At 65.4% G+C, this 57,023-nt stretch carries 53 protein-coding genes (2 of these 53 only partly in view); 27 read left to right on the top strand and 26 right to left on the bottom strand.

Annotated elements, in window-relative coordinates:
- Positions 1-224, bottom strand: the 5' end (the start) of a protein-coding gene (locus CVO77_RS02855; RefSeq protein ID WP_105997802.1) for a peptide MFS transporter. Its footprint begins 1,159 nt before the window's first position; only the first 224 of its 1,383 coding nucleotides appear in the window; the start codon lies at positions 222-224; the stop codon falls past the left edge of the window.
- A gap of 110 nt (positions 225-334) precedes the next feature.
- Between CVO77_RS02855 and CVO77_RS02850 the strand changes: the two genes are divergently transcribed.
- The gene (locus CVO77_RS02850) at positions 335-1,345 is read left to right on the top strand and encodes an alpha/beta hydrolase (protein WP_242446076.1); all 1,011 of its coding nucleotides are present in this window, start codon (positions 335-337) and stop codon (positions 1,343-1,345) included.
- Between the two features lie 262 nt (positions 1,346-1,607).
- Here CVO77_RS02850 and CVO77_RS02845 read toward each other — a convergent pair whose 3' ends face one another.
- Positions 1,608-2,375, bottom strand: coding sequence for a cyclase family protein (locus tag CVO77_RS02845; protein WP_105997800.1), 768 nt, complete (start codon positions 2,373-2,375; stop codon positions 1,608-1,610).
- Positions 2,376-2,480: 105 nt separating this feature from the next.
- Between CVO77_RS02845 and CVO77_RS02840 the strand changes: the two genes are divergently transcribed.
- The 5 genes from CVO77_RS02840 to CVO77_RS02820 all read left to right on the top strand — a co-directional run bounded on the left by CVO77_RS02840 (position 2,481) and on the right by CVO77_RS02820 (position 9,946).
- Positions 2,481-4,109 carry an MFS transporter gene (locus CVO77_RS02840; protein WP_105997799.1) on the top strand — a complete coding sequence of 543 codons (1,629 nt, stop codon included), beginning with the start codon at positions 2,481-2,483 and terminating at the stop codon, positions 4,107-4,109.
- A 39-nt stretch (positions 4,110-4,148) separates the two neighbouring features.
- Positions 4,149-5,195 (top strand): alanine racemase, encoded by a 1,047-nt coding sequence (gene alr, locus CVO77_RS02835; RefSeq protein ID WP_105997798.1) that lies wholly within the window; start codon positions 4,149-4,151, stop codon positions 5,193-5,195.
- Between the two features lie 181 nt (positions 5,196-5,376).
- A complete protein-coding gene (gene phaR / locus CVO77_RS02830) occupies positions 5,377-5,916 on the top strand; it encodes a polyhydroxyalkanoate synthesis repressor PhaR (RefSeq protein ID WP_105997797.1) in 540 nt (179 codons plus the stop codon).
- A 39-nt stretch (positions 5,917-5,955) separates the two neighbouring features.
- Entirely contained in the window at positions 5,956-7,482 is a 1,527-nt protein-coding gene (proS, locus tag CVO77_RS02825; protein WP_105997796.1) for a proline--tRNA ligase, read from the top strand.
- Positions 7,483-7,654: 172 nt separating this feature from the next.
- The gene (locus CVO77_RS02820) at positions 7,655-9,946 is read left to right on the top strand and encodes a ribonuclease R family protein (RefSeq protein WP_105997795.1); all 2,292 of its coding nucleotides are present in this window, start codon (positions 7,655-7,657) and stop codon (positions 9,944-9,946) included.
- 184 nt (positions 9,947-10,130) lie between these two features.
- On the opposite strand, the gene CVO77_RS02815 is transcribed toward CVO77_RS02820, so the two are convergent.
- Positions 10,131-10,586, bottom strand: coding sequence for a universal stress protein (locus tag CVO77_RS02815; RefSeq protein ID WP_105997794.1), 456 nt, complete (start codon positions 10,584-10,586; stop codon positions 10,131-10,133).
- 176 nt (positions 10,587-10,762) lie between these two features.
- Between CVO77_RS02815 and CVO77_RS02810 the strand changes: the two genes are divergently transcribed.
- From CVO77_RS02810 to CVO77_RS02790, 5 genes are all read left to right on the top strand, one after another.
- On the top strand, positions 10,763-12,082 hold the full coding sequence (locus CVO77_RS02810) for a pyruvate dehydrogenase complex dihydrolipoamide acetyltransferase (RefSeq protein ID WP_105997793.1): 1,320 nt from the start codon (positions 10,763-10,765) through the stop codon (positions 12,080-12,082).
- Positions 12,083-12,148: 66 nt separating this feature from the next.
- Positions 12,149-12,538 carry an endonuclease domain-containing protein gene (locus CVO77_RS02805; protein ID WP_242446075.1) on the top strand — a complete coding sequence of 130 codons (390 nt, stop codon included), beginning with the start codon at positions 12,149-12,151 and terminating at the stop codon, positions 12,536-12,538.
- 30 nt (positions 12,539-12,568) lie between these two features.
- Entirely contained in the window at positions 12,569-13,966 is a 1,398-nt protein-coding gene (gene lpdA / locus CVO77_RS02800) for a dihydrolipoyl dehydrogenase (protein WP_106000592.1), read from the top strand.
- An 18-nt stretch (positions 13,967-13,984) separates the two neighbouring features.
- Positions 13,985-14,644: a phosphatase PAP2 family protein gene (locus tag CVO77_RS02795; protein ID WP_158257982.1), complete on the top strand. Its 660-nt coding sequence runs from the start codon at positions 13,985-13,987 to the stop codon at positions 14,642-14,644.
- 55 nt (positions 14,645-14,699) lie between these two features.
- Positions 14,700-16,013, top strand: coding sequence for a Xaa-Pro dipeptidase (locus tag CVO77_RS02790; RefSeq protein ID WP_106000591.1), 1,314 nt, complete (start codon positions 14,700-14,702; stop codon positions 16,011-16,013).
- A gap of 36 nt (positions 16,014-16,049) precedes the next feature.
- On the opposite strand, the gene CVO77_RS02785 is transcribed toward CVO77_RS02790, so the two are convergent.
- The 8 genes from CVO77_RS02785 to CVO77_RS02750 all read right to left on the bottom strand — a co-directional run bounded on the left by CVO77_RS02785 (position 16,050) and on the right by CVO77_RS02750 (position 24,678).
- Positions 16,050-16,829: a tyrosine-protein phosphatase gene (locus tag CVO77_RS02785; RefSeq protein ID WP_105997790.1), complete on the bottom strand. Its 780-nt coding sequence runs from the start codon at positions 16,827-16,829 to the stop codon at positions 16,050-16,052.
- A gap of 2 nt (positions 16,830-16,831) precedes the next feature.
- Positions 16,832-17,635 carry a crotonase/enoyl-CoA hydratase family protein gene (locus CVO77_RS02780; RefSeq protein ID WP_105997789.1) on the bottom strand — a complete coding sequence of 268 codons (804 nt, stop codon included), beginning with the start codon at positions 17,633-17,635 and terminating at the stop codon, positions 16,832-16,834.
- 103 nt (positions 17,636-17,738) lie between these two features.
- Positions 17,739-18,869 (bottom strand): CaiB/BaiF CoA transferase family protein, encoded by a 1,131-nt coding sequence (locus tag CVO77_RS02775; protein ID WP_105997788.1) that lies wholly within the window; start codon positions 18,867-18,869, stop codon positions 17,739-17,741.
- Positions 18,870-19,014: 145 nt separating this feature from the next.
- Positions 19,015-20,265: an acetyl-CoA C-acetyltransferase gene (locus CVO77_RS02770; RefSeq protein ID WP_105997787.1), complete on the bottom strand. Its 1,251-nt coding sequence runs from the start codon at positions 20,263-20,265 to the stop codon at positions 19,015-19,017.
- A gap of 45 nt (positions 20,266-20,310) precedes the next feature.
- The gene (locus tag CVO77_RS02765) at positions 20,311-21,093 is read right to left on the bottom strand and encodes an SDR family NAD(P)-dependent oxidoreductase (protein WP_105997786.1); all 783 of its coding nucleotides are present in this window, start codon (positions 21,091-21,093) and stop codon (positions 20,311-20,313) included.
- Between the two features lie 11 nt (positions 21,094-21,104).
- Positions 21,105-22,310 carry an acyl-CoA dehydrogenase family protein gene (locus tag CVO77_RS02760; protein WP_105997785.1) on the bottom strand — a complete coding sequence of 402 codons (1,206 nt, stop codon included), beginning with the start codon at positions 22,308-22,310 and terminating at the stop codon, positions 21,105-21,107.
- A complete protein-coding gene (locus CVO77_RS02755) occupies positions 22,307-23,392 on the bottom strand; it encodes an acyl-CoA dehydrogenase family protein (RefSeq protein ID WP_105997784.1) in 1,086 nt (361 codons plus the stop codon). Before CVO77_RS02755 ends, CVO77_RS02760 begins: the two co-directional genes overlap by 4 nt.
- Before the next feature lie 104 nt (positions 23,393-23,496).
- Complete coding sequence (locus CVO77_RS02750; protein ID WP_420822526.1) at positions 23,497-24,678, bottom strand: acyl-CoA dehydrogenase family protein; 1,182 nt, start codon at positions 24,676-24,678, stop codon at positions 23,497-23,499.
- A gap of 123 nt (positions 24,679-24,801) precedes the next feature.
- Between CVO77_RS02750 and CVO77_RS02745 the strand changes: the two genes are divergently transcribed.
- From CVO77_RS02745 to CVO77_RS02695, 11 genes are all read left to right on the top strand, one after another.
- Positions 24,802-25,782 (top strand): NAD(P)H-dependent flavin oxidoreductase, encoded by a 981-nt coding sequence (locus CVO77_RS02745; RefSeq protein ID WP_105997782.1) that lies wholly within the window; start codon positions 24,802-24,804, stop codon positions 25,780-25,782.
- A gap of 104 nt (positions 25,783-25,886) precedes the next feature.
- Positions 25,887-26,984 carry a flavin reductase gene (locus CVO77_RS21555; protein WP_105997781.1) on the top strand — a complete coding sequence of 366 codons (1,098 nt, stop codon included), beginning with the start codon at positions 25,887-25,889 and terminating at the stop codon, positions 26,982-26,984.
- A 128-nt stretch (positions 26,985-27,112) separates the two neighbouring features.
- Positions 27,113-27,349, top strand: a complete 237-nt coding sequence (locus CVO77_RS02735; RefSeq protein ID WP_105997780.1) for a hypothetical protein — start codon at positions 27,113-27,115, stop codon at positions 27,347-27,349.
- A gap of 432 nt (positions 27,350-27,781) precedes the next feature.
- On the top strand, positions 27,782-30,085 hold the full coding sequence (locus tag CVO77_RS02730; RefSeq protein WP_105997779.1) for a TonB-dependent receptor: 2,304 nt from the start codon (positions 27,782-27,784) through the stop codon (positions 30,083-30,085).
- Between the two features lie 18 nt (positions 30,086-30,103).
- Positions 30,104-31,354, top strand: a complete 1,251-nt coding sequence (locus CVO77_RS02725) for an MFS transporter (RefSeq protein WP_105997778.1) — start codon at positions 30,104-30,106, stop codon at positions 31,352-31,354.
- Between the two features lie 107 nt (positions 31,355-31,461).
- Positions 31,462-32,655, top strand: coding sequence for an amidohydrolase family protein (locus CVO77_RS02720; RefSeq protein ID WP_105997777.1), 1,194 nt, complete (start codon positions 31,462-31,464; stop codon positions 32,653-32,655).
- Positions 32,656-32,737: 82 nt separating this feature from the next.
- On the top strand, positions 32,738-33,643 hold the full coding sequence (locus CVO77_RS02715; protein ID WP_158257981.1) for a LysR family transcriptional regulator: 906 nt from the start codon (positions 32,738-32,740) through the stop codon (positions 33,641-33,643).
- Between the two features lie 172 nt (positions 33,644-33,815).
- Positions 33,816-34,802, top strand: coding sequence for a Rieske 2Fe-2S domain-containing protein (locus tag CVO77_RS02710; RefSeq protein WP_106000590.1), 987 nt, complete (start codon positions 33,816-33,818; stop codon positions 34,800-34,802).
- A 70-nt stretch (positions 34,803-34,872) separates the two neighbouring features.
- Positions 34,873-35,673: an acetoacetate decarboxylase family protein gene (locus CVO77_RS02705; RefSeq protein WP_105997775.1), complete on the top strand. Its 801-nt coding sequence runs from the start codon at positions 34,873-34,875 to the stop codon at positions 35,671-35,673.
- Positions 35,673-36,542 (top strand): SDR family NAD(P)-dependent oxidoreductase, encoded by an 870-nt coding sequence (locus CVO77_RS02700; RefSeq protein WP_105997774.1) that lies wholly within the window; start codon positions 35,673-35,675, stop codon positions 36,540-36,542. The genes CVO77_RS02705 and CVO77_RS02700 overlap by 1 nt, the downstream gene beginning before the upstream one ends.
- The gene (locus CVO77_RS02695; RefSeq protein ID WP_105997773.1) at positions 36,536-37,897 is read left to right on the top strand and encodes an MFS transporter; all 1,362 of its coding nucleotides are present in this window, start codon (positions 36,536-36,538) and stop codon (positions 37,895-37,897) included. The genes CVO77_RS02700 and CVO77_RS02695 overlap by 7 nt, the downstream gene beginning before the upstream one ends.
- Positions 37,898-37,951: 54 nt before the next feature.
- Here the strand turns inward: CVO77_RS02695 and CVO77_RS02690 are convergent, their stop codons facing one another.
- The gene (locus CVO77_RS02690) at positions 37,952-39,094 is read right to left on the bottom strand and encodes a helix-turn-helix transcriptional regulator (protein WP_105997772.1); all 1,143 of its coding nucleotides are present in this window, start codon (positions 39,092-39,094) and stop codon (positions 37,952-37,954) included.
- Positions 39,095-39,307: 213 nt separating this feature from the next.
- Between CVO77_RS02690 and CVO77_RS02685 the strand changes: the two genes are divergently transcribed.
- Positions 39,308-40,918 (top strand): FadD3 family acyl-CoA ligase, encoded by a 1,611-nt coding sequence (locus CVO77_RS02685; RefSeq protein ID WP_242446074.1) that lies wholly within the window; start codon positions 39,308-39,310, stop codon positions 40,916-40,918.
- A 128-nt stretch (positions 40,919-41,046) separates the two neighbouring features.
- On the opposite strand, the gene CVO77_RS02680 is transcribed toward CVO77_RS02685, so the two are convergent.
- From CVO77_RS02680 to CVO77_RS02620, 13 genes are read right to left on the bottom strand one after another with little or no spacing between them, the layout of a single operon-like run.
- Positions 41,047-41,511, bottom strand: coding sequence for a MaoC family dehydratase (locus CVO77_RS02680; protein WP_105997770.1), 465 nt, complete (start codon positions 41,509-41,511; stop codon positions 41,047-41,049).
- The gene (locus CVO77_RS02675; RefSeq protein ID WP_106000589.1) at positions 41,508-42,290 is read right to left on the bottom strand and encodes an SDR family oxidoreductase; all 783 of its coding nucleotides are present in this window, start codon (positions 42,288-42,290) and stop codon (positions 41,508-41,510) included. The genes CVO77_RS02680 and CVO77_RS02675 overlap by 4 nt, the downstream gene beginning before the upstream one ends.
- 11 nt (positions 42,291-42,301) lie before the next feature.
- The gene (locus tag CVO77_RS02670; protein WP_105997769.1) at positions 42,302-43,483 is read right to left on the bottom strand and encodes an acyl-CoA dehydrogenase family protein; all 1,182 of its coding nucleotides are present in this window, start codon (positions 43,481-43,483) and stop codon (positions 42,302-42,304) included.
- Positions 43,480-44,568: an acyl-CoA dehydrogenase family protein gene (locus tag CVO77_RS02665; RefSeq protein ID WP_105997768.1), complete on the bottom strand. Its 1,089-nt coding sequence runs from the start codon at positions 44,566-44,568 to the stop codon at positions 43,480-43,482. Before CVO77_RS02665 ends, CVO77_RS02670 begins: the two co-directional genes overlap by 4 nt.
- On the bottom strand, positions 44,568-45,473 hold the full coding sequence (locus CVO77_RS02660; RefSeq protein WP_192878857.1) for an SDR family oxidoreductase: 906 nt from the start codon (positions 45,471-45,473) through the stop codon (positions 44,568-44,570). The genes CVO77_RS02665 and CVO77_RS02660 overlap by 1 nt, the downstream gene beginning before the upstream one ends.
- A 5-nt stretch (positions 45,474-45,478) precedes the next feature.
- Positions 45,479-46,630: an acetyl-CoA C-acetyltransferase gene (locus CVO77_RS02655; RefSeq protein ID WP_105997767.1), complete on the bottom strand. Its 1,152-nt coding sequence runs from the start codon at positions 46,628-46,630 to the stop codon at positions 45,479-45,481.
- Positions 46,631-46,642: 12 nt separating this feature from the next.
- Positions 46,643-47,656 carry an acyl-CoA dehydrogenase family protein gene (locus tag CVO77_RS02650; protein ID WP_105997766.1) on the bottom strand — a complete coding sequence of 338 codons (1,014 nt, stop codon included), beginning with the start codon at positions 47,654-47,656 and terminating at the stop codon, positions 46,643-46,645.
- 5 nt (positions 47,657-47,661) lie between these two features.
- A complete protein-coding gene (locus CVO77_RS02645; protein WP_105997765.1) occupies positions 47,662-48,813 on the bottom strand; it encodes an acyl-CoA dehydrogenase family protein in 1,152 nt (383 codons plus the stop codon).
- Positions 48,813-49,568 carry an enoyl-CoA hydratase family protein gene (locus tag CVO77_RS02640; RefSeq protein WP_105997764.1) on the bottom strand — a complete coding sequence of 252 codons (756 nt, stop codon included), beginning with the start codon at positions 49,566-49,568 and terminating at the stop codon, positions 48,813-48,815. The genes CVO77_RS02645 and CVO77_RS02640 overlap by 1 nt, the downstream gene beginning before the upstream one ends.
- 3 nt (positions 49,569-49,571) lie before the next feature.
- Positions 49,572-50,651, bottom strand: a complete 1,080-nt coding sequence (locus CVO77_RS02635) for an NAD(P)H-dependent flavin oxidoreductase (RefSeq protein WP_105997763.1) — start codon at positions 50,649-50,651, stop codon at positions 49,572-49,574.
- The gene (locus tag CVO77_RS02630) at positions 50,651-51,574 is read right to left on the bottom strand and encodes an enoyl-CoA hydratase (protein WP_105997762.1); all 924 of its coding nucleotides are present in this window, start codon (positions 51,572-51,574) and stop codon (positions 50,651-50,653) included. The genes CVO77_RS02635 and CVO77_RS02630 overlap by 1 nt, the downstream gene beginning before the upstream one ends.
- Positions 51,575-51,577: 3 nt before the next feature.
- Positions 51,578-52,378 (bottom strand): CoA-transferase subunit beta, encoded by an 801-nt coding sequence (locus tag CVO77_RS02625; protein ID WP_105997761.1) that lies wholly within the window; start codon positions 52,376-52,378, stop codon positions 51,578-51,580.
- A gap of 14 nt (positions 52,379-52,392) precedes the next feature.
- Positions 52,393-53,268 carry a CoA transferase subunit A gene (locus CVO77_RS02620; protein WP_105997760.1) on the bottom strand — a complete coding sequence of 292 codons (876 nt, stop codon included), beginning with the start codon at positions 53,266-53,268 and terminating at the stop codon, positions 52,393-52,395.
- Positions 53,269-53,419: 151 nt separating this feature from the next.
- On the opposite strand from CVO77_RS02620, the gene CVO77_RS02615 reads away from it, so the two are divergent.
- The 4 genes from CVO77_RS02615 (at position 53,420) to CVO77_RS02600 (ending at position 56,648) form a co-directional block, all read left to right on the top strand.
- Positions 53,420-54,184 (top strand): SDR family oxidoreductase, encoded by a 765-nt coding sequence (locus CVO77_RS02615; protein ID WP_242446073.1) that lies wholly within the window; start codon positions 53,420-53,422, stop codon positions 54,182-54,184.
- Between the two features lie 148 nt (positions 54,185-54,332).
- Positions 54,333-55,364 carry an NADP-dependent oxidoreductase gene (locus CVO77_RS02610; RefSeq protein ID WP_105997758.1) on the top strand — a complete coding sequence of 344 codons (1,032 nt, stop codon included), beginning with the start codon at positions 54,333-54,335 and terminating at the stop codon, positions 55,362-55,364.
- A 193-nt stretch (positions 55,365-55,557) separates the two neighbouring features.
- On the top strand, positions 55,558-55,824 hold the full coding sequence (locus CVO77_RS02605; protein ID WP_105997757.1) for a hypothetical protein: 267 nt from the start codon (positions 55,558-55,560) through the stop codon (positions 55,822-55,824).
- On the top strand, positions 55,821-56,648 hold the full coding sequence (locus tag CVO77_RS02600; RefSeq protein ID WP_105997756.1) for an HAD-IIB family hydrolase: 828 nt from the start codon (positions 55,821-55,823) through the stop codon (positions 56,646-56,648). Before CVO77_RS02605 ends, CVO77_RS02600 begins: the two co-directional genes overlap by 4 nt.
- A gap of 155 nt (positions 56,649-56,803) precedes the next feature.
- Here the strand turns inward: CVO77_RS02600 and CVO77_RS02595 are convergent, their stop codons facing one another.
- A protein-coding gene (locus tag CVO77_RS02595; RefSeq protein WP_192878856.1) for a glycoside hydrolase family 130 protein crosses the window boundary here: on the bottom strand, positions 56,804-57,023 show its 3' end. 1,049 nt of this gene lie beyond the right edge of the window; 220 of the gene's 1,269 nt are visible here — the last part of the coding sequence; the start codon falls outside the window, past its right edge; its stop codon occupies positions 56,804-56,806.

Here is a 57,023-nt window from a genome sequence, read left to right as displayed (position 1 = left end):
CCATACCAGCCGCGCAGGGTTTCGAGCCCGACCACCCCCGCCGCATGTTCGGGCAGCAGCAGATAATTGACCATGTAGAGCACGAGCAAAGTCTGCATCGAATAATAGGAAAAGCGCTCGCACCCCTCGACGAAAGCAAGGTAGCCGAGCCCCTTGGGATGGCCCAGAAAGGCGCGGTCGCTGTGGTCCGCCTCGAAATCGGGCGTCGCTTCGGCGATGGTCATGGATTGTCCCCCGGTCGATCTTGCTGCTGGAACCCTAAGGTTTCAGATGAAACTTGCCAGTGGCAATCGACGAACGGCGGGGTAGGATCGTGCGGGAAGGGGAGCGGGTGATGCGCGGACGGATATTGGGCTGGATGATGGCGTTGGGACTTGCGGCGGTGGCGGCACCAGCCGGGGCGGAAGAATTGCGGGGCGGGGGCTATGACGTCATGGTCGTGCGCGATCAGGTCTATGGCCGCGGCCTTGTCGATGCGTCGAACGCGGGCGGGCGGATGCGCGATCTGCGCATGGATGTCTATCGCCCGGTCGAGGAAGGCCGTCCGCTCGCCGATCGTCCCGCGATCATCATGGTTTTCGGCGGCGCCTTTTATCGCGGTTCGAAGGGCGCCGATCATTTCGAGGAGGATGGTGCGTCGGATTCGTCGATGGCCGATTATTGCACGCGGTTCGCGCGCGCCGGCTATGTCTGCGCCGCGATCGAATATCGGCTGGCGCCCGAAGACCCGGGCATCGCGCACGAGCCCGACCCCGCCATGCTTCTGCCGCGCGCGCTTTTGACGGGGCCGGCCGCGACGGCGCGCATCGAGACGGTTCGGGCGCGCATGGCGCTGCCGCCGCTCGACGACGAATCGCGGGCGCAACTCTGGCGTGGGTATCTCGCCGCGACCGACGATCTGGCGGCGGCGGTTCATTATGTGCGGGACCATGCGGCGAGCCTTGGCACGGCGCCCGATCGCATCGCGATCGGCGGATTTTCGGCGGGCGCGATCACCGTGGTCAACGGGGCCTATGGCATGGCGCTTCCGGTCAAGGCGGTCGTCGCCCTATCGGGCGCGATGGGCGCCTATGACATCCGCAAAAGCGTTCGCAAGGGCATGCCGCCCGGCCTTTTCTTTCTGGGGCAGAATGACCTTGCCGGGATCCAGATCGGCGCGCGCGCGGCGCTCGCCGCCCTGAAGCAGGCAGAGGTTCCGACCGAAAGCGCGTGGGTTCCGGGCTTTGGGCATTTTTACCCGATGGGCGCCGTCAGCTTGGGGAGCGACATGAGCCGCTCCACGGTCGAGACGCGCATTCTCGATTTCCTCGGGCGGACGATGGGAGCGAAAGCGGTCGAACCCTAGGGTCAGGACGCCTTAATTCCACGATCGAGGCGTCGAAATGGCGAAGATATCAGGCTTGGGCGGGTGCAGCGGGTAGCATCGCTACCCGCAAGGCCGCACGGGCCTGAGATCGAGGCCATTTCGACGTCCCTGCGGGATTTGACCGATTTTGCCCATGGCTTCGTCGGCAAGTCTTGAAATATCGACATATTCCTTCGCCTTGCCTCCTCGCCCTGAGCAAAATCGCTTCAAACCTCGATCGTGGAATTAAGGGGTCCTGACCCTAGTCGTCGATCAGCGCGACGGCGCGAATCCACCCCGCGCTCGCGCGTTCGATCTTCACCGGGAAGCAGCTCAGCGTCCAGCCGGTCGGGGGCAGCGCGGCGAGGTTCGTCAGTTTTTCGATCTGGTAATAGGGTCTGATCCGCCCCGCCTTATGGCCTTCCCAGATGATCGACGGATCGCGCGTTTCGGCCCAGCGTCTTGCGGTATGGCTGAACGGCGCATCCCAGCTCCACGCATCGGTGCCGACGACCTGCACGCCGCGCTCCGTCAGATAGAGCGTCGCCTCGGCGCCCATGCCGCAACCCTGGTCGGTGAAATATTCGGTGCCGTAGATTGCGCCCGACTGGACGAGGACGATGTCGAGCGGCTGGAGCGTGTGGCCGATGCGCGCGAGTTCGGCCTCGACCTCGGCGCCGCTCACGACATGGCCCGCGGGGCGATCCGAAAAATCGAGCTTCACGCCGGGACGAAAGAACAGGTCGAGCGGTGCTTCGTCGATGCTCGGCGCCGCGCTCGCGCCGCTGTCGGTCGTCGAATGGAAATGCCACGGCGCGTCCATATGGGTGCCATTGTGGGTGCTGAGCGTCACGCTTTCGACCGCCCAGCCTTCGCCGCCCGGAAGGTCGTCCTTCGTCAGGCCGGGAAAGAACATCGCGATCTGCTCCCACGTGTTTTCGTGGGTCATATAGGTGATCTGCGGGCGCATCACCGGCGGGTCGGACACGACATGGTTGGTGATCGGGATCGAAAGGTCGATGAACTGCATGGCGTATAGTCTGCCACCGGAATGACGCTACGCCAAGAAGGCTTGCGCGATGACATGCGGGAGTTAGAGATGGCGCAAAGCCCGAACCGGGGCAGGGGAGAGTGTATGACCGACGCAGCCGCCGTCGCCGACCATGGCGGCGCCTATCAGCCGACCGTGCAGGATATCCGCCTGGTCATCGCCGCTTCTTCGGCGGGGACGATCTTCGAATGGTATGATTTCTTCATCTACGGCACGCTCGCGGCGATCATCGGCAAAGCCTATTTCCCCAGCGACAATGCGACGCTCGAAGTGCTGCTCGTCTGGGCGGGGTTCGCGGTGGGGTTCGGTTTCCGGCCGCTCGGCGCGGTGCTGTTCGGCTTTCTCGGCGACCGGCTGGGGCGCAAATATACCTTCCTGATCACCGTCACCCTGATGGGGATCGCGACCGCGGGCGTCGGGATGATCCCGTCGGCGGCGACGATCGGCATCGCCGCACCGATCATCGTCATCGCGCTGCGCATCCTGCAGGGACTTGCGCTCGGCGGCGAATATGGCGGCGCCGCCATTTATGTGGCCGAACATTCGCCGCCCGAAAAGCGGGGTTTTTACACCAGCTTCATTCAGGCGAGCGTCGTCGGCGGTTTCGTGCTGAGTCTGATCATCGTCCTCGGCTGCAAGGCCGTGATGGCCGACGCGACATGGGAAAGCTGGGGCTGGCGGGTGCCGTTCATTCTGTCGCTGGTGCTGCTTGCCATTTCGCTGTGGATGCGCCTCAAACTGTCCGAAAGCCCGGTGTTTCGCGCGATGAAGGCCGAAGGCGAACTCGCGAAAAATCCGCTCAAGGAAAGTTTCACCTATCCCGGCAATCCGAAACGCATTTTCGTCGCGATGATCGGCATCGCTGCCGGGCTGACGGTGATCTGGTACACCGCCATGTTCTCGGGCCTTTCCTTCCTCAAGGGGCCGATGAAGGTCGACGAGACCGCCGCCGAAATCATCGTCGGGGTGGCCGCGGCGCTCGGCATGGGTTTCTTCGTCTGGGCGGGGCGGTTGTCGGACCGGATCGGGCGGAAGAAGCCGATCGTCTGGGGCTATGGCGTCACGCTGGTGCTGCTCTTTCCGCTGTTCTGGTGGATGGGCAGCGTCGCCAACCCGGCGCTGGAGGCCGCCGCCGAAAAGGCGCCGATCACCGTCACGGGGTCGCAATGCAGCTTCGATCCCTTCGCCAAGCAGCAGGCGACCGCCTGCGGCAAGACGCTCGGCGAACTGACCAAGCTGGGGGTGCCCTATAAGGTGGTGTCGCGCGACAGCGGCTTCGACAGCGTCGCGATCCATATCGGCGGCAAGCAGGTCGCGAGCGATGATCCGGTCCTGCTCAAGCCCGCGCTCGAGGCGATGGGCTACAGCTTCGAGCCGCAGGTTCCCGGCGTGCTGGGCATATCCGTCATCCTCGTCGTACTGCTCGGGCTGAGCGCCTTGTCGGGCTTCACCTATGGCCCCGTCGCCGCGCTGCTGTCCGAAATGTTCCCGCCGCACGTCCGCTATTCGTCGCTGTCGATCCCCTATCATATCGGCTGCGGCTATTTCGGCGGTTTCCTGCCGCTGATCGCGAGCTTCATCATCGCCAAGACGGGCAACGCCTATGCCGGCCTGTGGTACACATGGGGCGTGGTCCTCGTCGCCTTCCTGATCACCATCTTCATGCTGGAGGAGCCGGTCGAGGGCCAGTGGGACAAGCCGCGCGCGGGCTGACCCATTGGCGCTGCCGGCAAAGGCGTATAGGCCGGACGAATGATCGACATCGCGTCCCCGCTCCGCCTTCGTCTCGATTCCGCCGCGCTCGTCCGCAACTGGCAATGGCTGGCGTCGCAAAGCGGCGCGGCGGCGTGCGGCGCGGCGATCAAGGCCGACGGCTATGGGCTGGGCGCCGCGCAGGTGATGCGTCATCTTGCCGCCGCGGGATGCCGCGACTTTTTCGTCGCGACCTGGGCCGAGGCTGCGGCGGTAATGCCGCTGGCCGGCGATGTGTCGCTGTCGGTTTTCCACGGGGTTGGGGAGGCCGATATGGTCGCCGCGCGGACGCTGCCCGCGCGGCCCGTCCTGAACAGCGTCGAGCAGGTCCAGCGCTGGCGCGCGGCGGGCGAGGGGCGGCCTTGCGACGTCATGGTCGACACCGGCATGAACCGCCTCGGCCTGCGGGTCGAGGAAGCGCTTGGCGGCGCGCTCGACGGGCTGGCGATCGAGACTTTGCTCAGCCATCTCGCTTCGGCCGACGAGGATAGCAACCAGAATGCGCGGCAACTTGCCGCCTTCCGGGTCGTGCGGCAGGCTGTCCCGGCGCGGCGCTATAGCCTCGCGAACAGCGCGGGCATCTGCCTAGGCCGCGACTATGGCTTCGACCTGACGCGCCCCGGGCTGGCGCTTTACGGTGGCGTGCCGAGGCGCGAGGCGGCGGGGCATATCCGCCAGACCGTCTTTCCCGAAGCGCGGGTGCTGCAAATGCGCGACGTGCGCGGCGGCGAGGCGGTCGGCTATGGCGCGGCCTGGACCGCCCCGGCGGACGCCCGCGTCGCGATCGCCAACATGGGCTATGCCGACGGCTATCTGCGCTGTCATGCAGGCAGCGGCGGCGCGACATGGAACGGCCACGCGCTGCCGCTTGTCGGCCGCGTTTCGATGGATATGATCGCCTTCGACGCGAGCGCGGCCGCCGGCCTTGCCGAGGGCGAGTGGCTGGCGATCGATTACGACCTGCCATCGACCGCCGCGCGCAGCGGCCTGTCGCAATATGAACTGCTCACGGGGTTGGGGAAGCGGTTCGAGCGTGCGTGGCTTTAGGATTGGGAGGCATTGCACTGAACATGGTCCCGAACCTGTCGACCGCCACCCGAATCGGGTGCACGGGCCTCGCATGTTGCGGCGCATCAATATTTGATGTTAAAGTCGGGTGTCACGAACGGGGACGGGCGAACCGGGGCGGGAACGGCCGGCGGCGATCGATCAGGAGTGTAAGGGCAGCATGGCAAAGTCAAAGACGGCCGCGGACGGCGATGTCGTCACCATCAAGAAATACGCCAACCGGCGCCTCTATGACACCGAACGCAGCTGCTACATCACGCTCGATGATCTGGGCGCGATGGTGCGTGAGGGGCGCGATTTTCGCGTCGTCGATGCGAAAAGCGGCGATGATATCACGCACAATGTGCTGACACAGATCATCATGGACACCGAAACGCGCGGCGAGACGCTGTTGCCGGTCACTTTCCTGCGCCATCTGATCGGCATGTATGGCGACAAGATGCAGTCGATGGTGCCGCAATATCTGGAAGCGTCGATGACCGCCTTCCGCAAGAACCAGCAGGACGTCCGCGCCGCGATCGAAGGCGCCATCGGGTCGAACCCGCTCGCCGAACTGACGCGCCGCAACCTCGAGATGTTCCAGCAGGCGGCGGGGGCCTTCATCCCAGGCGCGGCCGCCGGCAAGGGCAAGGACGCCGAAATCGCCGCGCTCAAGGCCGAAATCGCCGACCTCAAGGCCGCACTCGCCAAACAGAAATAATCCGGGCCCCCTCGCGCCCCAGCACGGAAAACAGGACAGATGATCAAGCATGCGCTCAGCGTAACCCGTCAGGCCGACTTCGCGGCCTGGTATCAGGATGTCGTCGCCGAAGCCGACCTTGCCGAGGAATCGGGGGTGCGCGGCTGCATGGTGATCAAGCCGTGGGGCTATGGTATCTGGGAACGCATCCAGGCGGTGATGGACGCGAGTATCAAGGATGCGGGGGTCCAGAACTGCTATTTCCCGCTGTTCATTCCCTTGAGCTTCTTTGAGAAGGAAGCCGACCATGTCGATGGTTTTGCAAAGGAAATGGCGGTGGTCACCCATCACCGGCTGATCGCCGACGGGAAGGGCAAGCTCGTCCCCGACCCCGAGGCGAAGCTCGAGGAGCCGCTGATCGTCCGCCCGACGTCGGAGACGGTGATCGGTTCGGCGATGAGCCGCTGGGTGCAGAGCTGGCGCGACCTGCCGCTGAAGGTCAACCAATGGGCCAATGTCGTGCGCTGGGAAATGCGCACGCGCATGTTCCTGCGCACGAGCGAATTTCTGTGGCAGGAAGGCCATACCGCGCACGCCGACAAGGATGACGCGATGGCGGAAACGCTGCGCGCGCTCGAAATGTATCGCGCCTTCGCCGAAGAGGTGCTGGCGATGCCGGTGGTCGCGGGCGAAAAGCCCGAGCACGAGCGCTTTCCGGGCGCGGTCGCGACCTATTCGATCGAGGCGATGATGCAGGACGGCAAGGCGCTTCAGGCCGGCACCTCGCACTATCTGGGCACCGGCTTCGCCGAGGCCGCGGGCATCCGTTACCAGGACAAGGACGGCGGTCACAGCCTGTGCCACACGACGAGTTGGGGCACGTCGACGCGGATGATCGGCGGCGTCATCATGACCCATGGCGACGACGACGGGCTGCGCTGCCCGCCGCGCATCGCGCCGCACCAGATCGTCATCGTGCCGATGCTGCGCGACAATGAGGAGGACGCGGCGATCCTCGACTATTGCCGCGACCTCGAAACGCGGTTGAAGGGGCTCGATGCGTTCCGCGAGCCGGTGCGCGTGCTGCTCGACGCGAGCGCGAACAAGGCGCAGACCAAGCGCTGGGGCTGGGTCAAGAAGGGCGCGCCGATCATCGTCGAGATCGGCCCGCGCGATGTTGCGGGACGCAATGTCGCGGTGATCCGCCGCGACCGGCTGTACCAGGAGAGCGGCAAGCTCAATTCGGCCTTCGTCGCCAAGGAGGATTTCGTCACGAGCGTGGTGGCGACGCTGGAGGATATTCAGGCGAGCCTTCATGCCGAGGCCAAAGAGCGAATCGATACGAACATCCGCCGCGATGTCACGGATTTGAAAGCGCATTTTGCGGGCGACGACAAGTTCACCGGCTGGGTCGAGGTACAATGGTCGCGCCCGACCGGCGATGTGCTTGACGGGATCGTCGAACAATTGAAGGCGCTCAAGCTGACGATGCGGAACACACCCTTGGGCGCTGCGCCCACCGACGGCACCTGCTTCTTCACCGGCGCGCCCGCGGTCGAGCGCGTGCTGATAGGGCGGACCTATTGATTTTGTTCGCGCGGAGACGCGGAGACGCGGCGAAGGTCGCTCGGGCCGACAGGCCCCTTTCTCCATCCAGCGATGCGCCTTGGCGCGGCGCTGGAAAGAGAAAACCGCTTCGCGGCAGGCGCGACCTCTCCGCGTCTCCGCGTCTCCGCGCGAACTATAGGGACGACCCGCGATGAAAAAGCCCAAGCCGCAACCCGGACTCCCGTCGCGCGAACAGATTCTTCGTTTCATTGAGGACAGCAGCGGCGCGATCGGCAAACGAGAGATCGCCAAGCATTTCGGCCTTCACGGCGGCGAGAAGATCGCGCTGAAGGCGCTGCTCAAGGACATGACCGACGAGGGGCTGGTCGATATGGCGCCGGGGCGGGCATTCCACAAGCATGGCGGACTGCCCCGCGTCACCGTGCTGCGCGTCGCGGCGGTCGAGGGCGGCACCGTGTGGGCGGTGCCCGAACGTTGGGAAGCCGCCGGCCCCGCGCCGCGACTGCGCGTGATGGAGCAAGGCCGTAAGGGCGCCCTCGGCGTCGGCGATCGCATCCTCGCGCGCACCGAAGAGCGCGGCAGCGGCCATGTCGCGCACCCGATGAAAAAGCTTCAGGCGGGCGGCGAGACGGTCATCGGCGTGCTCGTTTCCGACACCGGACCCGGCGGCAAGCCGATGACCTGGCTGCGTCCCGCCGACAAGCGCGCGCGCTTCGATTTCGCGGTTGCCGACATGGGCGACGCGAATATCGGCGATCTGGTCCGCGCCGAACTGACGGGCCGCGGCCCGGCGACCAAGGCGAAGGTGATCGACCGCATCGGCGATCCCTTCGCGCCGCGCTCGCTCAGCATGATCGCGATCGCCCGGCATGAAATTCCGCATGTCTTTGGCGAAGAGGTGCTGGCCGAGGCCGAGCGGGCGGCGAAGCTGCCGTTGACTGCCGACGGGCGCGAGGATCTGCGCGCCCTGCCGATCGTCGCGATCGACCCCGCCGACGCGCGCGACCATGACGACGCCGTCTGGGCGATCCCCGACGAGGATGCGAAGAACAAGGGCGGTTTTCGCGCGATCGTCGCGATCGCCGATGTCAGCTATTATGTCCGCGCCGACGGCGCGCTCGACCGCGAGGCGCGGCGGCGCGGCAACAGCGTCTATTTCCCCGACCAGGTCGTCCCGATGCTGCCCGAGACGCTGTCGGCGGGCGTCTGTTCGCTGAAAGCGGGCGAGGATCGCGCCGCGATGGCGTGCCATCTGGTCGTCGACAAGCATGGCAAGGTGACGTCATGGCGCTTCACCCGCGCGCTGGTGCGGCTGCGCGCGAATATCGCCTATGAGGATGCGCAGGCGGCCCATGACGCCGACGAACCCAAAGATGGCTGGGATGCCGACGTGCTGCCCGCGCTCCAGCATCTCTGGGGCTGCTGGACCTTGCTCGCCAAGGCGCGCGCGGCACGGGCGCCGCTCGACCTCGACCTTCCCGAACGGCAGGTGATCCTCGACGAAAAGGGTGGCATCGCCGAGATTCGCGTCCGCGAACGGCTCGACGCGCACCGATTGATCGAGGATTATATGATCGCGGCGAACGTCGCGGCGGCCAAGGCGCTCGAGGCGAAGAAATCGCCGGTCATGTACCGCATCCACGAGCCGCCGAGCCGCGAGAAGCTCGTCAGCCTCAAGGATTATCTCGAAACCTTCGAGCGGAGCTTCGCGCTCGGGCAGGTCATCACCCCCGCGGTGTTCAACCGGCTGATCGACGGTTTTTCCGAAGACGACCGCTTGCCCGAAATCATGCAGGCGATCCTGCGCAGTCAGACGCAGGCCTATTATGGTCCCGCCAACGCGGGGCATTTCGGGCTCGCGCTCGGCAGCTACGCCCATTTCACCTCGCCGATCCGCCGCTATGCCGACCTGATCGTCCACCGTGCGCTCGTCGACAGCTATCGCCTCGAAGTGCCCGGCAAGCCCAAGGGGCTGCCCGAACGCACCGGGCTGGGCGAAGCCGACGCCAAGGGATTGTCGCGCATCGGGGAAGCGATCAGCGCGCTCGAACGCCGCGCGATGGAGGCCGAGCGCGAGACGATCGACCGCTATGTCGCGGCCTATCTGGCGACCAAGACCGGCGAGATCGTCGCTGCGCGGATCACCGGGGTGCAGCCCTTCGGTTTCTTCGCGACGGTCGATGGGCTGGGCGGCGACGGGCTGGTGCCGGTGTCGACGCTGGGGAGCGAGCGGTTTTTCTATGACGAGGCGGCGCGAACGCTCGACAGCGAGCATGGCCGCGTCAGCTATGCGATCGGGCAGCATCTCGACCTGCGGCTGATGGAAGCGAACCCGATCAGCGGCGCCCTCCGCTTCGCGCTTCCCGACGCCGACGACAATCCGCCCGCCAAGCGCCCGCCTCGCCGCGACGGAAAGGGCAAGCCGATCGTCGGCAAGCGCGGGCGGCCTGCGAACATTCGCCATCAGGGGCGGCGGCGTTAAGACGGCGCGCGCCGAAAGGCACGCTTTCCGAGGCCGCCGTAAAAGTGCATGTGTCCCCGCTGTCCCCGCGAAGGCGGGGATCCATCTCCGGTGGGTTCAAAATGGCGCCGATCGGTGATGGGCTCCCGCCTTCGCGGGAGCGCACGGTTGAGTCTGGTTGGGAAGATGCCGAATCCTTGCGGGCTCAGCTCAGCGCATCGAGCCGGGCGATGTCGATGCCGCCGGGGACCAGCATTACCGGGCAGGGCAGGGTTCCGGCATCCTGTCCGGTGAAATAGGTCACCAGCGGCCCCGGCGCGCCGCTCGCCGCGGTTGCCAGCACCAGCGCCGAGATATCCTCATTCTCGCGGATCACCTCGCAGACGGCCTCGGTCGGCTTGCCCGATTTGACCATCGTCTGCGCCGTGATATTGGCTTCGCTCATCACCGCGGCGGCGGCGGCGGCGATCAGCCGTTCGGCATGTTCGCGCGCTTCGGCCTCGATCGTCGCCTGGACGCCGCCGAAAGCGACGAAGTCCTGCTGCGGAAGGATGGCGAGCACCGCGATCCCGCCGCCCGTCCGCGCCGCCCGCCGCGCCGCGAAACGCAGCGCCAGGCTCGCCTCCGGGCTGTCATCGATCACCACCAGATACGTCCGCATCGCCCGACCCCCGCTACGCATTTCGCGAGGCGAGAGTGCGGCACATTCGTATGAAAGGCAAGTTTGCCGCGCTGGACCTTGACCAGTGCAGGGCTTATGGCGAGGAACAATCCGTAGCGGCAGGCCCGGCCTGCAAGACCGACGCCCGTAGCTATCAACTGGGGACAAGACCGACGATGCCGATCGAACTCAAAATGCCCGCCCTTTCGCCGACGATGGAGGAAGGGACACTCGCCAAATGGCTGGTCAAGGAAGGCGACACCGTCCAGTCGGGCGACCTGCTGGCGGAGATCGAGACCGACAAGGCGACGATGGAATATGAGGCGATCGACGATGGCGTGATCAGCCAGATTCTGGTCCCCGAAGGCAGCGAGAATGTGAAGGTCGGCACCGTGATCGCGGTGATCGCGGGCGAGGGAGAGGATGCGAGCGCAGCCAAGGCCGCGCCGACGCCTGCACCTGCCGTAAAGGAGGAAGCAAGGGCGGCCGAACCCAAAGACGTCGCCCCCGCAGAGGCGGGGGCCGCTAGCGAAGCCGCTCCAACTCCAGCGGTCCCCGCCGCCGCGGGGGCGACGGAGAAGGGAGAGAGGGTGAAGGCCAGCCCGCTCGCCAAGCGCCTCGCCGCCGAGCGGGGCATCGACCTGTCGGCGATCACCGGCACTGGCCCCGGCGGCCGCATCGTCAAGGCCGACCTGGATGGTGTGTCGGCGAGCGCCCCGGCGGCACCCGCTCAGGCTCCTGCGACGCCGGCAGCGCCCGCCGCGGCATCGGCACCCGCGGTCGCCGGCCCGATCCCCGATTTCGGCATCCCGCACACCGACGAGAAACTGTCGGGTATGCGCAAGACGATCGCGCGCCGCCTGACCCAGTCGATGCAGGAAGCGCCGCACATCTATCTGACCGTCGACATCCGGCTCGACGCGCTGCTCAAGCTGCGCGGCGAGCTCAACGCCAGTCTCGAAGGGCGCGGCGTCAAGCTCAGCGTCAACGATCTGCTGATCAAGGCGCTCGCGGTCGCGCTCGAGCGTGTGCCCGCGTGCAATGTCTCGTTCGGCGGCGACGTGATGCGCCAGTACAGCCGCGCCGACATCTCGGTCGCGGTCAGCATTCCGGGCGGGCTGATCACCCCGATCATCACCGACGCGGGCAGCAAGTCGATGTCGAAAATCTCGACCGAAATGGCCGAGCTTGCGGGACGCGCGAAGGAAGGCAAGCTCCAGCCCAATGAATATCAGGGCGGCACCGCCAGCATCTCGAACATGGGGATGATGGGGATCAAGCAGTTCACCGCGGTGATCAACCCACCGCAGGGCATGATCATGGCGATCGGCGCGGGCGAGAAGCGGCCTTATGTCGTCGACGACGCGCTGGCGATCGCCACCGTCATGTCGGCCACCGGCAGCTTCGACCACCGCGCGATCGACGGGGCGGATGGGGCGGCGTTGATGAAGACCTTCAAGGAACTGGTGGAGAACCCGCTGGGGCTGGTGGCTTGACCAACCCCTCTCCCTTCAAGGGAGAGGGAGGGGCCCGCGCGCGTCAGTGCGTGGGAGGGTGAGGGTGTGACGGCGGGCTATTCGCAGCAGACGCTGGAACGCGCCAAGCGATTAAGGCGCGATATGACACCCGAAGAAACCAGGCTGTGGGGCGCGTTGCGTGGTCACCGCCTCGGCGGTTTCAAATTCCGCAAGCAGCAACCCATCGGGCCGTTTATCGCCGACTTCGTCTGCCAGGCGCAGCGACTGATTGTCGAAGTCGATGGCTCGCAGCACGCCGATAGCGAACAGGACTTGCGACGCGATGCATTTCTGACCGACAAGGGCTATCGCATCCTCCGCGTCTGGAACAATGACGTAACCAGAAATTTTTCGGGAGTGCTCGCGGCGATTTTAGCCGCACTCTCGGACCCTCACCCTCCCATTGCTGCGCAATGGGCCCCTCCCTCTCCCTAAATGGGAGAGGGGATCAAAATGGAGCAGACCTTGGCTGACACCAATTACGACCTCATCGTCCTCGGCTCGGGCCCCGGCGGCTATGTCGCGGCGATCCGCGCGGCGCAGCTTGGGCTCAAGACCGCGATCGTCGAGCGCGAATTGCTTGGCGGTATCTGCCTCAACTGGGGCTGCATCCCGACCAAGGCGCTGCTGCGCTCGGCCGAGATTTATCATTATATGCAGCATGCGGGCGATTATGGGCTGAAAGCCGCCGCTATCAGCGCCGATATCGACGCGGTGGTGAAACGCTCGCGCGGGGTGGCGAAGCAGCTCAATCAGGGCGTCACGCACCTGATGAAGAAGCACAAGATCACCGTCCATATGGGCACCGGCAAGCTGACCGCACCGGGCAAGCTCGAAGTGACGGGCGAGAAGGGCAGCGAAACGCTGATCGCGAAGAATATCATCGTCGCGACGGGCGCCCGCGCCCGCGACCTGCCGTTCGCGCCCGCCGACGGCAAGCGCATCTGGACCTATCGCCACGCGCTCGTCCCGCCCGAAATGCCGACCAAGCTGCTCGTCATCGGATCGGGTGCGATCGGGATCGAGTTCGCGAGTTTTTACAGCGACATGGGGGCTGAAGTGACGGTGGTCGAAATGCTCGACCGCGTCGTTCCGGTCGAGGATGCCGACGTCTCGGCCTTCCTTGAAAAGGCGCTGAAGAAGCAGGGGATGACGATCCACACCGGCGCCGGGGTCGAGGAATTGAAGGCGACCGCGACCGGCGTCTCCGCCAAGATCAAGGGCAAGGACGGCAAGGTCGAATCTGCGGAATATAGCCACGCGATTGTCGCGATCGGCATCGTCCCGAACACCGAGAATATCGGCCTCGAAACGCTCGGCGTGAAGACGACCAAGGGGCATATCGACACCGACGCGATGTGCCGCACCAACGTCCCCGGCCTGTGGGCGATCGGCGACGTCACGGCTCCGCCCTGGCTCGCGCACAAGGCGATGCACGAATCGATCATTTCGGTCGAGGCGATCGCTGGCAACCATCCGCATGCGATGGACGTCCGCAATATCCCCGGCTGCACCTATTGCCGCCCGCAGATCGCCAGCGTCGGGCTGACCGAGGCGAAGGCGAAGGAGCTGGGTTACGAGGTCAAGGCCGGAACCTTCCCCTTCATCGGCAACGGCAAGGCGATCGCGCTGGGGGAGGCCGAGGGTTTCACCAAGACGGTGTTCGACGCCAAGACCGGCGAACTGCTCGGCGCGCACATGATCGGCGCCGAGGTCACCGAACTGATCCAGGGCTATACGATCGGCAAGACCGCCGAACTGGTCGAGGATGATTTCATCGGCACCGTCTTTCCGCATCCGACGCTCAGCGAAACGATGCACGAGGGCGTGCTGGCGGCGTTCGGGCGGCCGCTGCATATTTGATCTACCCAAGGGGGAATTGTGAAGATCGAATATAACCGCCCGCTTATCGCCGCCGCGCTCGTCCTCGCGGTGATCCTGCTCGGGCTGATCGTCAGCGCCGGCTGGCTGGTCGCCGCCGACCTTCGTGTCTCGAACGCGCTGTCGCTTCGCGTCGGCCAGAGCAGCGCGCAGCTCATCGCCTTCCTGCAGGGCGCAAGCTGGATCGGCGGCGGCACGCCGCGCTGGATCATCGTCATCCTGCTTTCGGCGCTCGTCTGGCGCTGGTGCGGGCGGCGCTGCGCGGTCGCGCTGGCGGGGGCGTCACTGCTGTCGAACTTCGCCTCCAACGCGCTCAAATTCGCCTTCGATCGCGCGCGGCCCGACATCATCGAGCATCTCGATCATGTGAGCAGCGCCTCCTATCCCAGCGGCCATGCGACGAGCGCCGCGGTCGTCTATCTGTTGCTCGCCTGGCTCGCGCCGCCGCGCTGGCGGCGGTTCGCCTGGACGCTCGCCGCCGCGATGATCCTGCTCAACGCCTTCTCGCGCATCATGCTCGGCGTCCATTGGGCGAGCGATATCGTCGGCGGCACGCTGCTCGGCACCGCCTTTGCGCTGCTTGGGGCGTGGTGGGCCTCGCGGTCTGGTTCGGGGGCATCGCGCAAAACATCGCCCGCGCCGAAAATTCCGCTGTCCTGAACAGTCTCGTTTTGCCATCTATCGGATGGGCAACAGCAACAGGCGGGGGCGGCATATGCAATCCAGAGTGAAGTTCGGCGGTTTTCTGCGGGGAATCGCTTTTGGCGCGAGCGTGCTTTTGGCGGCGTCGGCGGTGCAGGCGCAGGACGGCACCGGGCAGACGGTGATCACGGCCGCGCGCTATCTCGACGTGCAGAGCGGCAAGATGGTCGAGCATCCGGCGATCTTCGTCGGCGCCGACGGGCGCATCGCGAGCATCGCCGACGCGCGCACCGTTCGCTGGGGCGCCGGCGTCAAGCATATCGACCTTGGCGAACGCACCTTGCTTCCCGGCCTGATCGACATGCACGTTCATCTGACGTCGCTGGCGGAGGTCGGTGGCTATCAGGGCCTGCGCTATACCGACAGCTTCTGGACCGTGATGGGTGTCGTCAATGCGAAGAAGACGCTCGACGCCGGCTTCACCACGGTGCGCAACGTCGGGTCGGCCGATTTCGGCGACGTCGGGCTGAAACAGGCGATCGAGGGCGGCTATATCGAAGGGCCGCGGATCATTCCCGCCGGCTATGCGATCGGCGCGACCGGCGGCCATTGCGACGAGGGTGGCTTGCCGCCGTCGATGGACCGCAAAGGGCCTTCGGTCGTCGATGGCCCCGAGGAAGCGCGCGCCAAGGTGCGCTGGCTGCACAAATATGGCGCCCGGGTCATCAAGATCTGCGCGACCGGCGGCGTCTTCTCGCTGGGCGACAGCGTCGGCGCGCAGCAACTGACGCTCGAGGAGATGAAGGCGATCGCCGACGAGGCGCATATGCTCGGCCTCAAGGTCGCGGCGCACGCGCACGGCGACGACGGGATCAGGACCGCGATCCTCGCCGGGATCGACACGATCGAACATTGCAGCCTGGCGAGCGACGAAACGATCAAGCTGGCGGCCCTTCACAAGAGCTGGTTCGACATGGATATCTATAACGATGATTATATCCTGGCGACCGGCACCGCGAACGGCACCGAACAGGAAAGCCTCGACAAGGAAAAGGCGATCGGCCTCGCGCAGCGCCAGACGTTCCAGCGCGCGGTCAGGGGCGGCGTGCGGATGATCTTCGGCACCGACGCGGGCGTCTATCCGCACGGCGACAATGGCCGCCAGTTCGCCAAGATGGTCGAATGGGGGATGACGCCGCTGCAGGCGATCCGCGCCGCGACGCTGAACGGCGCCGAAGCGCTGAGCATGACCGGCGACGTCGGTGCGATCGCGGTCGGCCGCTATGCCGACCTCATCGCGGTCGACGGCGACCCGCTCGCCAACATTCGCGAGTTGGAAGATGTCGACGCGGTGGTGAAGGGCGGGGTGCTGGTGAAGGAGAAATAGCGGCCTCGCCCCCGCCTGCGCGGGGGTGACGCTTTTCTATATCACCAGCCGGTCGATCATCGCCTCGCGCATCGCGGGCGTGAAATTCAGCACCGCCTCGGCATAGCCTGGGATATCGCCATGGTCGCGGCGCACCGTGGCGAGCGCGGCGTCGAGATAGGCGGGGTTGACCGACATCAGCGCGCGAACCGCGTCGTCGGCGATCTCGGCGTCATAGCGCGCGCGGATATGCGCCGCGCCCTGCGCGATCCGTTCCTCGATCTTGCCGGCGGTGTTGGTCAGCAGATAATCGTGCATCAGATCGTCTTCATGGACGCCGAGCAGTCGGTGGACGATGGCGACCGCGAAGCCGGTGCGGTCCTTGCCCGCGACGCAGTGGACGAGGCTCGGCGCGTCATATTCGGCGAGCGCCGCCAGATAGAGGCGCAGGGTCGCGACGAGCGCCGAGCGATAGGGCATGCCGGCATAGGTATCGATCATCCGCGCCCGTGCCGTCTCGACGTCGATCGCGCCGCCCGCCGCCTGAAGATGCGGCGCGAGGCCTGCGGTAATCCCGCCCGCGAACAGCACGCGGCCCGCGAAATTGTCCGACCGGCGGCACGGGTGCGCCTCGCGTTCGTCGTCGCCGCGCAGGTCGATCACCGTTTCGAGGCCGAGCGCGTCGAGCGCGGTCAGATCTTCGTCGGTCGCCGCCTCATGGTGCGCCGATCGCCACAGCATGGTGTCGCGCAGCCGCCCGCCGCCTTCGACGGCATAGCCGCCATAGTCGCGGAAATTGTGGATGCCCGACAAAGGCAGGACGCGCTCGGCGAGCATGGTCAGTCTCCTGTGAAAACGGGGGCGCGCTTTTCGACGAAGGCGTTGATCGCCTCACGATTGTCGGCGGTTTCATGGACGATCGCCTGATAAGCGGCGCTGAGTTCGAGGATGTCGCTCATCCGGCTATGCTGTGCTTCGCGCAGCAGCCGCTTGGTCAGCCGCAGCGCACGCGGCGGGTTGCAGACGATGCGTTCGGCGATCGCGACGGCGCGGTCCAGCAACTCATCGTCGGGCACCACCTCGGTGACGAGGCCATAATCCTTCGCGGTCGCCGCGTCGAAGCGGTCGCCGGTCAGGAACAATTCGGCGGCGCGCGGATAGCCCAGAACTTTCTGGAGCAGCCAGGCGCCGCCGTCGCCGGGGACGATCCCGACCTTGATGAAGCTGCACGCGAATTTCGCGCTTTCCGCGGCGATGCGGATGTCGCAGGTGCAGGCGAGGTCGCAGCCGAGCCCGATCGCATGACCGTTGACCGCGGCGATCATCGGCACCTCGCAGTCCATCAGCGCGCGGATCACCGCCTGCACGCCGCGGCGATAATTGGCGCGGGTCGAATCGGGCTGGTCGAGCACGCCGATGCCCTGGCGTTCCTGCATCGATTTCAGATTGCCGCCGGCGCTGAACGCCTTGCCGCTGCCGGTCAGGATGATCGCGCTGACGCCGCGATCCTCGCCGAGCGCGCGGAGCGTCTCGATGATGTCGTCGCAGTCCGCGTGGGTGCCGATCGCGTTCATGCTCTCGGGCTTGATCATCGTCAGGATCGCGATCTTGCCCCGCCGCTCGACACTCAGAAATTCACCCATGAACACTCTCCCGATACGCGGACAGGCTATGCCTCGCGCAAGCTGGTGGCAAGTCAATGACGACGGCGACCGGGCGCATAACGGCGCCCGGTCGCCGTGGTTATCAGCGAACGGCGCCGCCGCCGCGAAGCGCCGCGATGCGCGCCGCGTCATAGCCGAGCGCGGCGAGCACCGCGTCGCCGTCGGCGCCGACCATGGGAGCCGGGCGCGGGGTGTCGTTGACGCTCGCCGAATAGCGCGGCGCGGGCGCCGGCTGGGTCGCGCCGCCCACCGTCAGGAAGGTTTCGCGGGCGACATTGTGCGGATGCTGCGGCGCCTCGGTCAGCGAAAGCACCGGCGCGAAGCAGACGTCGGTCATTTCCATGATCGCGCACCATTCGTCGCGGGTCTTCGTCGCGAACAGCGCGGTCAGCCGGTCCTTGAGCGGTCCCCATTGCGACGGGTCCATCTGCGCGTCGAAGGCGGGATCGGCATCGAGCCCGGTTTTTTCGCGCAGCAGGGCATAGAATTGCGGTTCGATCGAGCCGATCGAGATGAACTTGCCGTCGCTGCAGGTATAGGTGTCATAGAAATGCGCGCCGGTGTCGAGCATGTTGACGCCAGCCTCATCCTTGATCCGGCCGGTGTTGAGGAAGCCCCAGGACATCCCGGCGAGGAGCGCCGAGCCGTCGGTCATCGCGCAGTCGATCACCTGGCCTTCGCCGGTCTTGGCAGCGTGGAGCAGCGCGGCCGCCATGCCGAAGGCGAGCATCATGCCGCCGCCGCCGAAATCACCGACATAATTGACCGGCGGCACCGGCTTTTCGCCCGCGCGGCCGACGGTGTGGAGGACGCCCGACAGCGCGATATAATTGATGTCGTGCCCGGCGGCCTGCGAATAGGGGCCGAATTGGCCCCAGCCGGTCATCCGGCCATAGACGAGCTTCGCATTGTCGGCGAGCAGCACGTCGGGGCCGAGCCCCAGCCGCTCCATCACGCCGGGGCGATAGCCCTCGATGATCCCGTCGGCGCTCTTGCACAGGTCGCGCGCGATCTGGACGGCGTCGGGATTCTTCATGTCGAGCGCGATCGAGGTGCGGCTTCGCGATAGCGGGTCGCGCGGGTCCATCGCGCCGCCGGGACGATCGATGCGGATCACCTCGGCGCCATGGTCGGCGAGCATCATGCCGCAATAGGGGCCGGGGCCGATGCCTGCGAATTCGATGATTCTGACGCCCTTGAGCGGTCCCGCCATAACGTGTCTCCTGTCCATTCGCCGTCATTGCGACCCCGGCGAAAGCCGGGGGAAGCAATCTCCAGCTATCGATATTTGACTCCGATAGCTGGAGATTGCCGCGTCCCCCGGATCAAGTCCGGGGTCCTCGCAATGACGAGGTTTTTTAGATGCGTTCGATGATGATCGCCGGGGCCATGCCGCCCGCGGCGCACATGGTGACGAGGCCATAGCGGCCGCCCGAACGCTCGAGCTCGTCGAGCGCGGTGCCGATCAGGATCGAGCCGGTGGCGCCGATCGGGTGGCCGAGCGCCATCGCGCCGCCGTTGATGTTCACCTTTTCGCGATCGAGGTCGAGGTCGCGGATGAACTTCTCGGCGACGACCGAGAAAGCCTCGTTGATTTCCCAGACGTCGATGTCTTCCTTCTTGAGACCGGCCTTCTCCAGCACCTTCTTCGCCGCCGGAACCGGGGCGTTGAGCATCAGCGTCGGATCGTCGCCGATATTGGCATAGGCGACGACACGCGCGCGCGGCTTCAGGCCGTGCTTGTCGGCATAATTCTTCGAGGTCAGCAGGATCGCCGCGGCGCCGTCGACGACGCCCGACGAATTGCCAGCATGGTGGAAATGCTGGATCTCGACATCGGGATAGCGACGATTGATCTGCTTCCTAAAGCTGACGCCGCCGCCGAGGTCGAAATCGGCGAGCGCCGCGAAGCTGGGCTTGAGCGCCGCGAGGCCTTCGGCGGTGGTCTGTGGGCGCGGGAATTCTTCATGGTCGAGCGCGACGCTGCCGTCGGGGTTGAGGACGGGGACGAGCGACTTGTCGAAGCGGCCGTCCTTGATCGCCATGTCGGCGCGTTGCTGGCTGACCAGCGCCAGCGCGTCGAGCGCTTCGCGGCTGATCCCTTCGATCGTCGCGATCGCGTCGCCGCAGATGCCCTGGTGCGATTGCGGGTGCAGCGCGTCGAGCGCTTCGTGGCCCGCTCCCATGCCCAGCGGCTTGATCCCGGCATTCGCCTCTTCGCCGCCGACCTGAGCGGTATAGCTCATCATCTCGGTGCCGCCGGCGATGACGCAATCTTCCATGCCGCTCATCACGCTCGCAGCGGCAAAGTTCACCGAACTGATGCCGCCGCCGCAGAAGCGGTCGAGCGTCGTGCCCGACGCCTTGGTGTCATAGCCCGCCGACAGCGCCGCCATACGGCCAAGGTCGCCGCCCTGCTTGCCCTTCTGCGTCGATGTCGACCAGACGATGTCGTCGACAGTCGCAGTGTCGAGATTATTGCGGTCCTTGATCGCCTTCAGCACCGTCGCGGCGAGATGCTGCGGGTGGAGGTGCGACAGCGCGCCCTTGCCGGGCTTGCCGATCCCGCGCGGGGTGCGGACGGCATCGATGATATAAGCTTCAGACATGAGAGATTCCTTTCGGGAGGGATAATTAACGGGGAGGCATGCGGTTTACCGAGGGGCCATGCGGATTGCGCCGTCGAGGCGGACCGTCTGGCCGTTGAAATAGCTGTTGCGCGCCATTTCCATGGCGAGGCTCGCATATTCGCTCGCCTTGCCGAGGCGTTTGGGGAAAGGAACCGAGGCTTCGAGGCTTTCCTTCACCTTGGGGTTCATATTGCCGAGCAGCGGGGTCTCGAACACCCCCGGCATGATCGAATTGACGCGGATGCCGAGGTCCATCAGGTCGCGCGCCATCGGCAGCACGAGGCCGTTCACCCCCGCCTTTGCCGAGCCATAGATGACCTGGCCGATCTGCGCGTCCTGCGCCGCCACCGATGCGGTGAAGATGATGACGCCGCGCTCGCCGTCCTCAAGCTCGGGCAGGGTCGCCATACCCTCGGCCGCGATCGAACCGATACGGTAGCTCGCGGTCAATATGCCCGCGACGCCATAGGCATAATCCTCGGTCGGGGTGCGGCGAAACCCGCCGGTTTCCTTGTCATAGGCGAGCGTCTTGCCCCGCCGCGAGGTCATCGCGCAGTGGACGGCGATGCGTTCCTGCCCGTGCGCAGCGCGCGCCTTGGCATAGCCGTCCAGGACCGACTGCTCGTCGGTGATGTCGACATGGACGAACAGGCCGCCGATCGCTTTTGCGACCTCTTCGCCGAGCGCGTCGTTGATATCGAAGATGGCGACTTTCACGCCCGCCGCCGCGAGTGCTTCGGCGGTCGCGCGGCCGAGGCCGGAAGCGCCGCCGGTGACGACGGCCGCGGTGGAGGAATCGATGATCATGGGGAGGCTCCTCAGGCTGGTATCTGGTTGAAGGGGATGCCCTTGTCGGGCCGGTGATCCTGCGGCAGGCCGAGGATGCGTTCGGCGATCGTGTTGAGCAACGTCTCGTCCGAACCGCCCGCGATGCGGCCGGTCGGGGCGTTGATCCAGCTCGACGCCCAATCATCCTTGGGCGAGGCATGTTCGTCGAAGGCGAAGCCACCGACGCCTTGCAGGTCGATCGCGAGTTCGGACAGTTTCTGGCGCGAGCGCACCGCGACGAGCTTGTTCAGCGACCCTTCGGCGCCGGGCGTCATTCCGGCCTCCATCATGCGCCGGGCGCGGACGTTGATCGAATCGAGCCCGGCGCGCATCGCATAGTTGCGCGCGATCTGCTGGCGGATACGTCCGTCCTCGATCGCGGGCCTGCCGTTCAATTGCACCTCTTTCGCCAGGTCGATGAACAGGCCGAGATGCGGGCCGAAGCCGGCGCTGTCGGTCGCGACATAGCGCTCGATCATCAGCGTCGCGATCGCGACCGCGAAGCCGCCGCCGACCGGCGACATGCGGTGATCGTCGCCGATCTTCACATCGTCGAAGAACACCTCGTTCACATGGCTGTCGCCGCCGGCGAGCTTGATCGGGCGGACGGTGACGCCGGGGGCCTTCATATCGACCCAGAAGTAAGTGAGGCCCTTGTGCTTGGCGACGGTGGGGTCGGTGCGCACGACGATGACGCCATAGTCGCTATATTGCGCCCAGCTCGTCCACACTTTCTGCCCGTTGATCTTCCAGCCGTTGCCGTCGGTTTCGGCGCGCGTGCGCAGGCCCGCAAGATCAGTGCCGCCCGAGGGTTCGGAAAAAAGCTGGCACCAGATTTCCTCGCCCTGGAGCGCCTTGAGCACGCGCTCCTTGACGAATTCGCGGTCGGGGCCGAACTGCATCAGCACCGGCACCGGCATGCCGAGCGAAATGCTGAAATAGAAGCTGGGAAAGCCGTGCTTCATCTCCTCGGCTTCGAATGTGATCTTCTCGATATGGCCGAGGCCCTGGCCGCCGAGGTCGGTGGGCCAGTTGATACCGGCAAAGCCCGCGTCGAACTTTGCCTTTTGATAGCGGCGGCCGAGCGCGAGATCGTCCTCGACGCCGAGCCCCTTGCGCGCGGCCTTGCCGAAGGTCGGCACCATCGCTTCGCACCAGGTGGCGGCCTTGGCACGCCAGGCTTCGAGATCGCTCATCCTTCATCTCCTGCGAGGCGATCGACCAGCACATCTTCCCAGAAGAAGCTGCTTCCCTGTTCGAGCGCGAGGCTGCGTGCGCGGCGCATGTGGAGATGGAGCCCGATCTCCCACGTCACCCCGATGCCGCCGTGAATCTGCACGCAGTCGCGCGCCGCGGTATCATAGGCCTCGGTCGCCGACAGACGCGCGGCGGCGGCGGCGGTGATGAAATCGCCGGCGCCCTCGCGCGAGGCGGCATGGATACAATTGGCGCGGGCCAGTTCGACGAGGCCGTAAAGCTCGGCGATGCGATGCTTGATCGACTGGAAGGCGCCGATCGGCTGGCCGAAGGCCTTGCGGGTCACGGCATAGTCGCGTGCGATTTCCATCAGCGCTTCGGCGCCGCCGGTCTGTTCGTGCGCGGTGACGACCGCTTGCAGGGCCAGAATGTGGAGCGCCGCGGCGCGGGCCGCTTCGCCGGTCGCCAGCGTTTCGGCGGGCGTGTCGGCGAAGGAAAGGTCGGCGATGCAGCGGCTGTTATCGAAACTGTCGACCGCCGTTCGCCCGGCGCTGGTCAGATCAACGAGTGCCAGCGCCGGTCCGCTTGCGAACACCACCGCGACGTCGGCGAACAGGCCACCCGAAACGGCGCCCGCGACACCATTCAGCCGATCCCCCGTCAGCGTGACGGCAGGCTTAGCGGGAAGGGGATCGGCGCCCGACGCAAAAGCGATCGCGCCGATCGTGTCGCCGCTGGCGAGCCCGGGAAGCCAGTGCGCCTTTTGCTCATCGGTGCCGTAAAGTTCGATCGCTTTCGCAGCGCCGAAGCTGGAGGTCAGGAAGGGCGCGCCGCTGAGCGTGCGGCCGGCCTGATGCGCGATCAGCCCGAGTTCGACAAGCCCCAGCGCCAGCCCGCCATGGGCTTCGGGAAGTGCAAGCGCGGTCCAGCCCTGCTCCTTCGCGGTCGACCAGAATGCCTGGTGATATTCGCCTTGCGTCTGAAGCAGCGGCAGCAGGTCATCCTTGCTGACCCGCGCTTCGAGCGCCCGGCGCGACTCGGTGGCGATCGCCTGTTGTCCTTCGTCGTACAAAATCGACATCGGCCCGTTCCCTCTACCTCATGCTGCGCTCATCATCCGGACGTTGACGTAAACGTCAAGTTGTTTTGACGCTACGGTTCGACGACCGTCACTGGACGAGCCTGTCAGGCCAGCCCGGCTTTCCAGTCGCGGCGGATCTTCTTGGCGAGGCTCCATTTGTGGACTTCGGTCGGGCCGTCATAGATGCGGAAGGCGCGGACCTCGCGGAACACCTGCTCGACGATCGTCTTGTCGGTGACCCCGGTGCCGCCCATCACCTGGACACAGCGATCGGCGATGCGCATCAAGGCTTCGGATACCGCGACCTTTGCCATCGAGCTTTCGACCGTGCCGAGCGACCCGGTGTCGAGCACGCCCGCGCACCAGTCGATCATCAGTTCGGCCTGCTTGAGGTCGATCATATTCTCGGCGAGCATGAAGCCGACGCCTTCATGCTCGATCAGCGGCTTGCCGAACGCTTCGCGGCGATTGGCGTAATCGGTCGCAATCTCGTGCGCGCGGATGCAGCAACCGAGCCAGCGCATGCAGTGCGACAGGCGGGCAGGCGACAGACGCACCTGCGCATAGCGAAAGCCCTCGCCCGCCTGCCCCAGCATCTGGTCGGCGGGGACGCGCAAATTATCAATCGTGATCGTCGCGTGGCCGCCGGGCATGGAGGAGTCGATGGTGTTGGGCACGTCGTCGATGCGGATCGCGGGGTCGGGCAGGGCGACGAGGAACATGCAGGCGCCCTGTTCGGCCTTTGCCATGACGATGCCGACGCTGGCGCCCTGCGCGCCGGTGATGAAGCATTTGCGGCCGTTCACCACCCAATGATTGCCGTCGAGATGACAGGTCGTCTGCATCATCGACGGGTCCGACCCGGCGCCTCCCTCTTCGGCGGGTTCGGTCATGAAGAAGGCCGAGCGGGCACGGCCCTCGACCATCGGTTTGAGGAAGCGTTCCTTGAGTTCGGGGCTGCCTTCCTTGCCGAGCAGATACATATTGCCCTCGTCGGGCGCCATCGTGTTGCAGGCGAGCGGGCCGAGCGGCGACAAGCCGCTCTTGATCAGCACGATCGCGGTCTCGCGCTGGTTCAGATGTTCGCCGTCGCCGAGAATGTGCGGGGTGAGCACGCCCGCGGTGCGCGCATGCTCGCGCATCTCCATCACCAGATCGTCGGTCGGCGCGCCATGATGGTCGCGGCGCGGATCCTGTTCATAGGGGATCACGGTCTGGCGAACGAAAGCCTCGACCTTTGCCGCGATCGCCCGCGCCCGATCCGATATGCCTGCATCCATCGTCATTTCGCTTCCCTTCGGCAGTCCACTGGTTCGGTGCCTCAAGCCGACGTTGACGTAAGCGTCAAGTTAATTCAAGGAAGAAGGTAATGGTGCCGTAACGGCAGGGACAGAAGGGAAGGACCGAGGATGGCATTCAAGACGCGGATTACCGAGATGCTCGGCATCGAACATCCGATCGTGCAGGGCGGGATGCAGAGCGTCGGCTATGCCGAACTGGCGAGCGCGGTGTCGAACGCCGGCGGCCTTGGCATTCTGACCGCGCTGACCCAGCCGAGCGCCGAGGCGTTGCGCGACGAGATCGAACGCTGCCGGTCGATGACCGACAAGCCGTTCGGCGTGAATATGACGGTGTTCCCGACGATCAACGCGCCCGATTACAAGGCCTATGCGCAGGCGATCATCGACGGCGGGGTGAAGATCGTCGAGACCGCGGGCACCCAGGCGGTGCGCGAAATCTGGGAAATGCTGAAGCCGCACGGCGTCACCATCCTCCACAAATGCACCGCGGTGCGTCACGCGCTGTCGGCCGAGAAGGCGGGCTGCGACATCATCTCGATCGACGGCTTCGAATGCGCGGGGCATCCCGGCGAGGACGATATTCCCGGCCTGATCCTGATCCCGGCGGCCGCCGACAAGGTCAAGATTCCGATGCTGGCGTCGGGCGGTTTCGGCGACGGGCGCGGCCTGATCGCGGCGCTCACGCTGGGCGCCGAGGGGATCAATATGGGCACCCGCTTCTGCGCGACGAAAGAAGCGCCGATCCACGACAATGTGAAGCAGGCCTATATCGACAATGACGAGCGCGGCAGCTTCCTGATTTTCCGCAGCCTCAAGAATACCGCGCGCGTCGGCAAGAGCGCGGTCAGCGAAGAGGTGGTGCGCCGCCTGTCGGTGCCCGACGCGACCTTTGCCGACGTCGCCGAGCTGGTGAACGGCAAGGCGGGCCGCGAACTGCTCGAGACCGGCGACCTGACCAAGGGCGTGTTCTGGGCCGGCATGGTCCAGGGACTGATCCACGATATCCCGACCTGTCAGCAACTGATCGACCGCATCATCGCCGATGCCGATGCGATCGTCGACCAGCGGCTTGCGGGGTTTCGGCGCTGATTCGGCGGCGCTGACGCCTTGCGATAGGGCTGCGGGTGCCGCTATGTGGCGGTATCCGCAACCAGCCGACGCAGCCTTCGCGGTCGGCGCGCCGAGGGGTTCGCTTGTCTATCGTCGAATATAAGGGCTTTGGCGGCGTCCGCCTGACCGCCGACCTGATCGGCGGCGAACATGACCCGGTCATCCTGCTGGTGCCCGACGCCGGGCAGGGCCGCGAGGCCTGGCGCGCGGTCGCCGAAGCGCTCGTCCTTTCGGGGCGGCGCGTCGTCAATCTGGAACCGCGCCCGGCATCCGGCCCGGACTGGAGCACCGACGAGCAGGTCGCGCATGTCGAGGATCTGCGCGCGGTGCTCGCCCAGATGGGATCGCGCCCGGTCGTCGTCGCGGCCCGCCGCGGCGGCTGGATCGCGGCGCAGGCGCTTGCCCCCGATGGCGCACATCTTGCCGCCGGGTTGGTGCTGGTCGATATGCCGACGACCGACGAGACGGTTGCCGCGGCGCTGCGCCTCGCCCTGCCGACGCTTGTCGTGCGCGGCGGGTTCTCCCCCAAGGAATGCACCCCGGCGAGCGACGCCTTTCGCGCGGCGCTCCCGATCGGCGAAAGCGCCGATATCGAGGAAGCGGACATGGCGTTCGCGGCCGACCGCGGCGAGGCGCTGCTCGGCCAGCTTCTCGAATTTCTCGAACGGCGGCAACCGCGCAAGGCGACCGAATTCCAGGCGGGCTCCGATCCGCGCACGCTGCGCGACGCGATGGGATGTTTCGCGACCGGGGTGACGATCGTCACCGCGCACGACGCCGATGGAATGCCGGTCGGCCTCACTGCCAACAGCTTCACCTCGGTCTCGCTCGATCCGCCGCTGCTGCTCGTCTGCATCGCCAATACGGCGGGAACCGCGCCGGTGCTGCGCGACGTGGTGCATTTCGGGGTCAATGTGCTGCAGATCGGACAGCAGCCCGCGTCGAACCGCTTCGCGACGAAGGGCGAGGACCGCTTTGCGAACCTGCCCTGGGCGCCCGGCCAGACCGGCGTGCCGCTGCTCGACAGCTCGCTGGTCTCGTTCGAATGCGAGAGCGAGTCGCTGCACGAAGCCGGCGATCATTTCATTCTGGTGGGCCGCGTGGTGCGCGCGCAGTTCGAGCCGCACCGCGACCCGCTGCTCTATTTTCGCGGCAAATATCGGCGCCTGCATTTCGCCTGACGGCGGCGCGTCCTTCCGGGCCGTGCCGATTCGACGCCGAACCGAGCCTTTGCGCGCCATGATCGCGGAGCTTTTGGCGCGCTGAGCGGTTGGTGCATCGACAGCCATCCCATCAGTGAGGACATGACATGCACCCGATTTCCCGAGCAGCCGTCGCTCTGACCATCGCTTCGATCGCCATCGCTCCGGTCGCGGCATCGGCCGCGCCAGCCTTCGACGGCACGCGCGCCCTGTCGGCGACGAGCGACACGAACAAGCTCGAAGGCAATTCCAGCTGGCTGATCGGGCTGCTTGGCCTGCTCGCCGGTGTTGCCGCGATCATCATCGTCGCCAGCAACGACGATGACGCGCCGGTCAGCCCCTGACGGGTTTGCAAGTGAACAGGATCTGCCGCCTGTAGAATCCCGAGGCCGTCAGGCGATTGGCGGACCTGGGTTCCACCTTTTGCCTTCGGTGTCGCGCGGGCCGAGGCAGAAGCGACGCGGCTAGGAGCCGAAGGCCATGCGGCCGTCCGAAAGGTGGCCGCATGGCCTCGTTCTGCGCCATATCCGACCCCCGCTAGCGGGTAGAGGCTCGCCGAATTGCCTACGCCATCCGGTCCGCGCGATCCGCGACGGCCCCGCCTCCGATCGCCACGCGACCAAAACGCTATTCGCCATGGGAGTGAACAGTGTGGTCACCAGCGTGAGCTTTACCGCCGTGGCTCGTTGGTTATCCTCAAGCACAGTTATCGGGACGAATATGAAGAAGCCCGAAGATTGGCGGCCGAAACCGGCCGTGATGGGAAGGGATAAATTATGGCATTTCGGACAGTCGCGTTTGCGGCGATCATGGTCACGACGGCGCTCAGCTCTTCATTGGCGTTCGCGCAGGAGGCGGGTAGCAAGGGGACGACCGCCGACGAAGGAGATATCGTCGTCACCGCGCAGCGCCGCGAAGAACGGCTGGTCGATGTGCCGATCTCGGTTTCGGCGGTCAGCAGCGCCGCGATCGACCGCGCCCAGGTTCGCACCGTCACCGATATCGCGACCATCGTTCCGAACATCCAGATCAACGAAACGATCGGCAACAGCTATGGCCCGCTGATCACCATCCGCGGCCTGTCGCCATCGGCCGATACCAGCCTCGCCCGCGACCAGCCGGTCGGCCTTTATATCGACGGCGTGCCGATCGGAAAATCGACCGGGGCGGCGTTCGATACCGTCGATCTCGAGCGGGTCGAGGTTCTGCGCGGACCGCAGGGCACTTTATATGGCAAGAACACGATCGGCGGCGCGGTCAACCTGATCACCCGCAAGCCGAGCGGCGAATTCGGCGGCCAGTATCTGGCCGGCGCCGGAAGCTGGGGCCAGTTCAACCAGCGGATATCGGTCGACCTGCCCGAAGTGGCGGGCTTCAGCGCCAAGGTCGGCGTGATCACCAAGCTCGACGGGGGCTATTATCGCAATTCGTTGAGCAAGAAGAATTTCGGCGAGGAAGAATTGTGGGCGGCGCGCGCCGACCTGCTGTGGCGCCCGTCGAGCAGCTTCAGCGCGCTTTACAGCTATGATATTTCGGACAGCAACGGCACGCCGAACCAACTCGCCACCACCGCGGTCACCGGGTCCGGCGCTACCGCGTTCGTCAACGCGCTGCTGGCTCCTTATGTCGTCACCGGACGGACGCGCGAAATCGGGGCGCAAAGCGCGCTTCACAGCGATTATCGCACCAACGGCCATGCCCTGACGCTCGAATGGCAACCTGGCCTTGGCGACCTGACTCTCAAGTCGATCACCGCGCGGCGAACGGCAGTGACGAGGTCGGCGACCGATTTCGACGGCAGTCCGCTCGACCTGCTGCGCATCATTCTCGATAATAATTACAAGCAGTTCACCCAGGAGCTGCAAGCGATCGGGACCGCCGGCGACTTCAAATACACGCTCGGCTTCTTCTATCTCGACGATGATTATGACGTTTATAACCCGCGCTGGAATTTCCAGTTCGGGGGCAATGCCTTCGACATCAGCGAGCGCGGTGGCGGGTCCAAATCCTATGCCGGCTATGGACAGTTCGCCTGGACGCCGAAGGCGCTCGACGAAAAGCTGACCGCGTCGGTGGGGCTTCGCTACACGCGCGAATCCAAGCACGCCTATGAGCTTTTGCTTTCCAATTCGGCGTATCGCGTCAATCCGGCCTCGTCGGGTTCGGGGGTGTTCGAGCGCGATGCGAACGGCAATCCGGTCACCCGCAGCGGCGGCCCGGCAGCCGGCGCGCGGCCGGGCGCGGGTGGGATCGGCTATACCGACCTCAGCCCGCTCGAAAATTCGGGAGTCTGGAAGCGGTTCAATCCCGAATTCAATATCCTCTATAAAATCCAGCCCGATTTCTCGGTCTACGGACGCGTGGCGACGGGCTTCAAGAGCGGCGGCATCAACGATACCGCGGCGACCAATGCCGCCTTCATGACCTCCTATAATCCGGAGAAACTGACGTCGTTCGAATTGGGCGCGAAATATGGCGGCTTCGGTAACGCGCTCAATCTGAGCGCCGCCGTCTATCATTCGATCTACAAGGATTTTCAGGCCGGTGTGCTCGTCCCCGCGCTGGTGACCACCAATATTATCAATGCAGGCAAGGCCAAATTCACCGGCGTCGAGGTCGAAGGAACGCTGCGTCCCGTCGAAGGGCTGAGCTTCAATTTCGGCGGCGGCTATGTCGATGCCCGTTATACCGATTTCATCCTGCCGGACGGCACCGACGTCACCAAGACCTATGTCCTCTCACGCGTGCCCAAATGGAATTATCAGATCGGCACGCTTTATCGTCAGGATGTCGGGGTTGGACGACTGGAGGCGAGCCTGAACTATAGCTGGCGCAGCAGCCAATTCTCGTCGATCACGCCGGACACGCTGTCCAAAATGCCATCCTATGGCCTGCTCGACGGACGCATCGCGCTCACCCAGATCGAACTGGGCGGCAGCGCGACGCTGGAGGTCGCGGCATGGGGCAAGAATCTGACCGACAAGGAATATCTGGTCAGCGCGATCAACCTTGGTATCCTCACCCTGAGCCAGTACGGCGATCCACGCAGTTTCGGCGGCGAAGTTCGTATCCGCTTCTGATCGCGCGGCGCAGCCGGCATGTCCGTGGCTCTGGACCCGCCCCGAATCGGGGCGCGGTGGGTGCTGCCCTTCCTCGGGGCAGTGACCTTCCTCACCGCGATCGGCAATATCGGCCTGGTGTCGGTGATGCCGACGATCGGCCGGCTGCTGCACATCCCCGATTTCCTGGTCGCGGGCATTTTTTCGCTTTCGGCGCTGACCTGGGCGATCAGCGCGCCCTTCTGGGTCGGCCGGATCGAGCGCAAAGGGCCGAATCCCTATATCCGGGCGGGGCTCTTCGGCTTCGTCCTGTCGATGGGGGGCTGTGCGCTGTCGGTCGAGCTGGGGCTGCTGGGGCTGCTCACGCCCTTCGCCGCCTTCCTGCTCTTTTCGGTCTTGCGATCGACCTATGGCCTGCTCGGTTCGGCGGCCGCGACCGCGACGCAGGCGCTGATCGCGGTCGAGACCGCGGGCGCTGCCCGGACGCGGGCGATCACGACGCTGGCCGGTGCGCTCAGCCTCGGCACCATCGTCGGCCCCGCGATCGCGCCCATGATGATCGTCGACCCGTTGGGCCCGCTTGGGCCGATGCTCGGCTTTGCGCTGCTCGGCGGCCTTGCCCTGGCCGGCGCCTTCATATGCCTGCCGCGCGACCGGCATCGCGGAACGCCGGTGCCGGGCGGCGCGGCGGCCATGTCGCTCGCGCTTGTGTGGCGCCGCAAGGGGATCGGGCAGCATCTCAGCTTTGGCTTGCTGCTCTGTTCGGCGCAGGCGATCAACCTTTATACCATCGGCTTCGTGATCATCGACCGGATGGCCGACGATCCGATGGCGGCGCAGCGGATGATCGGGCTCGCCATGACGACCGCCGCCGCCGCCGCGCTGCTCGGCCAATGGGGTTTCGTGCGGCTGTTCGCTCCCTCGCCGCTTTCGATGATGCGGATCGGAACCGCTTTTGCCCTTGCCGGCAATGGCTTGGCCGTATTCGATGGCCATGTGTATGCCGCTGTCGTGGGCTTTGTGCTTGCCAGCTTCGGCTATGGCCTCGCGCGTCCGGGGTTCAGCGCGGCGGCGTCGCTTGCGGGAGCGACCGAGGATCAGGTCGCGATCGCCTCCGCGATCACCTTCATCGCCGGGGCGTCGATCACCCTGCCGCCGGTTATCGCGTCCGCCGCCTATCAATGGTGGCGCCCGGCGCCGTTCGCGATCGCCGCCGCAATCGGCGGCGCGTTGCTGATCAGCCACCTGCTGCCCGTGCTCGTCCGGCATATTGTCCATGACGAGCGATAGATCGTTCGCATCGGCGCGCTTTATCCGCCGCGCGAAGCGCATAGTGTTGGATCATGGCGCGGGCTGCAAAAATGGCCGTGCATTGATATGGAAATTGGAGAGAAAGTGTGGACCGTTATCTTGTCATTTCGTCGGACGGCCATGTCGGCCTGCCTCCCGAAAGATATCGCGGCTATCTGGAATCGAAATATCACCAGCAGTTCGACGAGACGGTCCAGCTCGAGATCAAGGCGCGCGAGGAGCATGAAAAGCGCTTCCTGATCGACGATTTCAACAACAAGTGGCGTTCGCGCGTCGGCGACGGGCTGGAGGGCGCGTGGGACGGCACCATTCGCAACCGCGTGCTCGACGGCGACGGCGTCGCGGCCGAAGTCCTGTTTCCCGACGGGATTACCGAACGCAACGCGCCGCCCTTTGGCGCCGATATCGGGCTTCGGCCGTCGGCGGCACGCGCCGAGCTGCAATGGGCCGGCGCGCGCGCGCATAATCGCTGGCTGGCCGAATTCTGTCAGGACGATCCGCACCGCCGCATCGGGCTTGCCGTTATCCCGGCGCTCTATGACATCGACGAGACCGCGAAAGAGATTGAGTGGGCGAAGCGCCACGGCCTGAAGGGTGTGTTTTTCCCGGCGCTGACCGACGGCTATGATCTCTATAACCACACCAAATATCATCGCATCTGGGCGATGCTTCAGGAAATGAACATGCCGCTTCATTTCCACTCGGGCGCGGCGCCGGCCTATGACACGGCGCAGCCCGGCTGGATCGGCACCTTTCTGTGCGAGTTCGCTTTCTGGATGACGCGGCCCCTGTGGGCGATGACCTTCGGCGGCGTTTTTGAAGAATTTCCGAAGCTGAAGGTCTGCTTCACCGAGGCCGGCGGCGAATTCTGGTTCCCCTGGGTGATGAAGCTGATGGATGTCCGCGCTTCGGCCAAGCATACAAGCGGAAAACTCGGCGATTATTATGCCAATATGAGCATGAAGCCGAGCGAGTATTTCGCGCGCAACATCTGGGTCGGCTGCTCGGCGCTGCCCGATGAGGAAACGACGCAGGCCTATTATGACATCGGCGTCGATCGCATCCTGTGGGGCACCGACTATCCGCACCCCGAAGGGACATGGCCGCACACTTTCGAGAAAATGTCGGCCAGCCTTGGCGGATTGCCCGACGACGATATTCAGGCGATGCTCGGCATCAACGCGCTCGACGTCTATGATGTCGATGCCGATGCGCTGTGGAAAATTGCGGGCGAAATCGGCCCGCGCCGCGAATTGTTCGTCAAGCAGGCAGCCGAATAGGGTCGCCTGCCCCGGACGCGGGGAATAGGCGATTGCATATAAGCGAGGGGGGCTGATACATCCCGGGCTTTAAGGTGGGATGATGTCGAGCTGGCGCGGGATCGAAGAATTTCTGGCGGTCGTTGACCAGGGCAGCTTTACGGCCGCGGGCGATCGGCTCGGCCTTTCGAAATCCTATATCAGCAAGACGGTGCACGAACTGGAAGAGCGGCTGGGTGTCCAGCTGCTCGTCCGCACGACGCGCCGCCTTTCGCTGACCGGCGCGGGCGAAAGCTTTCATCGCGAATGCGCGCAGCTGCAACAACGGCTGAGCGAGGTCGAAAAGCAGGTCGGCCTTTATAGCACGCATCCCGTGGGCCGGCTGCGCATCGGGCTCAGCGATATCTTCGGGTCGGACTATATGTCGGGGCTGCTCGCCGAATTCAGCGCCGAGCATCCCGGGATCATGATCGAGCCGATCGCCTATCTGAACGAGAATGAGATTGTTCAGGAAAGCTTCGACATCGTTATCCGCTATGGCGCCTTGCCCAATTCGAACCTGCGCGCGCGCACCTTTGGCTATCTGTCCTATTGCCTGTGCGCGACGCCTGCCTATATCGCGGCGCACGGCTGGCCGACGGTGCCCGAAGACCTGCTGGGCCATGATTGCCTGACCGACCGCAGCGGGGCGATCCATTTCAACGGCGATATCTGTATCCGGGTCCAGCCCAAATGGGCCAGCAACAGCGGCATCGCCCTGCGCAGCGCGGCGCGAAAGGGCCTTGGCATCGCGAGCCTGCCCGTCATGGTCGTCCGAAAGGATCTGGCCGAAGGCAGGATGGTCGCGCTGGAGGAAGAATGGTCCTATTATGACCGGGAATGCTGGGTCGTCTATTCGCCGGGTATCATGTCGGTGGCGACGCGCGCCTTCATCGACTATCTGGTGCGCAAGACGGGGCGCACGAAAGTCCGTCCCGCGATGGCCGCGTCGCTCGTCGCACGCTATTAGAGCGAGCTGACATGGGGCTGATTGCCCCGCCATTGTTCGCGAGCACGCACAAACTGTGCGCGATTTCGGTCTTACCTCTTGCCGAACAGGCGATACACTTCCCGGCAATGGCCATCGCTCAATGATGGTGTGAACTGGGAGACTGACATTGCCAAAGGTCGATCGCTTCCCGATGCCTATTCCCCACGGCTGGTTCGGAATAGGCTATGGCTCGGATCTCGGGGTCGGCGACGTCCGGCCGGTTCATTATTTCGGCCGGGATCTCGTCCTGTTTCGCAATGAACAGGGGGAGGCGGGCCTGCTCGATGCCTATTGCCCGCATCTCGGCGCGCATCTGGGGCATGGCGGAACGGTCGAGGGCGACAGCATTCGCTGTCCCTTTCATCACTGGGCGTTCCGGCCCAACGGCTTTTGCAGCAGCATCCCCTACGCCAAGGCTTTCCCGCCGCGCGCCAAGCGTGAGGCGCTCGCCCAATCCTATCCGGTGGTTGAAAAGAGTGGCGTCATCTGGGCCTGGTATCATCCCGACGAGATCGCGCCGACGTTCGACGTCATCGATTATCCCGAATTTACGAACCCCGAATGGGCCGAACCGATCAAGCGCGAATGGCGTTTCGCCAGCAATCCCCAGGAAATTGCCGAAAATGGCGTCGACGTCGCGCATTTCGCCTATGTCCACTCGATGGATGCGGTGCCCGAGGGCGAGACCGATTATAACGGTGTGCAGCGGCATAGTGTGGCGCGGGGACATCGGACCATCGACCTGCCATCGGGCGAGCGCAAACAATTGCCCTATTCGGTCGACACGCTCCAGAATGGGGCGGGACAGAAATTCACGCGGCTGAGTGGGCTCGTCGAACTGTCGCTGCTGGTTATCGCCACCCCGATCGAAGCCGACGACATCGAACTGCGTTTCTGCTTCACGCATCCAAAGGTCGCGCCGGGCTCGCCCGAGGAAAAGGCGATCGAGGCGGCGATCGAGAATACGTGCGGGCAAAAGGGCGTCGAGGGCGACATTCCGATCTGGCATAACAAGATCCACCGCGCGCAGCCTTTCCTGTGCGACGGCGACGGCCCGATCCTGCGTTTCCGTCGCTATTTCGAGCAATTTTATGCCGATGGGCCAGGCGGCAACCGTCTCGTCGAGGCGGCGGAATAGGCCCTCCGCGCGCGCGGAAAACCATCATAGTCAAACATCTGCGCCTGCGGGTGCCATAGGGAGAATTGCGATGTCCAAATTGCGTTATATTCAAGGCCCCGTCGAAACCCGTGCGTCCGGCATGCTGCGCAACACCGTCTACGGAATTCGCGCGACATATGAGACCGACCCGGACATCATCGCGGCGCTGTTGCCGCAGCCGCTGGTCGCGATCGAAAGGCCCGAAATCTGGCTGCAGATGGTGCATGTGGCGATGCATGTGACCGAAACCGACACGGTCGAAATCGGCGCGCTGACGATGGGGGTCAATTGCACTCACGAAGGGGCGCCGGGCGCCTATTGCTTCCACATGGCGATGGAAGGCGAAACCGTCGTCACCTCGGGCCGCGAACGTTTCGGCGAACCGAAAAAGATCGCGGAAACGCATTTCGAGCGCAATGGCGATCATCTGCGCGCGACCTGCTCGCGCCACGGTGTCACCTATTTCGAAATCGAAGGCACGATCGGCGAACCCATCGATCAGCCGCTGAAGTTCGAAGAGCATCTGTTCTGCTACAAGGGCATGCCGTCGATCGATCAGCCGGGCCAGTTCGACGGCGACGTCTTCCTCACCCGTCTCAACTGGGAACGCAATTACGATGCGCGGCGCGCGATGACGGGGACGATCACTCTGCGCGATTCGGCCTTCGATCCTCTCGCCGATATTCCCGTTCGCCGTATCGTCGACATGCAATATGTCGAAGGCGGGACGGCAACCGGCGGCACGTTGCTGCGCAAGGTGCCGGGCGAGTGGATCGCCCCGCACTGGGTCGGCCGGCAGGACGATCCGCGCAATGTCGGCGTCGATGTCGGCAAGCGAAAGGCCGCCTGATGGACGATTTTTCCGGCCGGGTGGCCGTCGTGACCGGTGGAGCGAGCGGGGTCGGCAAATGTCTGTGCGCCGACCTCGCCCGCGCCGGGGCGCATGTGGTGATTGCCGATATCGATCCGGCGCGGCTTGAAGCCGTCCGCGCCGAGATCGACGCGCTGGGGTCGGGGCAGGTGCTCGCCATCGCGTGCGACGTGACCAAGGAAGCGTCGGTGCGGGCGCTGGCCGATCAGGTCTTTGGCCAGTTCGATACGGTGCATATCCTGTTCAACAATGCGGGCGTCGGGCTGGGCGAGGCGCAGCGCAAGATCTGGACGCTTCCGATCAGCGACTGGCGCTGGGGGATCGACGTCAACGTGCTTGGCGTCATCCACGGGATTGCCGCCTTCGTGCCGCGCATGATCGACGCGGGGCAGGAGGGGGTGATCGTCAACACCAGTTCGACCAACGGCGGGCTGCGATCGCTTCCCAACACCCCCATCTATGCCGCCACCAAGGCGGCGGTGACCAGCATTTCCGAAGTCTTGCACCAGCAATTGCTGCGCGAAGGCGGAAAACTGCGCGCGGCGACGCTCTTTCCGGGGCCGCACACGGTCAATACGGGGATCATGGCATCGGGCGAGGTGCGCCCGGCGGATTATGTCGAAAATGAAGCCCAGACCAAGGTCGCCTATCGCACAATGGAAGATCTGGTACGGACGACCGGCCTCAAGCTGCAACTGACCGAGCCCGAGGAGGTATCCGCCTTCGCACTCGACGGCATTCGGGCGGGGCGTTTCTGGCTGTTGCCCGAAAGCGAGGAGAATGACGTGCTGATCGCCGCCCGGACCGAACAGATACTGGCGCGGCAGAACCCGCCGTCGGCATGGTGACGGCCGTAGTGTCAGAAGGGCAGGCCCAGCCGCAGGGCGCGGGGGACGCGGCGGGCGCGGGGGTCAAGGGCGGTTTCTATCGCTGGCTGGTCGTCGCGATCCTTTTCGCCGGCTATTGCTTCAGCGCGATCGATGCCCGTGTGCTGACGCTGATGGTCGAACCGATCCAGCGCGACCTGAACCTCAGCGATTTCGAGATCAGCCTGCTTCAGGGCTTTGCCTTTTCCCTCCTCTACAGCATTGCCGCGTTGCCGATCGGCCGTTTCGTCGATCGCACCAAAAGGCGCGCGACGCTGATCGTGTGGGGGGTCATTTTTTGGTCCGCGATGACGGCGGCCTGCGGCTTTACCAGCAGCTTCATCGGGCTCTTCCTTGCCCGCGTCGGGGTCGGCGTGGGCGAAGCGACGCTCAGCCCGACCGCCTATTCGCTGATCAGCGACTATTTCGAGCGCCGCAGACGGGCGCTGGCGATCAGCTTTTATGCGATCGGCTATCCGATCGGCGGCGGGCTGGCCCTTTTGATCGGCGGCTGGCTGCTCGTGCGCTTCACGAAAATGGGCGGCGTGACATTGCCGCTGCTCGGCAGTTTCGAACCGTGGCAGATGGTGTTCCTGTGCGTCGCGGCGCCCGGATTGATCATCGCCGCACTGATGATGACAATCCGCGAGCCAGCGCGGCAAGAAGTGGCGGCGAACCTGTCGGCGCAGAGCAGCCTGCGCGAAGGCTTTGCTTATATTTCCGAGCGCTGGGCGCTGTTCGGCTCGCTGATCGGTTCGCTCGCGCTGATTGCACTGCTGGCGATCGGCACCGCGCTGTGGTTCCCGACCTTCCTGATCCGCAGTTACGGCATGAGCCCCGCCGAGGTGGGAATGTCGTACGGGATGGTGATGCTGGTGTGTGGCACCACTGGCACTCTGGCAGGCGGCTGGTTTGCCGGACGGCTGATGCAAAACGGGCGGGCCGACGCCAATATGCGCGTCGTGTTGATCGCGACCTTGCTGAAGGGCGTGCCGCTGATCATCGCACCGCTGATGCCGACGGCATTCTGGTCGCTGGTCATGATGGCGATCGGGACGCTTATCGGACAGGCTTCGCAGGGCGTGATGCTGACGGCGATCCAGGATGTGACGCCCAATCAGCTACGCGGGCAGGTGACCGCCATCTCGTTGCTGTTCGTCAATCTGGTCGGAATGGGGCTGGGCGCCAGCGTCATCGCCGCGATTACCGATTTCGGCTTCGGCGATCAGGCGGCGCTCGGCTATTCGATCGCGATAGCCGGCGCGGTCGCGCTGCCGCTGATCATCGGCCTGCTTCTCGTCGCCCTGCCGCATTACCGCCGTGCGGTCGAAGGCTGACGCCTGGCACTCTACCTGGGCTGCGCGCGCCGCTCATCGCTTTGGGTGGGCGCGTCAGCCGAGGACGGCGACGCTGCGCAGGATGAGGCGAACGAGATCGGCCTGACGGCTGACGCCGGTCTTGCTGAGGATGGTCTTGCAATAGCTGCGCACCGTATTCTCGGTCAGGTCCAGCCTGGTGGCGGCTTCGGCCAGGCTGAGTCCGGTCGCGAGCAGCGCCGCCAGATGGGCTTCGGACGGGGTGAGGTCGAAAATCTGGCTGACCAGCCGTTCGAGCGGCTGGTTGTTGTCCAGCCCCGACACATAGACCACCGCGGTCGGGCCGGACTCATTGTCGTAGCGTGACGGCGTCTCGATCGTTCGCACGAGGACGCCCAGATGCCGGTCGCTGTCCGCCTCGACGCGGAGGCCCTCGGCGAAACTGCCCCCATCGCGCCGGGCCGAAACCGCCTGTCCAATCAGTTTCTGGAGCTGCGCGTTGGCGGTCTTGCTCGCCAGAGCCAGCCGATTGTCGGCGGCGCGGAGCGCGCGGCTTGATTTGATCAGGGCGCGGCCCGCGCTGTTTGTGCGCAGGATGTGGCCCGCGCCGTCGAGGATGAACGTGCAGAGCGTCAGCCGGTCGAGCGTGTCGATCATCACCTGCAACTCGGTCTCGTCGCGGCGCATGCGCGAGAACAGCGCGAGCGACTGTTCGAGATGCGGGCGCAGCGCGAGCAGCACCTGCTTGTCGTCGTCGGTGAAATCCTCTTCCTCCGGGCCGTTGGTGAGGCCGACATTGCCCTCCCAGCCGCCGGGTTCGGATATATACATGCCGAGTTGATACTCGATGCCATAGGGCTGCAATATCTCACGATAGAAGCGGTTTTCGCGAAGGTCGCCCCGCGAAATCAGCTCGCTCAGCCGGAAGATGTCGCCGGCCTTGGTCAGGGCGTTGCGCAGCGGGTCGAGATCGCCGATCTCGGCATGGACCGCGTGAATATCGCGCGCTTTGCGCTCGTCGATCACGAGCGGCGGTCCCCAGATGATCAAGGGCGGCGTGCCCTGTCGGCTGAGGCGCAAGGTGATGGCGGACCTGGTGCAGCGCATCCGCCGACTCAGCGCCTCGAGAAAGCCGAGCCACGGCGTTGGTTCCAGCGGCCCCCGATAGAGGAGCGTCACCAGTTCATCGACTTCGGCGACAGGCTTTCCGATCCGCATTCCGACTCCGCTTTCTGTTCGCACCCAATCGCCCATTATCTATGGGGATTCGCGCCCGGTCCGGCAATGACCTGTCGGGGGGGGGGCGGCAAACCGTGCGCCCCCCTGAATAGGGGTTGTCGCGGTCGCGCTCGCGCGTCACGCAGCGAAGAATAATCGATCGGGCCGGCGGATGGTTCGGCCATGATCGCCCGGCGCAGGAGAGGATCGGCCGTGCCCGACACGAAGTTCACCATACCCCACAGGATCATGGCCGCAGCAAGCGCGCATGGCGATGCCGTCGCGATCCGGGGCGAAGACGGGGCCGAGGTCCGCTACCGCGATCTCGAACCGCTGGTGCGCGGGGTGGCCAAGGCCTTTATCGCGGCGGGTGTCGCCGGAGGGGACCGTGTTGCGATCTGGGCGCCCAATGCGACGGGCTGGATCATCGCCGCCATCGGCGCGCAGGCGGCGGGAGCGGCGATCGTGCCGCTCAACACGCGGCTGAAGGGGCGCGAGGCGGGCTATATCCTGCGCACCAGCGGCGCGAAACTGCTGCTCACCGTCGCCGATTTCCTTGGCACCGCCTATCCGCAATTGCTCGCGGGGGAATATCTGCCCGACCTGCGCGATATCGTCCTGCTGGAGGGCGACGAAGGTGGCCTGCCGTGGCAGGACTTCCTCGATCGCGGCGCGGCGCTTTCGGATGACGCGGTCGATGCGCGGATGGATGCGCTGGACGCGGATCAGGTCTGCGACATCCTCTTCACCTCGGGCACGACGGGCAATCCCAAGGGCGCGGTGACGACGCACGGCCAGAATGTCCGGCTGTATCTCGCCTATGGCGAGACGCTCGGCTATGGTCCCGGCGACACTTTCCTGATCATCAATCCGTTTTTTCACAGCTTCGGCTACAAGGCGGGCTGGCTGGTCGCGCTGATGCGCGGTGCGACGGTATTGCCCCATGCGATATTCCAGACCGACAAGGTGCTCGAACGGATCGAGCGCGAGCGCGTCACCTTGCTCCCGGGGCCGCCGACCATCTTTCAGAGCCTGCTCGCCGGGCCGTATGAAAGATTCGACATTTCGTCGCTGCGCGTTTCGATCACCGGCGCGGCGTCGGTGCCGGTCGCCTTGATCGAGGAAATGCACGAAAAACTCGGCATCGACGTCGTGCTCACCGCCTATGGCCTGACCGAAACCTGCGGCACCGTGACGATGTGCTCCGTCGGCGATGATGCCGCGACGGTCGCCAACACCGCCGGTCGTCCGCTCGAAGGGGTCGAGGTCAAGCTGATCGACGCGGCGGGGGAGGTGGTGGCGCCGGGTGAGGCCGGCGAACTGCTCGTGCGCGGACCCAATGTGATGCAGGGCTATTTCAACGATCCAGCGGCAACCGCGGCGGCGATCGACAGCGACGGCTGGCTGCGCACTGGCGACATCGCGGTGCAGGATGCGCGCGGCAATGTGAAGATCACCGACCGGGCCAAGGATATTTTCATCGTCGGCGGCTTCAATGCCTATCCGGCCGAGATCGAAGGGCTGCTCGCCGCCAACCCGGCGGTCATGCAGTCGGCGGTGATCGGCGTGCCCGACGAACGGCTGGGCGAAGTGGCCAAGGCCTATATCGTCCTGCGCCCCGGCGCGAGCGCGACGCCCGAGGAGATTATCGCCTGGTGCCGCGATAATATGGCGAATTACAAGGTGCCGCGCCGGGTGGCGATCCTCGATGAGCTGCCGATGAACGCATCGGGCAAGGTGCAGAAATTCCTGCTGCGTGATGCGGGGGAAGAGAAGCGTCCGGAATCGGCCAAAAAGCCGACCTATCCATCATCGTCACCCTGAACTTGCTTCAGGGTCCATGGTCGGCCGTTTCCTTCGAGGCAGCGCTGGACGCGAGTGCAGGCCATGGATGCTGAAACAAGTTCAGGGTGACGAAATTGAGAGGCAACTCTCCAGCCCCAAGCCGACCATCAATTTTCGGGATAAAAGCGGCTGATCGTATCGACGACGCAGGCGGGTTTTTCGACGCCCTCGATCTCCACCGTCACCCGGATCATCGCCTGGACGCCGCCCTTCGCTTCCTCGGCCTTGATCAACTCGCCCTTGCCTCTGATCCGGCTGCCGGAGCGGACAGGATTCAGGAAGCGCAGATTGTCGGTGCCGATATTGACCCCCATCGATACGCCGCGCACCTCGATCAGTTCGGGGAGGAAGCGGTTGACGAGGCTCATCGTCAAATAGCCGTGCGCGATCGTGCCGCCGAAGGGGCCGTCCTTCGCGCGCTCTGGGTCGACATGGATCCACTGGTGATCGTCGGTGGCCTGTGCGAACAGGTCGATGCGGTCCTGCTCGATCGCGACCCATGTGGTCGGACCGAAACTCTCGCCCACCGCATCCAGCAGCGCCGCCGGAGTTTCGAAGACGCGCGCGCTCATGCCTGCTGGTTCGATACCGCGAGCACTTCGCCGGTCATATAGGAGGAAAGGTCGCTGGCGAGGAACAGCATGACGTTGGCAACCTCCCAAGGTTCGGCATAGCGGCCAAAGGCCTCCTTCTCGGTCAGTTCCTCGAGCAGTCCGGGCGGCGTGACCTTCGACAGCGAAGCGTGCATCGCAAGGCTGGGCGAGACGGCGTTGATGCGCACGCCCTTCTCCGCGGCCTCAAGCGCCGAACAGCGCGTGAAGGCCATCACCCCGGCCTTGGCCGCGGCATAATGCGCCTGCAGTTTTTGCGCGCGCCAGCCGAGTACCGAGGCGTTGTTGACGATCGCGCCGCTTTGCCGTTCGTACATATGCGGCAGGATCGCGCGCGTCATGCGAAAGACGCTGGTGAGCGTGACGTCGAGCACCCTGTGCCACTGATCGTCGGTCATCTCGATCACCGACGCGGCGCCGCCCAGCCCGGCATTGTTGATGAGGACATCGACATGCCCCATCGCACCGATCGCGCCCGCAACCAGTGCCTGAACCTGATCCTCGCTGGTCACATCACATACCAGGGTGCCGGGGCGCGCAAAGCCGAGCGCGGCGATCCGGTCGGCGGTTTCGCCGAGGCGGCGTTCGTGCATGTCGGAGAGGAAGAGCGTCGCCCCTTCCTCGACCGCGCGCTGCGCGACCGCGCCGCCGATGCCGTTGCCCGCGGCGGCGGTGATCAGCACGGTCTTGCCCTTCAAAAGGCCGGTGGGGGTGGGATATTCGGGGGCGGGTCGTGCCACGCTGGGCTCCTTCACTTAAGGTCGCCGCGCGGCTCGCGCGGAAGGCCGAGGGCGCGCTCGGCGATGATATTGCGCTGAATCTCGTTGGTGCCGCCATAGATGGTGTCGGCGCGGCTATAGAGGAACAGGTTGGGAAGCATGGGGAAGGCATAGTCGTGCCCCGCGACGGTTTCGCCTGCCACGCCCAGCACGTCCATCGCGAGTTCGCCCAGGTCGCGCCGCCAGCTCGCCCACTGAATCTTGTAGGTGAGCGCCGCCGGGTTGAGCCTGCCGCTCTCGGCATCGGTGAGCATGCGCAATGCCCCGTAACGCATGATTTTCAGGCCAATTTCGGCCTTGGCGAGGCGCTGGCGGATGAGCGGATTCTTCGCTTCGCCATTGGCGCGCGCGGCGGCGATTACCGCATCGAGCTCGTTGCGAAAGTTCATTTGCTGCGCGAGCGTCGAGACCCCGCGCTCGAAACCGAGCAGCCCCATCGCCACCTTCCAGCCGTCGCCCGGCGCGCCGAGGATGTTGGCGGCGTCGGTGCGCGCACCGTCGAAAAACGTCTCGTTGAATTCGGCCTCGCCGGTGATCTGGTGGATCGGGCGCACGGTGACGCCGCGCTGGTCGACGGGGATGAGCAGGAAGGAAAGCCCCTTGGGGCCGTTCGACCCTTCCCCGGTGCGCGCGATCACGAAGATCCAGTCCGAAAATTGCGCGAGGCTGGTCCAGATTTTCTGCCCCTCGATCACCCAGTCATCGCCGTCGCGCCACGCCCTGGTGCGGATGTTGGCGAGGTCGGACCCGGCGCCGGGTTCCGAATAGCCCTGACACCAAATCTTTTCGCCGCGCGCGATCGCGGGCAGGAAGCGCGCCTTCTGTTCCTCTGTTCCAAAGGCGAGGATCGTCGGGCCTGCGAGTTCGATGCCGATATGGTTGAGCCGCGGCGGGGCGCCGGCGCGCGCATATTCCTCGGCAAAAATGACTTGTTCGGCGAGTGTCGCGTCGCGGCCGCCATAGGCCCTGGGCCAACCGACGCAGCTCCAGCCTGCCTCACCGAGCCGTTTTTCCCAGTCGCGACGGCGTCGCGGGCTGGCGGTCAGGCTGGTGATGTGGCGCACATCGGCGAAGGGACCATCAAGCTCGGCGGCAAGCCATGCCGCGGCTTGGGCGCGGAAGGCCTCTTCCTCGGGGGAAAAGCCGAGCCTCATGCGGCCCGATCCAATCCGGCCAACCCCGCGACTTGTTCGCGGTGCCAGTCGGGGGCGCCCAGCAGGCTCGCATTGCTGCGCGCGCGCTTGAAAAACAGATGCGCGTCATGTTCCCAGGTGAAACCGATGCCGCCGTGAAGCTGGATCATCTCGCCCGCGCAGTGACTGTAGGTATCGCAGGCAAACGCCTTGGCGGCATGGACCGCAAACATGGCCTCGTCCGATCCTTCGTCGATCGCGCAGGCGGCCCAATAGACCGCCGAGCGCGCCTGCTCGATCTCGACCATCATGTCGGCGAGCCGGTGCTTATACGCCTGGAAGCTGCCGATCGCGCGGCCGAACTGGACGCGCTCCTGTGCATAGGCGACCGTCCGGTCGAGGCACGCCTGCGCGCCGCCCAGTGCATCGGCGGCGATGGCGAGCCAGCCGGTGACGAAAGCCGCGTTCGTCGCCGCGCGCGGGTCGGCGAGCGCTTCGGCCGCCACGCTGTCGAAGTCGAGCCGGGCATAGGGCCGCGTCTGGTCCATGCTGGTCAGCGGGGTGACGGCGAGCCCGGGCGCGCCGCGTTCGACGATCGCGACGCCGTTCGTGGCGACAACCACGAACAGGTCGGCAACGGCGCCGTGCGGAACATGGAGCGCGGTGCCGGTGAGCGTGCCGTCGCCGAGCGCAGCACCCGCTGCGCCGTCGGCGCTGGCAACCGCGAAGCTGGCGATCCGTTCGCCCGAAGCGAGGCCGGGGAGCAGGCGTGATCTTTGTTCCGCGCTGCCCCCGGCGAGGATCGCGGGCGCGGCGAGACCAAGGCTGGCGAGAAAGGGGAGGGCGGCGGTGTGCCGCCCGCCTTCCTCGGCGAGGATCGCGCGTTCGACCATGCCGAGCCCGGCGCCGCCCATCGCCTCGGGGATTCCGACGCCCGACAGGCCAAGCTCGGTGCAGAAGGCGGTCCACAGCGCGCGGTCGATCCCGGCATCCTTGCCGGTCGCCGCCATTGCAGTGCGGGTGCGCGGGCTAGTTGCATTTTCCGCGAAGAAGGCGTGCGCCGTTTCGGCGATCATCGCCTGTTCGTCGGTGAAGGCGAAATCCATCAGGCGGTCCCCCAAATGGCGCGCGGCGGCACGCGGTCGGCGAGCAGGCGGTCGACCGCGGCGCCGACATCGGCGGGGTTCCAGCGCGCGCCCTTGTCGATCGCCGGACCTTCGCGCCAGCCGTCCTCGATCATGATCTTCCCGCCTTCGAGTTCGAACACGCAGCCGGTGACATGCTTCGACCGTTCCGAGCCAAGCCACACCACGGTGGGCGCGACATTGGCGGGGTTCATGCCGTCGAACGCGTCGCCCGCGGTCGCCATCTTCTCTGCGAACGCCTGCTCGGTCATGCGGGTGCGCGCGGCGGGGGCGAGGGCGTTGGCGGTGATGCCATAGCGGCCGAGTTCGCCGGCCTGAACCAAGGTCAGCGCGGCGATGCCGCCCTTCGCAGTCGCATAGGCGGCCTGCGCGATCGAGCCTTGCAGCCCGGCGCCGCTGGTGGTGTTGATGATGCGCGCGTCGACCGGCTTGCCCGCCTTTTGACTTGCCCGCCAATAATCGACCGCGTGGCGGCTGACGCAGAAATGGCCGCGCAGATGGACGTGCATCGTCGCGTCCCATTCGTCGAGCGTCGCGGAGACGAACATGCGGTCGCGCACGATCCCGGCGTTGTTGACGACGACATGGAGGTCGCCGAACGCGGCGACCGCGGCCTCGACGATGCGCTTCGCCGCATCCCAGTCGGTGATGTCCTCATAATTGGCGACGGCGTTACCGCCCGCCTCCCTGATCTCGGCAACCACGGCGTCGGCGGCTGACGTGTCGCGGCCGTCGCCGGCCAGGCTGGCGCCGATATCGTTGACCACGACATTGGCGCCTTCGGCGGCGAAGGCGAGCGCATAGGCACGCCCGAGTCCGCGCGCTGCGCCGGTGATGATGACGGTGCGTCCGTCGCAGATGCCCATGATGCTTACAGCCTTTCGATGATGGTGACGTTGGCCTGGCCGCCGCCTTCGCACATGGTCTGAAGGCCGTATCGGCCGCCGGTGCGTTCGAGCGCGCCGAGCAAGGTGGTCATCAGCCGCGCGCCGGTGGCGCCGATCGGATGGCCGAGCGCGATCGCGCCGCCTTGCACATTGACCTTTTCATGGCTGATGCCGAGTTCCTGCATCCACGCCATCGGCACGCTCGCGAACGCCTCGTTGCATTCGAACAGGTCGACGTCGTCCACACTCATGCCCGCCTTTTCGAGCGCATATCTGGTCGCGGCGATTGGGCCGGTGAGCATCCAGATCGGATTGTCGGCGCGCACCGACAAGTGATGGATGCGCGCGCGCGGTTTCAGCCCGTGCGTCTTCACCGCCGCTTCGCTCGCGATCAGCAGCGCCGCGGCGCCGTCGCAATTCTGGCTGGCTATCCCTGCGGTGATGACGCCGCCTTCGTTGACGGTGCGTAGCGTCGCGAGACCCTCGGGCGTCGTCTGGGGGCGGACGGTTTCGTCCTGCTCCAACCCTTCGAGCGGCGCGATCTCGGCCTTGAACCAGCCATTATCGATCGCGGCTTGAGCGCGGCGGTGCGATTCACTGGCGAAGGCCTCCATGGCCTCGCGGCTGATCTGCCATTTGCCCGCGATCATCTCGGCCGATTTGATCTGGTTGACCTCTTGCGTGCCGTAGCGCGCATCCCAGCCTTTCGAGCCGATGAACGGGCTGTCGAAGCCATAGGGCTGCCCCGCGAACATCGCCGCCGAAATCGGGATTGCGTTCATCGCCTGACTGCCGCCCGCGACGACCAGATCCTGCGTCCCGCTCATCACCCCCTGCGCGGCGAAATGCACCGCCTGCTGCGACGATCCGCACTGGCGGTCGATCGTCGTACCGGGGACATGCTCGGGAAGCCCGGCGACGAGCCACGCGGTGCGGCCGATGTCGCCCGCCTGCGGGCCGATGGTGTCGCAGCAGCCCCAGACGACGTCATCGACCTGCCCCGCATCGATGCCGGTGCGTTCGACGAGCGCCTTGATCGGATGTGCGGCGAGGTCGGCGGGGTGGACGGCCGCGAGGCTGCCCTTCTTGCGCCCGATCGGGGTGCGGACGGCGTCGATGATATAGGCTTCCGCCATGGTCGTGGTTCCTTATACGAAGCTGTGGCCGGGGCCGATCGGCAGCGCGCCGCCGATGACGGCCGCGTCGATGCGTGCGAGATGGAAGGCGCGGTCGCCCCAGGCGCCGGACAGCGCCCAGGCGCGCTTCATCCAGAAATGCAGGTCGACCTCATAGGTATAGCCCATCGCGCCATGGGTCTGGATCGCGGTTTCGCTCATCGCCCAGGCCGCGTCGGCGGCGGCGAGCTTGGCGTGGCTGACATGGACGGGCGCGCTGGCGGCGCCGTCCTGCAAAGCAACCGCCGCGCGCTCGATGACCGGCCGCGCGAACGCGATCTTGACCGCCGCGGTCGCCAGATGGTGCTTGACCGCCTGGAAGCTGCCGATCGGCTGGCCGAACTGGCTGCGGTTCTTCGCATAGTCGGTCGCCTGTTCGAGCATCGCGTCGGCGAGGCCGACAAGCTGCGCGGCGGCGATCAGCGCGGCATGGTCGAGCAGAGCGTCGGCTGAACCGACCGTGACGCCCTTGGCGGCAACGGGCGCATAAAGGCGGCGGAGCGGATCGACGCTGTCGAGCAGTTCGGCACCGCTGCTGCGCTCCGCAAGCAGCAGTGCGCCGTCCTTTGCCGACAGGATATGGCTTGCGCCATCGAGGTCGGCGACCCACGGATTGACCGGATGCTGGAGCGCGACCTTCACCTCGCCCGACGCAATCGCTTCAAGCACCGCCTCCTGTCCGCCCGCTTTGGCGAGCAATGGCGCGGCGACGAGCGCGGTGTCGGCAATCGGTTCGGCGACCCCCGCGCGGCCAAGCTCGGCGGCGATCAGCACCGCGTCGAGCAAGGACAGGCCAAGCCCGCCCTGCGCCTCGGGAACGAGCAGGCCGGGTAGACCCATGTCGGCGAGACCCTGCCAAACGGCATCGGAGCGGCGGCTGTCGCTCGCATCGAGCGCGCGCAGCAATTCGGGGGTGTGAACGCCCGCCAGATAGTCGCGCACGCCCTGCGTCAGCGTCGCCTGATCCTCGGTGATCGTGAAGTCCATGGCCGCTACCTCGGCAGGCCGAGCAGGCGCTCGGCGATGATGTTGCGCTGGATCTCGTTCGACCCGGCGTAGATCGGGCCGGAGAGCGAGAAGATATAGCCTTCGAGCCACGCATTGAGCGCGCCGCCGTCCAGATGCCGCAATTCGGCCGAAGCGCCGAGAAGCTGCATCGCGGTGCGGTGCGCGGCGCGGTCGAGTTCGGACCAGAATATCTTGTTGAGGCTCGCTTCGGCGCCGATCTGCCCACCGCCCATGATCTTCGAGGCGACGGCATAGGTGTTATAGGCATAGGCCTGCGCGTCCATCCACGCCTGCATCACCTGTTCGCGCGCCGCGGGCGCGGCCTTCGCTTCACAGGCGCGGAACAATTTGACGAGGCGTTCGGCGGCGGCCTGAAAACGCGCGGGCGAGCGCAGCATCAGCCCGCGTTCGAACCCCGCGGTCGCCATCGCGACGGTCCAGCCTTCGCCTTCGCCCGCGATGCGGTTTGCGACGGGCACGCGCACGTCGTCGAAGAACAGCTCGGCAAAGCCCGGATCGCCGTGAAGCTGGCGGATCGGGCGGCGGGTGACGCCGGGGGCATTGAGGTCGAACAGGATGAAGCTCAGTCCCTTGTGCCGCTTCGAGTCCGGGTCGGTGCGGAACAGGCCGAAGCCCCAGTCGGCGAAGCTCGCGCGGCTCGACCAGGTTTTCTGCCCCGAGATCACATAATGATCGCCGTCGCGGATGGCTTTGGAGGTGATCGCCGCCATGTCCGACCCGGCACCCGGTTCGGACCATGCCTGCGCCCAGATCATCTCGCCCTTCGCCATTGGGGTGAGGAAACGCGCCTTCTGTTCGTCGGTGCCGTATTCCATGACCGTCGGGCCGAGCAGGAAGATGCCATTCTGGTTGACGCGCAGCGGCGCCCCGGCGCGATAATATTCTTCCTCGAAGATCAGCCATTGGATGAGGTCTAGCCCGCGCCCGCCATAAGCCTCGGGCCAGGTGACCATGCCCCAATTGCCGCTTGCGAGCTTGCGCTCCCATTCGACATGCTGGTGATAGCCCTCCTCGCGTTCCAAGGTGACGAGTGGCGCCTTTGGGGCATTCGCCTCCATCCACGCGCGCACCTCGGCCCGAAAAGCCTGTTGTTCGGTCGTATAGGCGAGGTCCATCAGAATTCGGCCGCCTTGCCGGTGTCGACAAAGGCGTCGCGCGCCTTCTGGCTATCCTCGTGCATATACATTTCGAGCGTGAAGCCCTGTTCCCAGCGATAGCCATGATCGACGTCGCGCGGTTCGAGCCCGTTCAGCGCTTCCTTGGCGAGGACCAGCGCCTTGCGCGATTTGCCCGCGATGACGCTCGCAAAGGCGCGCGCTTCCTGGGTCAGCGCGTCGCGCGGCACGATCTTCTCGACCGCGCCGAGCCGATATGCTTCCTCGACCGGAATATTGCCGCCGGTGAAGAAGGCGGCGCGCACCTTGTGCAGCGGCAGCATCCGCGACAGATGCGAGGCGCCGCCCATCGCGCCGCGATCGACCTCGGGCAGCGAGAAATAGGCATCGTCGGCGGCGATGATCGTGTCGCTCGCGCCGCAAATGCCGATGCCGCCGCCGATCACGAATTTATGCACCGCGACGACCACCGGCACCTCGCAGTCGCGCACCGCCTTGAAGGTCAGATAATTGCCGCGATTGAGCAAAGTGATGCGTTCGGGGTGCGCCTGCATCTCCTTGATGTCGACGCCGCCGCAAAAGCCGCGCGCGCTTTCGGCAGCGCGGATGAGGACGACATTGACGTCGGGATTCTGTCCCGCGTCGCGGATGATCGCGGGCAGGCTGTTCCACGTCGCGCTGTCGAACGCGTTGACCGGCGGCACGTCGAAGATAATCTCGGCGATGCGGTCCTTGATCTCGATATGGATCGGCATGGGTCAGACCCCCGTTGATGCAGGAAAGGAAAGCGCAGCGAGGCGCGCGCGCGCGTCGCGTTCGATGCCGCCGAGCAGTTCGGCGCAACTCGGCAGGTCGGCAAGCCGTCCGGCGACGAGGCCGGTCGCCATCAGGCCATGGTCGGGATCGCCCTCGACCACCGCTTTCTGGATCAGCATCGGCGCCGACGCCGCCATCATCGCCTGTGGCAGCGTCAGCCCGCCGTGGCTGGTCATGCCCTTCGCGGCGCGGAACAATTCGCCGAACGACGCGCCGGTCTGGCGCTTCATCGCGAGCCCGCTTTCGATCGCGCGGCGCCAAATGCCGAGGCCGCTCGACCGCTCGATGCGATCGAGCAGCGCATTGCGGATCATCCGCTGCGGCAGGCCGTCGACCTTGGTCGATACCAGAATGTCGTCGGTGCCCGCGCCGACATAGCGCGCCTTGGTCACGTCGGGGATCGGGCTTTCGCGCGTCATCAGGAAGCGGGTACCCATCGCGATCCCGACCGCGCCATAGGCCAGCGCCGCCGCGAGCCCGCGCCCGTCGTCAAAGCCGCCCGCGGCGATCACGGGCACCTTCACCGCATCGAGCACCTGCGGCAGCAATATGGTCGAGGCGACCGACCCGGTATGCCCGCCGCCTTCGCCGCCCTGCACCGTCACCATGTCGACGCCAAGCTGCACCATCTTCTGCGCATGCTTGACCGCGCCGACGGTGGGCACGCAGAGGATGCCCGCATCCTTGAAACGGCCGATCATTGTCGCATCGGGCCCGCGCCCAAAGCTGACCGCGCGGATCTGGTCGCGGTGTTTCAGGATGATCTCGACAATCTCCGCCGCGCCCGGCTGGAACATATGGAAATTGACGCCGAAGGGCTGCTTCGTGCCCTTCTTCACCGCAAGGATCGCCGCCTCAAGCTCGGCGGGCTGCATCACCGCGCCCGCGAGGAAACCGAAAGCGCCCGCCTCGCTCGACGCGATCACCAGGCCCGGCGTCGCGATCCAGCCCATCGCGGTCTGGATCACCGGCAGTCGGCAGCCGAGCCGTTCGGTCAGAAGGGTGGCGAGCGGATCGGCCATCAGCCTTCCCCCTGATCCTTCTTGGCGACGTCTTTCTTGTTGGCTTCGGCCATCTTCTTGCCGTCGAACCCGGCGATATAGTCGCCCTTGACCAGGCTGTTGTTGGCGTGGGCGAAATGATGATAGCCGAACGCCGCGTCGATCCCGGCATTCTTGCCCGCCAGCGTCTCCATATGGTTGCACGCCTGCTTCGCGAGTTGCAGCGCGAGGCGGGGCTGCGTCGCGATCCGCGCCGCGATGCGTGCGACCTCGTCCGCCAATTCGGCGCGCGGCACGACGCGGTTGACCATCCCGGCTTCGCGCGCGCGCTCGGCGCTCATCCGGTCGCCGAGGAACAGAAACTCCTTGGCCAGCCGGACATTGAGTTCGTGGCAATGCGCGAAATATTCGAGGCCCGGAAACCCCATCTGGAGCACCGGGTCCTGAAAGAAGGCATCGTCCGAGGCGATGATGAGGTCGCACACCCAGGCCAGCATCAGCCCGCCCGCGATGCAGCCGCCGTGGACCTGCGCGATGGTCGGCTTGGGAATGTCCCGCCACCTTTTGCACATGCCCAGATATTGTTCCTGTTCGCGGGCATAGGCTTTTTCGGCGCCCGCCTTGGTCGAGTGATCGTACCACATCAGCCGGCGCTCGACGGGCGAGTGGAAGTCGCGTCCCGGTGTGCCGATGTCGTGCCCGGCGCTGAAATGTTTGGCGTCCGATTTCAGGACGATGACCTTGACCGCATCGTCATTGACCGCGCGGACGAAGGCGTCGTCGAGCGCATAGGTCATCTGGCTGTTCTGGACATTGTGATATTGCGGGCGGTTGAGCGTCACCCACGCAATGCCGTCCGCCGCTTCATAGAGGATCGGCGTATCGGTTTCATAGACCGGGGTTTCATCGACCGGCGGGACGAGCCCGTCATTCTGCTCTGTCATGGCTCAGGTCCTCTTGCCCGCGGGATTGTCCTTGAGCACGGTCGCGCGCAGATTATGCGGGTCGAGCCGCGCGATGATCGCGAGCTGCTCGGCGGTAGGGGCGGCCGTTTCCTCGATCTCGGCCGCGGCCTGGAGCGCGAAGCCGGTCGCTTCCTGCACCTGATCGAAAGTGACGCCAGGGTGGAGCATCACGACGCGGATCGCATGGTCCGTGCCGCCGAAATCCATCACGCAAAGATCGGTGACGATCAGCCGCAGGTCGACCCGGTCGAAAGTCGCGCCCGCGATGCGCCGCGCGGGATTATAACCGACGCTCGACACCATATCGACCTCGCCCTCGACGAAGACGCGCTTCGAGTGGGCGGGAACGAACATCGAGTTGATGTGGCAGATGCTGTTGCCCGGAAAGCCGCGCGCGCCGAGCATCTGCACCTTTGGTTGGTCGTAGGTGCCGCCGAGATAGGAGATGTTCGTCTGGCCGAAACGGTCGATCTGGCTCGGCGTGACCATTGCGTGGCGCTTGCCGGGCCACACCGCGGCGTCGAAGAAACGCGAGAAGGGCAGGTAGCCCGCGGGCTTGCGGTCGTCATAGCCGCGCGGGCCGAGCGGCACCGGGTCCTCGACCAGATACGCCTCGCCGTCGGTCATCATCAGTTCGGGGGTGTGCGTCACCTTGGCGAGCGAGGCGGCGAGGCGAGGCGCCGGGCCGATGCCGGTCGCGACGAGTTCGCCATTGCCGCGCCACGCTTCGGAGGCGGCGACGATCAACTGTTCGCAGAGCGAAAATTCGGGTGCGGTGGTCATGAGCTTCGTCCGCCTCAGAAGATGGGAAGGGGGAGGGCGGCGACAGTATCCTTGCCGCCGACACGGTCGAGGTAGCCGGCTTCGTCGGCGCCGATGACGCCCGCCACATAGGCGTCCCAGCCGCCCTCCTGGCGCGCGCTCGCGGCATAGGCCTTGAGGTGCTTCATGTCCCAGCCGTAGGACGGCGGCATCGAGGTCGGGTGCGCGCCCAGCGGCGCTTCGACCACGCCGTGGATGAAGCAACGCTCGACGATGTTGGCGCGCGCATCCTCGGGATAGCTATGGTCCATGCGATCGACGACTTCTTCGGCCGAAACGAAGCTTTGGTCGGCGGCGCGCGCGAACCATTCGTCATAATAGGTGTCGGGGCCGAGCGCCTGGATATTGCCGAGCTTGTCGGCGCGGTGAACGTGGAGCAGCGCGGCGTCGAGCCGCAGCGGCGGCATCGCCAGCACGACCTCGCCATCGTCATAGGGTGACTGGACGGTCCGGAAGCCGCCATGCGTCATGACATCGGTGCCGAGACCGACATGGGTGGGGAGGAAAGGCAGGCGGAACGCCGCAGCCTTGAGCCCCCATTGCAGCATGCCTTCGTCAAGCTCGAGAATGTCGAGGGTTCCGGCCTCGCGCGCCTTGCGAAAATAAGGTTCGAGCGGGATCGCATCCATCGAGACGAAGCCGAAGATCAGCTTCTTCACCTTGCCCGCGGCGCAGAGCATGCCGACTTCGGGGCCGCCATAGGCGACGATCGTCAGGTCGGTGAGGTCCGAACGCAAAATGGCGCGGACCAGTGCCATCGGCTTGCGGCGTGGGCCCCAGCCTCCAATCCCGATCGTCATCCCGCTCTTCAGCGAGGCGACGAACTGCTCGACGGTCAGTTGCTTGTTCAATCCACTCTCCAGCCACAGGCGCCGGGCGCGAGGGCGCCCGCGATGTTGCAAGAGGGATAGGCGCGCTGGCCGTTCGGGCGATACCACCATATGGAGAGAGACTTTCGCGCCGTCCGGCCGGAAAGAGGCGGATGGAAGATGGAGAATGGCTATGGTGGACGACCAACAGCGCGTGGCGCTTGTGACCGGCGGCAGCCGCGGCATCGGCCGCGCGATCGCGGAGCGCTTGCTGAGCGACGGGATGCGGGTCGTGATCTGCGGCCGCAATGCCCCCGGCGACTTGCCGCGCCACGATGATGCGGTGGCGGAGTTCGAGGCGTGCGACGTGCGTTCGGCGGACGCGGTTCAGGCGATGGTCGCCCGGATTTTCGAACGCCACGGTCGGCTCGATCTGGTGGTGAACAACGCGGGGGGATCGCCCGAAGCCGAAGCGGCTTCGGCTTCGCCGCGCTTTTCGGAGCGCATCCTCGCGCTCAACCTGCTCGCGCCGCTCCATGTCGCACAGGCGGCAAACCGCATCATGCAGGCGCAGGAAAGCGGCGGCAGCATCGTCAATATCGCCAGCGTTTCGGGCGCGCGGCCTTCGCCGGGCACCGCGGTCTATGGCGCGGCCAAGGCCGGATTGTTGAGCCTCACCGAATCGCTCGCCATGGAATGGGGGCCGAAGGTGCGCGTCAACGCGATCGTCGTCGGGCTGGTCGCCACCGAGGCGGCGGCCGATCATTATGGCGGCGCCGAAGGTATGAAGCGCATCGACGCGATGCTGCCGCTCGGGCGCATGGCGCACGGGTCCGATATCGCCGGCGTCGTCAGTTTCCTGGCGTCGCCCGATGCGGCCTATATCAGCGGGGCCAGGATCGCCGCGCACGGCGGCGGTGAGCGGCCTGTCTTTCTGAGCCTTGCCCAGGCGGGCTGACGTCGCGGTGCGGCCGAGGACAATTCGGTTTCCTATGGGCGGATGCCGAAAACATTCTGTGCGTGGCGCAGGACAATCGCGGCCTAGCGAAGGTGGCGGACGGTTGCGATAGTGGTGGCACCTTCCACTGCCATATCGGAGCGCCGCCATGCCCGCAGAGACCGTCAATCGCCAATGGCTGCTCGCGCGGCGTCCCAACGGGCAGGTCAGCGTGGAGGATTTTGCACGGCATGACGCGCCGATGCCGCGTGCCGATCTGGCCGCGGGCGAAATCCTCGTCCGTAACCTCATGTTCGGCTTCGACCCCGCGCAGCGCGGATGGATGGATGATGCCCCGAGCTATCTGCCCCCGATCATGATCGATGAGGTCGTGCGCGGCAGCGCGGCCGCGCGTGTGATCGCGTCGGCGAACCCGGCCTATCCCGAAGGTTCGATGGTGCGGGGGTTGTTCGGGTGGCAGGATTATGCCGTCGCGGCGCGAGCGGGCGACCCCGACCTGGTGTCCATTCCCGAAGATATAGCGCCCGAAGAGGCATTGGGTATATTCGGCGCCGCAAGCCTTACCGCCTATGTCGGCATGTTTGATGTCGGTCGGCTTCGCGCGGGGGATTGCGTGCTCGTCTCGGGCGCGGCGGGTGCGGTCGGATCGGTCGCTATCCAGATCGCGCGGCTTGCGGGCGCGCGCGTGCTCGGGATCGCCGGAGGCGCCGAGAAATGCCGCTGGCTGGTCGAGGATTATGGCGCCGACGCCGCGATCGACTATCGCTGCGAGGATGTCCGGGCGCGGCTTGGGGCGCTTGCACCCGATGGGATCGACCTGTTCTTCGACAATGTCGGCGGCACGATACTCGAGGGAGGGATCGCGCATATCGCGCGCTTCGGCCGGATCGTCCTGTGCGGTGCCATTTCGGGCTATAACGACGTGCGGGGCGCTGTCGGTCCGCGCAACCTGATGCGGATGATTTCGCAGCGGGCCGAGATGTGCGGCTTCATTCTGCTCGACCATCTCGATCGTGTGCCCGCCGCCATGGCCGACCTCAGGCAATGGGTTCGTGGCGGCCAAATCCACTATCGTACCGACATCCAGCACGGCTTCGGCGCCGTCCCGCAAACATTTCTGCGCCTGTTCAGCGGTTCGAATCAGGGCAAGCAATTGCTGCGGATCGACGGGACGGAGTAATACCCAGTTGCGGTGATCGACCGATGAGGACGGCTTCGGGCGGTTCTCGTTTCATCTTGGGTGATGTCGGCTCTTCCTGTCGCACCTGTCGATTGTAAATCAGCAGGTGCGACACCATATACGCCCTATCGGCGGTTTCGCATGCGCGCCGTCGACTGAGAGACTCTTGCGCTCCCGCCGAAGGAGCGACGATATGGACCTCAACGAACTTCTCTATCATCATCAAAGGGCCTTGATGGCCGTCGGCCAGGCGCAGCGCGATGGGCGGACGGGCGTCAATTTCGATCTTCCCTGCTATTATGCCAGGCGCATCAACGAATATCGCGAGCGCCGCGGCCTGACCTTCGATGTTCCGGTGGTCGCGCAATGGGGCAAGCGGGCAAGCGATCAGGTCGATGCACGGTCGGCTTCCTTCGTCGGCGATGGGCTTGGGGTGCAACGCCGAGAGACTCCGGCGTGAAACAGCTCATTGCCTTCGACCTCGATGGGACGCTTGCCGAGAGCAAACAGCCGCTCGACGCCGCGATGGGAGACGCGCTCGCCGATCTTCTGAATGTGGTCGAGGTCGCGGTAATCTCGGGCGGCGATTGGCCCCAGTTCGAAAAGCAGGTCGCGTCGCGGCTTCCCGCCCGGGCGAACAGCGCACGCCTGTGGCTCATGCCGACGACGGGCACCAAACTCTATAGGCATGGTTCCGGCGCATGGCGGCCGGTTTATGCCGAACTGTTCGCGGACAAGGAAAAGCAGCGCATATTCGAGGCATTCGATGCGTCACTCCGAGCCACCGGCTTTGTTCCCGAGACGGTGTGGGGCGAGCGCATCGAGGACCGCGGGAGCCAGATCACCTTTTCGGCGCTGGGCCAGGAGGCCCCGATTCATGCCAAGGAAAAATGGGATCCCGACTTTGCGAAGCGCAAGGTCATTCAGCGCGATCTTCGTGAGCGCCTGCCTGGGCTTTCGATCAACATGGGCGGCGCGACGTCGATCGACGTTACCCGCGAAGGGGTCGACAAGGCATATGGCCTGACGAAATTGCGCGATGCCAGCGGCATCGCGCTCGATGCCATGCTCTTCGTCGGCGATGCGATTTTCCCCGGTGGCAATGACTATCCCGCCAAGACCCTGGGCCTGGATACCGTGTGCGTTCGCGATCCGGGCGAGACCCGCGCCGTCATCGAAATGATCATCGCCTGCCTGAAATGGGCGCCCGCCACGGGGTCGGCAACCCGTCATGCGTCGGCGGCGAACGACCGCGCACAGCTGGTGCTGGGAGCGGAGGCATGATTCTGCACAATCTTTTCGGGCGGCATCGGGTCGACTTCAAAGCCAGCCACTGGGATAGGGGACGGTTCGTCAGCCATTGCACGATATGCCGGGGGGAGATGGTCAAACTACCCGGTTTTCCCTGGCAAATGAGCGGGCGTAATCGTTGAGGCGCGTCAGGCCTGCGTTTCCATGGCCGCCAATATGTCTGCAATCGGCATGAAAACAAAACACACCGAACTGTCAGCGACTCCATAAGGGAGGAAGAGATCGTCGCCGACGCGGATGGCGCCGCAGGTATAGACGACGTTGGGCACATAGCCTTCGCGATCTTCGTCCGCGGCGGACAGAAGCGGGTTCGGGGTTCGGCCGAGCAGTTTTGACGGATCCTCCTTG

It is taken from the genome of Sphingopyxis lindanitolerans, assembly GCF_002993885.1.
Classification (GTDB): domain Bacteria; phylum Pseudomonadota; class Alphaproteobacteria; order Sphingomonadales; family Sphingomonadaceae; genus Sphingopyxis; species Sphingopyxis lindanitolerans.
This window is presented reverse-complemented; position numbering and strand designations above follow the sequence as displayed.

Excerpts from the sequence above, each read along its gene's own strand:
- CVO77_RS02850 (WP_242446076.1), top strand. The coding sequence starts at position 335 with ATGCGCGGACGGATATTGGGCTGGATGATGGCGTTGGGACTTGCGGCG.
- CVO77_RS02845 (WP_105997800.1), bottom strand. The coding sequence starts at position 2,375 with ATGCAGTTCATCGACCTTTCGATCCCGATCACCAACCATGTCGTGTCC.
- CVO77_RS02840 (WP_105997799.1), top strand. The coding sequence starts at position 2,481 with ATGACCGACGCAGCCGCCGTCGCCGACCATGGCGGCGCCTATCAGCCG.
- alr (WP_105997798.1), top strand. The coding sequence starts at position 4,149 with ATGATCGACATCGCGTCCCCGCTCCGCCTTCGTCTCGATTCCGCCGCG.
- phaR (WP_105997797.1), top strand. The coding sequence starts at position 5,377 with ATGGCAAAGTCAAAGACGGCCGCGGACGGCGATGTCGTCACCATCAAG.
- proS (WP_105997796.1), top strand. The coding sequence starts at position 5,956 with ATGATCAAGCATGCGCTCAGCGTAACCCGTCAGGCCGACTTCGCGGCC.
- CVO77_RS02820 (WP_105997795.1), top strand. The coding sequence starts at position 7,655 with ATGAAAAAGCCCAAGCCGCAACCCGGACTCCCGTCGCGCGAACAGATT.
- CVO77_RS02815 (WP_105997794.1), bottom strand. The coding sequence starts at position 10,586 with ATGCGGACGTATCTGGTGGTGATCGATGACAGCCCGGAGGCGAGCCTG.
- CVO77_RS02810 (WP_105997793.1), top strand. The coding sequence starts at position 10,763 with ATGCCGATCGAACTCAAAATGCCCGCCCTTTCGCCGACGATGGAGGAA.
- CVO77_RS02790 (WP_106000591.1), top strand. The coding sequence starts at position 14,700 with ATGCAATCCAGAGTGAAGTTCGGCGGTTTTCTGCGGGGAATCGCTTTT.
- CVO77_RS02785 (WP_105997790.1), bottom strand. The coding sequence starts at position 16,829 with ATGCTCGCCGAGCGCGTCCTGCCTTTGTCGGGCATCCACAATTTCCGC.
- CVO77_RS02780 (WP_105997789.1), bottom strand. The coding sequence starts at position 17,635 with ATGGGTGAATTTCTGAGTGTCGAGCGGCGGGGCAAGATCGCGATCCTG.
- CVO77_RS02775 (WP_105997788.1), bottom strand. The coding sequence starts at position 18,869 with ATGGCGGGACCGCTCAAGGGCGTCAGAATCATCGAATTCGCAGGCATC.
- CVO77_RS02770 (WP_105997787.1), bottom strand. The coding sequence starts at position 20,265 with ATGTCTGAAGCTTATATCATCGATGCCGTCCGCACCCCGCGCGGGATC.
- CVO77_RS02765 (WP_105997786.1), bottom strand. The coding sequence starts at position 21,093 with ATGATCATCGATTCCTCCACCGCGGCCGTCGTCACCGGCGGCGCTTCC.
- CVO77_RS02760 (WP_105997785.1), bottom strand. The coding sequence starts at position 22,310 with ATGAGCGATCTCGAAGCCTGGCGTGCCAAGGCCGCCACCTGGTGCGAA.
- CVO77_RS02755 (WP_105997784.1), bottom strand. The coding sequence starts at position 23,392 with ATGTCGATTTTGTACGACGAAGGACAACAGGCGATCGCCACCGAGTCG.
- CVO77_RS02750 (WP_420822526.1), bottom strand. The coding sequence starts at position 24,678 with ATGACGATGGATGCAGGCATATCGGATCGGGCGCGGGCGATCGCGGCA.
- CVO77_RS02745 (WP_105997782.1), top strand. The coding sequence starts at position 24,802 with ATGGCATTCAAGACGCGGATTACCGAGATGCTCGGCATCGAACATCCG.
- CVO77_RS02735 (WP_105997780.1), top strand. The coding sequence starts at position 27,113 with ATGCACCCGATTTCCCGAGCAGCCGTCGCTCTGACCATCGCTTCGATC.
- CVO77_RS02730 (WP_105997779.1), top strand. The coding sequence starts at position 27,782 with ATGGCATTTCGGACAGTCGCGTTTGCGGCGATCATGGTCACGACGGCG.
- CVO77_RS02725 (WP_105997778.1), top strand. The coding sequence starts at position 30,104 with ATGTCCGTGGCTCTGGACCCGCCCCGAATCGGGGCGCGGTGGGTGCTG.
- CVO77_RS02715 (WP_158257981.1), top strand. The coding sequence starts at position 32,738 with ATGTCGAGCTGGCGCGGGATCGAAGAATTTCTGGCGGTCGTTGACCAG.
- CVO77_RS02710 (WP_106000590.1), top strand. The coding sequence starts at position 33,816 with ATGCCTATTCCCCACGGCTGGTTCGGAATAGGCTATGGCTCGGATCTC.
- CVO77_RS02705 (WP_105997775.1), top strand. The coding sequence starts at position 34,873 with ATGTCCAAATTGCGTTATATTCAAGGCCCCGTCGAAACCCGTGCGTCC.
- CVO77_RS02700 (WP_105997774.1), top strand. The coding sequence starts at position 35,673 with ATGGACGATTTTTCCGGCCGGGTGGCCGTCGTGACCGGTGGAGCGAGC.
- CVO77_RS02695 (WP_105997773.1), top strand. The coding sequence starts at position 36,536 with ATGGTGACGGCCGTAGTGTCAGAAGGGCAGGCCCAGCCGCAGGGCGCG.
- CVO77_RS02690 (WP_105997772.1), bottom strand. The coding sequence starts at position 39,094 with ATGCGGATCGGAAAGCCTGTCGCCGAAGTCGATGAACTGGTGACGCTC.
- CVO77_RS02680 (WP_105997770.1), bottom strand. The coding sequence starts at position 41,511 with ATGAGCGCGCGCGTCTTCGAAACTCCGGCGGCGCTGCTGGATGCGGTG.
- CVO77_RS02670 (WP_105997769.1), bottom strand. The coding sequence starts at position 43,483 with ATGAGGCTCGGCTTTTCCCCCGAGGAAGAGGCCTTCCGCGCCCAAGCC.
- CVO77_RS02665 (WP_105997768.1), bottom strand. The coding sequence starts at position 44,568 with ATGGATTTCGCCTTCACCGACGAACAGGCGATGATCGCCGAAACGGCG.
- CVO77_RS02660 (WP_192878857.1), bottom strand. The coding sequence starts at position 45,473 with ATGGGCATCTGCGACGGACGCACCGTCATCATCACCGGCGCAGCGCGC.
- CVO77_RS02655 (WP_105997767.1), bottom strand. The coding sequence starts at position 46,630 with ATGGCGGAAGCCTATATCATCGACGCCGTCCGCACCCCGATCGGGCGC.
- CVO77_RS02650 (WP_105997766.1), bottom strand. The coding sequence starts at position 47,656 with ATGGACTTCACGATCACCGAGGATCAGGCGACGCTGACGCAGGGCGTG.
- CVO77_RS02645 (WP_105997765.1), bottom strand. The coding sequence starts at position 48,813 with ATGGACCTCGCCTATACGACCGAACAACAGGCTTTTCGGGCCGAGGTG.
- CVO77_RS02640 (WP_105997764.1), bottom strand. The coding sequence starts at position 49,568 with ATGCCGATCCATATCGAGATCAAGGACCGCATCGCCGAGATTATCTTC.
- CVO77_RS02635 (WP_105997763.1), bottom strand. The coding sequence starts at position 50,651 with ATGGCCGATCCGCTCGCCACCCTTCTGACCGAACGGCTCGGCTGCCGA.
- CVO77_RS02630 (WP_105997762.1), bottom strand. The coding sequence starts at position 51,574 with ATGACAGAGCAGAATGACGGGCTCGTCCCGCCGGTCGATGAAACCCCG.
- CVO77_RS02625 (WP_105997761.1), bottom strand. The coding sequence starts at position 52,378 with ATGACCACCGCACCCGAATTTTCGCTCTGCGAACAGTTGATCGTCGCC.
- CVO77_RS02615 (WP_242446073.1), top strand. The coding sequence starts at position 53,420 with ATGGTGGACGACCAACAGCGCGTGGCGCTTGTGACCGGCGGCAGCCGC.
- CVO77_RS02610 (WP_105997758.1), top strand. The coding sequence starts at position 54,333 with ATGCCCGCAGAGACCGTCAATCGCCAATGGCTGCTCGCGCGGCGTCCC.
- CVO77_RS02605 (WP_105997757.1), top strand. The coding sequence starts at position 55,558 with ATGGACCTCAACGAACTTCTCTATCATCATCAAAGGGCCTTGATGGCC.